Origin of the sequence: Flavobacterium rhamnosi (assembly GCF_048286515.1) — a bacterium.
Classification (GTDB): Bacteria; Bacteroidota; Bacteroidia; order Flavobacteriales; family Flavobacteriaceae; genus Flavobacterium.
Window position 1 is genome coordinate 1 of record NZ_JBLVPS010000004.1, and the last position, 57,671, is coordinate 57,671.

A 57,671-nucleotide genomic window follows, 5' to 3' on the forward strand; every position below is an offset into this window, starting at 1 on the left:
AAGACTGGAAGAATCACATCCTATCCTAAACGAAATAGGAAACTATATTGCCGTACAGTCAAAATTGGAATTACCAAAAAGTCCTTTAGGTAAGGCATATGATTATTGCCTGAAACGTTGGGACAGCCTGATGGCCTATTTAAAAGACGGAAATCTTCATATTGATAATAATCTCGTTGAAAATGCCATCCGCCCCTTAGCTTTGGGAAGGAAAAATTTTCTTTTTGCAGGTTCTCATGAAGCAGCAAAAAATATTGCCATGTATTATTCTTTTTTTGCAACCTGCAAGAAGAACAATGTTAATCCATCCCAATGGTTGCATCATGTTCTAAATAATATCAATGATACCAAATCATCAGAACTCTATAAACTTCTTCCACAATACTTCAATCAGGATTTAGTGGATTGATGCTATTGCTGGGACGCATACGTTGTGCAAGACATAACGATCGATGAAAATGAACTTGATTTCTCATTAGATTATATTTTATCATTAATTCAAGAATTACCCAATCAATACCGACTGGTTTTTAGCTTATACGAATTAGACGATTATTCTCATCTGGAAATCGCACAGATGCTTTCTATTTCTGAAGGAACTTCAAAATCAAATTTACATCGAGCCAAGACACTTTTAAAAGAAAAAATTAGATCAAAAAATTCATTCCATAATTATAATTTAAGCAATGGAAAATAGAAAAGAGATAGGAAAAGCATTTAGAAAAAAGCTAGATAGTTTCGAAAGAATACCTAATGATAAGGTATGGCATTCTATACATTCAGAACTTAAAGAAAGAAAAAAAAGAGTTTTTTTCTACATTCCAGCCTGGATTAAAATTGCAGGCATATTTTCCTTGGGAGCATTAATTTCATTTTTTATATTTAATGATTTTTCAGAAAAAAATTATTTACAAAATCCTACTAAATCGAATCAAAACACTATAAATCCCAGAAACTCTGAAAATAGTATTTCTAAGAAAACAAATACAACAATAGATAAATACACAGTAACAAATCAACCGCTTAAAGGTTCCGATTCATATCAGAAATTATCGGATTCGGTTCTTTACTCTAAAAAAAATACAGACTAACGCAGCTAAGAACACAAAAAAAGCAGTCAGTGTTCTTAAAGGTAATTTTTCAAAGAAAGAAATGGGGACTACGAAAAATAATTCAAAAAGCGAACTTATCATTTTTAACAACCTAGATCGAGATACATTAAAAAACAAACTACCCTCTACCGTTGAAAACAATGAAATTTACACAAAAAAAAGCCTTGCAAAAGCTAATATAAAACCAAAAGAAAAAGACAGCTTAGCCAAAATTGCTTCAAATGACAGCACAAACTTTCTTATAAATAAAAAAAATGACCTAAATTTATTAGTCTATGTGTCCCCTACATACGGTGGAATTATGTCAAAAAATTCTCCCTTAGATAGTCGCTTAAACACTAATCCCAAAACATCAGAAATCAAATGGAGTTATGGAATTTTTTTAAACTATGCCGCGACTGAAAAATGGAGCATGCGTTTTGGAATTAGTAAAACAAATTTGAGTTTCATTACAAAAAATGCAACTGTGAACGTCTCAGATTATAAAAATATAAACTATTCGAAAAATATTTCAAATACCTTTATTTACAATAATTTCGGTTTTTCAAAAACAATGACAATTACTCAGGATATTTCATATACAGAAATTCCACTTGAAATAAACTATAATATAAACAATAAAAAATTCGGTATCAGTTCCATATTAGGTCTGAGTTATTTGTTTTTGGACAAAAACAGCATTTTTATCGAAACCGAAAACGGGAATAGATTAAATATAGGAAATACGAAAAATTTATCCGAAAACACTTTTAGCGTCAATGCAGGCATTAGCATCGACTATAAGTTCTCCAGAAAAATAAAAGTATACATTGAACCAATGCTAAAATACCATCTCATTGATTATAAAAACAATAGCAACTACATTAATCCGTATTCTATTGGTGTGCAGACTGGACTTCACTTTTCATTTTTAAAATAAAATTACAAAGAAGATGTTCCTAAAAGTGTAGATACCCAAATTATCTGACTAAAAAAAGTTTATAAAAACGCGTTCATTCTTATAACGAGTACTTCTCTTTAATTTATTTCACAAACTATTGTAACTTTTTAGCAACTTCATACGTATAATCATTTGTACACTTAAAATTTAGGAGACAAAAAAACATGAGACAACTAAAAATCACCAAGCAGGTAACCAATCGTGAAACTGCTTCATTAGACAAGTATTTACAAGAAATTGGAAAAGTTGACCTTATTACCGCTGACGAAGAGGTAGAATTAGCACAAAAGATTAAAGCCGGTGACCAGAAAGCATTAGAAAAATTGACGAAAGCCAATTTACGCTTCGTGGTTTCGGTAGCAAAACAATATCAAAATCAAGGGTTAACCCTTCCCGATTTGATTAACGAAGGAAATTTAGGATTGATAAAAGCTGCACAACGTTTTGATGAAACACGTGGTTTCAAATTCATTTCATATGCCGTTTGGTGGATTCGTCAATCTATTTTACAAGCATTGGCAGAACAATCTCGTATCGTTCGTTTGCCTTTGAACAAAATTGGTTCTATCAATAAAATCAACAAAATGTACGCTTTACTAGAGCAATCTAATGAGCGCCCACCATCTGCTGAAGAAATTGCAAAAGAACTTGACATGACCGTAAATGACGTTAAAGAGAGCATGAAAAACTCTGGTCGTCATTTATCAATGGATGCACCTCTTGTAGAAGGAGAAGATTCTAACCTTTACGATGTATTGCGTTCTGGTGAATCTCCAAATCCAGACAGAGAATTAATCCACGAATCATTGCGTACCGAAATCGAGCGTTCATTAGAAACATTGACTCCAAGAGAGGCTGATGTAGTTCGTTTATATTTTGGTCTTGGTGATCAACATCCAATGACATTAGAAGAAATTGGAGAAACTTTCGACCTAACTCGTGAGCGTGTACGTCAAATTAAGGAAAAAGCAATCCGAAGATTGAAACACACTTCAAGAAGTAAAATATTAAAAACCTACTTAGGTTAATTGACAATATTCCCCAATTAAAATTTTTAAATTTTAAATCTTTTAATTCAAAATGAACAACAGTTTGATTGACTGTTCGTTTTTTGATTGATGATTGAAACTCCGGCTGATTACCGGAGTTTTATTTTTTTAATCTAAATTCATTTCCTGTTTTCTTATTTTTATTTCCATTTAAAATCATTTGAGTACAGCCTCGTAAAAAAGCGGAACCAAGCTTTTCGTGTACTCTTTTTATTCCCAAAAAATAAAAGGGTTTCCACTCCAATCCTTTGCACGAATAGCAGCGCACAAAACCTTGATATTGCTATTAAAAAACTTTCGCCATTTGTTGTAAAAAAACTACTTTTGCACAAACAACACAACTGTAAGATGTACTTCAGTGCGTCTCAACAAAACAACTATACAATGAAAAACACATTAATTGCACCATCAGTTCTTGCGGCTGATTTTGCTAATCTGCAGCGCGACATCGAAATGATCAATAATAGTGAAGCCGATTGGTTTCATATTGATATTATGGATGGCGTTTTTGTACCAAATATTTCTTTCGGAATGCCAGTTCTTGAAGCGATTTCAAGACATGCAAAAAAAACAATTGATGTTCATTTAATGATTATAGATCCGGACCGATACATCAAGACCTTTGCGGATTTAGGAGCAAATATCTTATGTGTTCACTACGAAGCATGTCCTCATTTGCACAGAACGTTACAAGCAATTAAAGCTGAAGGCATGAAAGCCGGAGTAGCTTTAAATCCACATACAAATATTGACCTTTTAGAAGATGTAATCAATGATATCGACTTGGTTTGTATCATGAGCGTTAATCCTGGTTTTGGCGGACAATCGTTTATAGAAAACACCTACTCTAAAGTTAGAAAATTAAAAGATTTAATCACTAGAAAAGGAGCAAGTACTATTATAGAAATTGATGGAGGCGTTACTAATAAAAATGCAAAACAGCTTGTTGAAGCCGGAGCTGATGTTCTTGTGGCAGGAAGTTTTGTTTTTAAAGCCGAAAATCCAACAGCAACGATTGCTGATTTAAAAAAATTGACTTCTTTTTAGTCATCACACCATTTTGCATAAAAAAAGCCAAAGACATTGCGTCTTTGGCTTTTTTTATAAATTTAATTTTAGATTAGCGCACTTATGTTGTAGTAATACCTCAACGAACGGCCCCAAATGCTCCGTTGGCAACACAGACCTTTGTTTTTTTAGCTACAATTTAATATTCTGCCTGAAGGATTCGCTCCAATAATTCATCATCATTCCGTTTAATAAAATCTGTCTCCAACTTTAATTCATTAGCCATATCTGATGTACTTATCTATTTGTATTCATTTCTAAAAAACTAAAGGCAAGTATAAAACTTGCCTTTAACCTAATTTAAAACAGTAACCAAACAAACATTATTATTAATACCCAGGATTCTGAATGTATAATCCTCCTGTGAAATCAATTTCTCTTTGAGGAATCGGATAATATTCATCTCTACCCGACGTAAAATGAGCATTTGAAAGAAAATCTTTTTTTGTTTTTTCAACACCAAGATAAGCGTTCAAAACCTGTTCAGCTTCACCCCATCTTACAAGATCAAAAAACCTAGGACCTTCCATTCCAAACTCTAATCTTCTTTCGAATTTAAGCGCTTTCCAAGCATATTCTTTTGAAGAAAAAGAAGCATATGGTGCAACTTTATAAACATTTGAAGCTCCAGCTGCCAATGGCATTGTTGTACTGGCTGCAGCTCTTGCTCTAACTTGATTAATTATTGGAAGTGCTTCACTGTATCTGTTTAATTGTATTAATGCTTCCGCTTTAAATAATAAGATATCTGCATATCTAATAAAATCAACATTTTTTGAAGTTCCTATAAATGGCCCGTTTTTCACATAACATGAACAATCAGGAGATTGCTGTTCTTTCATATTTCCATAGTATCCATAAACTCCAGGATCTCTCGCCCAACTGAATTTATAAACCATGTCTCCAGCTGTTTTCAATGTATTTTTATATTTAAATGGTCTTCCGGGAACTCCTACCGTATGATCAATCCTAGGATCAATCGTAACACCTGCAGCAAGCGGAGCATTTCCATTTCCATCAACTGCGTTAAAGACATCTGAATTGTTAAAAGTATCCAATAACGGTAAACCGTCTGCATCTGTTCTAAAAGCATTTACCATATTCTGGCTTGCCATATGAAAACCACAACATCCATAAAGAGGAGTACCGTGAGGAGAATTTAACCCAGTTACAAAACTAACTCTTCCTGTATTTGTCCCATCATTGATAGAAAATTGAACTGCCCAAATAGATTCTGATCCATTATCGTGACCATCTAAAAAGTTATTCCCAAAGTCCGGTTCTAAACTTCCAGTTACTTTATCCGCATAATCAATAACTTCTTGCAATCTAGCTGCATTAATACTTGTAACTTGATGTGTATCATTTTGTTCGTAAGCCTGATACAATCTTAATTTTGCTAAATAAGCTGCTGCTGCATTTTTATCAGCCCTTCCCGCCTGAGCCTGTGATTGGTCTAAATTATCGAATGCAAAAAGAAAATCATCCGCAATTTTATTCCACAACTCTTCATTTGACAAATCATTAGAAGTTTTTAGAATCTGTTCCTGAGTCAAATCTTCAGTTATAAAAGGAACTTTCTTAAACAACAATTTCAACATAAAATGAGAATGCGCTCTTAAAAAACGCAACTCCGCTTGTCTCACTTTTTTTAACGGATAATCCGTATCGGGAATTGCATTGATTACAGATAGAGCAAAATTAGCCCTTGAAATAGCCTTATAGTGATTCGTCCAAGTTCGAGGCAACATCCAATCTCCATAATCTGGAGTTGTCAGATTATATTGTTCGTAACGATCGATAACATCAACGTCTCCGCGACCACCTCCGCCTTTATAAGCATCATCTGATCGCACACTTCCATAAACCCATTGGTGCGTTATTGGCCCCACCATTTCGTCATTTCCAATTGCAGCATACGCTGCATTAACAAGGGCGTCTGCATTTTCTGCTGTAGCCACGTTCCCGGAAGACAATACTCCGGTAGGTTCATAATCTAAAAAATCTGAGCTACATGATGCCAAAAATAGGACTGACAAGAAGCTGATAACTATTTTATTATATTTTTTCATGAGAATTAATTAAAAATTAAAGTTTACACCTAATGATAAAGTCGTAGGCACTGGTATTCTGTTGACATCTGTTCGCTCTGGATCTGATCCTATGTATCCCTTTGGAGTAAACCAAAATAGATTTTCCCCTTGTGCATAGACTCTACATTTGGTTATGAATCCCGTTTTCCCAACTAAACGATCAGAAAATGAATATCCAATTTGCATACTTCTAATTTTAAAATAAGAATTATTTCTAAAAAGATAATCTGATGTTTGGGAGTCATTATGTGCCAAAGAAAGAGATGGCACGTCGGTATTTGTATTGGTTGGCGTCCAAGCATTAAATGTCCCTGGACCTGCATTTTCTCTACCTTGAACGAAATTATTCCAGTAAATATAAGGATCAACTCCAATTCTTCCTGCAACACCAGAACCAAAAACAGAAAAATCAACATTCTTATAGGCTAAACTAATATTAACACCATACTCTAATTTTGGAAGTGTTGTACCAATGAAAGTTCTGTCATCCGAATTTATGGCACCATCACCATTGATGTCAACAAATTTTATACCTCCCAATCTAGAACCTACTTGAGTAGCATGGGAATCGATCTCTTCCTGACTTTGAAATAATCCATCGGTTTTAAAACCAAAAATTTCAAACTGTGAATGACCAATTATAGAGTTCGCTGCTGTCCCTGGATATGCTGCCCTAACTTCTACTGGTAAATCTGTAATTTTATTTTTTGTTGCTCCAAAATTTGTGGAAACATTAAAATACAATCCATTATCTAATTTATCAGCATATCCTAATGTAAGTTCCCAACCCTTATTTGCAGTGGAAGCTCCATTTACAAAACGTTGCTGCCCTTCTCCTACAGTAGATGCAACTGGTGGTTTAATCAAAATTCCTACTGTGTTTCTTGAGAAATAATCAAACGAACCTGATAATTTATTTTCAAAAAAGCCGAAATCAAGACCAACGTTAACCTCTTTGGTAGTTTCCCATTTTAACCCCGAATTAGCTGCTTGTATTGATACAAAGCCAGAAGGTAAATTTCCTGTATTAGATCCATTCAAATCGTAAGCTGTTCCAACATTATAATAGATATTGAAAAAATCAGGAAAATATACATTTTGATTCGGTCCGTATCGTGCTTCATATAGTCCAAAACGAGCATTATCTCCAATAGACTGGTTCCCCACTTCACCATAACCAGCACGAAGTTTAAGAGTTGAGATTGTTGCAATCCCCTTTAAAAAATCTTCATTATTAATCTTCCAACCTACAGTAGCAGCTGGAAAAACTCCATATCTATTATCTTCTCCAAATCTTGAAGATCCATCTCTTCTTATAGTGAATGTAGCCAAATACTTGTCTGAGAACGCGTAGTTTAATTTACCAAACTGAGAAAGCAGTCTGCTTCCTGTAGAAATCCCATTATTTGTTCTAATTCCTGTTGCAGCTGAAAGTGTAAAATAAGACTCTGTCTCTACTGCAAATCCTTCAGCCCGGGCATATAAGGTATTCAAATCGGTTTTGGTCGATTCGGTACCTATAACTACTCCAATTTTATGATTTGAAACTTTCAAGTTATAGCTTAAAGTATTTGAAATCGTTAAACTTGAATATTTATTGGTATCAAAAGTCAAACTATTTGTACTTCTGTTAACAAACCCATTACTCACAGTTGGCTCAATGTCTTTTCTATTGAAATCATTAAAATCCATACCAATACTATTTCTGAAAGTAAGATTTTTCAAAATATCTATTTCTGTAAAGACATTTCCATACAAAGACATTCTTTTATTGTTATCCCATCTGTTTAGATATTGCATCAATAAAGGATTATTCCTATCTGAATAACCAGACCCTAATGGCCCGGCATATTCCCCAGAGGCTGTAAACACAGGAATTGTTGGCGCTAAGGTTATAGCCAATCCTGGTGTTGGTGCATTTCCTACATCATTAGCGGCATTTCTTTCGTTTGATTGTGTAAATTGAGAATTCACACCAAATCTAACTTTATCATTAAATAACTTAAAATTAGCATTAAGCCTGGCTGAATACCTTTCATAATTGGTATATTTCAACATACCTGAGTTATCTAAATAACCCATATTCAATACCGCATTTGCTTTATCAGACCCACCAGATATCGATAAATCATTGTTAATTAACAATCCTGTTTTATACATGGTCTCCTGCCAATCCGTATCTCCAACTGGCACATTAGTATCACCTCCTACATAAGGCTTAACTGATACACTGTTTAGTACCGGATTATTAAAGTCATTATTCCAGTCAAAATTATATATTTCACCATATCCTCCAGCCGGATCTGCATGATCATTTACCGATGCCTGCCACAAAACCTTTCCTCTGTCCAGTGCATTAAGCATTTTATATCGTTGTTTTTTCTCAGAAAGAACGGAAACGTTAGTACCATAAGAAACGCTTATTGCACCACCTTTAGCCGCATTTTTTGTTGTTACAATGATAACACCATTTGCAGCTCTGGACCCATAAATAGAGGAAGCTGAAGCATCTTTCAATACTTGAACAGATTCTATTGCACTTGGATTTAAACTGGCAAACACTTCAGGTCGTACTGTAGGAACTCCATCAATCACATACAATGGGTCTGTATTTCCTAGTGTACTTACTCCCCTGATTAAAATTCTACTGTTCGCTCCACTTGGATCACCAGATTTTTCAATGGTCAATCCGGCAACTCTACCTTGTAAAGCCTGCATAGCATTTCCAGAACTCATACTTTGTCCAGCAATAGGCTTTAAATCTACCACAGTAACAGCTCCCGTTACGTCTACTTTTCGTTCCTTCGAGTAACCTGTTACAACAATTTCAGTTAAATTTATTGACTCGGGTTTTAAAACAACATTTATCGATTCTTGTCCAGTAAGTTTAATTGTCTGAGTTGTAAAACCAGTGAAACTAATTATCAAAGTAGCGTCTTTTTCTAGTTTGTTGAGTGCAAAATTCCCATCAAGATCGGTCGTGGTGCCAATTTTTGTGCCGGAGACTGTAATTGATGCTCCTGGAAGCGACATTCCGTCTTCAGAAGAGGTCACCACCCCTTTTATTCCTGTGTTCTGGGCCGTAAGTGAAAAAAAGGAACCCATTAAAATTAAATAGAGGATGATTTTTCGTTTCATAATTTAGATAGTTTAGTTAAAATTTAGTTGGTTAATTGTTAAATTTTCAATGGTGAAATTGAAATTTTCTTTATTGACTGAAAATGTTTCCATTGGTTTTTCCGGAAAAAATATTTCGGTCATAACTGTTTGTCCGTTGTTGTAGAATACTTCGATTGAGGTCTTGTCAACAATTACTCTTACATCAATTTTGTCAAAATCTTCGGTAAATGGTGCTTTAGAAATTTGCTTTGCAAAAACATCTGAAAAAGACAAATCCCCTGATTTTTTTCTATCTATAAAAAAGTACTTGTCTTTTTTATTAATACCAAAATGTATGGTGTTATCAGAATTATTGGAAAGTGAAAAAGTGTAGACATCCTTTTTCAAGTTCTTCATTGTAAATCGAATATCTATTCTTGATAAATCAACCAGTGATTTATCAATTAACACCGTTTTTTTATCAATTTTAAGCGCCTCTTTCTTTATCGTTTTTGAAACATAATTTTGTAATTCTCTTACTGGCTGAGAAGAAACTCTGAAATGATTCCCTGCTTTTATAAGTTTTAATTCTCTTGGCAGTGTCATGCTTCCTCTCCATTTCTCTGTCGGAACTTTATTAGCATATTGCCAATTGGACATCCAACCCACAAACAACTTTCTGCCATCTGTCTCTGATATATTTGACCAAGTAACACCTGCATAATTATCTCTCCCGTAATCAATCCAAAGTGATTTATGCTGTTTCAAATCCTGAGTAAAAGAATCATCCAGCTTAAAAGTCTTGCCGTCAAAATCTCCAACAAAATATTGGGTTGCCGAACCTCCATTAGGACCTCCAGGATTTATACTTAGCAGAAGCACCCATTTGTATTCGTCAGAGCCATCAACAAGCATGGGGAAAAAATCCGGACATTCCCAAACACCTCCATGAGCCCCAATGTTTTTACCAAAATCAGAAAGCAATTCCCAATCTTTCAAATTTTTTGAAGCATAAAACATAGTTTTATCTCCAGCTGCTAAAACCATTAGCCATTGCTGATGAATATTATCCCAAGTCATTTTAGGGTCTCTGAAATCCTTAATATTAGGAAAGTTAACAACTGGGTTTTTTTCATACTTAGTCCAGGTCAAACCTTCGTCTAAGGAGTATGCAATTCCCTGCGATTGAATACCTGCCTCTCCTGTCTTCTCTTTTAAAGGATCATGATAGGTAAACATGGCTACAATGGGCGGATTTTGCAAACTGCCAAAACCAGATGTGTTTTTTAAATCAACTACAGCGCTTCCCGAAAAAATATACCCTTTCTCATCTGGATAAATAGCTATTGGCTTTTCCGTCCAAGTTATAAGATCATTACTTATAGCATGTCCCCAGTGCATTGGCCCCCAAACATTTGAATCAGGATAGTGTTGGTAAAAAAGATGGTAATATCCATTATAATAAAACATCCCATTTGGATCGTTCATCCATCCTTTTTTTGGCGTAAAATGAAAATTCGGTCTATAAAGCTCTTCCTCCGAATACACTCTTTTATCCAAAAGGGATGATTTTTTACAACTAATTAAGGCCAGTAATCCCATTGTACAGCATATTATTCTTAAACATCTTTTTTTATTCGCTTTGCTCATAACGTTATTTTTTTATTAATTTTTTACTTAATTCTTCTAAAGAAATTCCTTTGGTTTCCGGCATTAAAACGGCAACAAACACGAGTTGAAAAACCATCATTACGGCAAAAAACAAGAACACAACTCCTGGACCTATCGTGGAAAACAAAAATGGAATAAGAGAAGGAATAATTGCTGCTAAAATCCAGTGCGTTGTGCTCCCAAAAGCTTGTCCGGAAGCTCTCAGATGGTTTGGAAAAATTTCAGAAATAAAGACCCAAATGACTGCTCCCTGACCTATTGCATGTGAAGCAATAAATAAGAATAAGAAGATTGGAACAGCCATTCCTTGCCAATGCAAGAAGAAAGCCATAGCTACAAGACTAAGAGAAATAATATATCCTATTGAACCAATGTACATTAAGACTTTTCTACCGAGTTTATCTATTAGAAAAACACCTATTAGAGTAAAAACTAAATTGGTTGCACCAATACCGATACTGCTTAACAAAGCGGTACTTTCCCCTAAGCCTGCCTCTTGAAAAATTCTAGGCGAGTAATACAAGAATGCATTAATCCCTGATAACTGATTAAAAAAGGCTATAAAAAAAGCTAGAATTAAAGGAGTACGATATTTTTTGAGAAAAATATTCTCATTGGCAGCAGCTGAATTATTATCAAGATGAATTTCTGAAATCAATTTTTCTACATCATCACCAGGATACATTCTTTGTAAAACATCCTTAGCTTCTTCATTTCTAGATTTGGACAACAACCATCTTGGGCTTTTTGGAATCGTAAAAATAAATAATGTATAAATAAAAGAGGGGATTGCTTGTACTCCCATCATCCATCTCCATGAATTTTCACCGGTATTTCTTAACAAATAATTCGAAAGAAAGGCAATCAGAATTCCCAATACAATATTGAATTGATAGAAAGCAACTAGTTTACCTCTATCTTTTGCTGGCGCAATTTCAGAAATGTATGCTGGTGCAGCAATTGTAGAAGCTCCGACACCAAGCCCTCCAATAAATCTAAATACGGCAAAAACAATTGGATCATTTGCAAAAGCAGAACCGATGGCAGAAATGAAAAATAGAATTCCTATCCATAATAAAGTATTCTTTCTTCCTATTTTATTAGTTGGTATCCCTCCAAATATTGCTCCAAAAACGGTACCCCATAAAGCCATCCCCATTACCACTGTTCCATGGAAAGCATCGGAGGAATTCCATAGAGCCTGTAGCTTTTTGTCAGCTCCAGAAATAACAACAGTATCGAAACCAAAAAGGAATCCTGCTAATGACGCAATCAAAGACCAAACAACAATTTTTTTCATTATCAAAAAATATTAAATTAGATTGCTAAGATATCCGCAAAAGCTTTGCATGTATTTTGAGGATGTTACAATTTTATTTAATACTACTATAGAAGCACGAACAAAAACACAACCTACTGTCTTTAAAGGTGTTACGCTTAAAAAGAAACAAAGAACTATTTCGTTATAGTTTGATTATGTTACCCTTGTTACAACTATGTTACTTCAGTTTTAAAAAATATTGGATGCTTGTTGATTAAAATAAATTCTACTTGATTGATTTTATTCATTTAATAAAATTTTAAATTTATTTTTAGAAGAAGTATAAAAATATTCAACAAAAAAAATGAATATATTAAGTAATTCAGACTATTGCCTTATTTCAAAAAAAATATGGGAAGGAATTAAGAAAGAACCTAAAGCATTTTATAAATCTATTCATAGAAAATTGTATCGAGAACAAGAAAATTGATAATTAGACACAGGACAAGCACTCAGAGTTAACTTTACCGTTCTTTTGGATACCCTGAAAATCACCTCGTATATATTCTTCCTACCCAGGTAGGCTTCATCTGCTCTTTTGATTATTTTTCTCCTCTTTTCCATAAAAAAACCATCAAAATCTAATTTTGATGGTCCTGATATTAATATGAAAATACTAAACAGTCCTTTTATAAACATACTATATAAAACGAACTGAATCTATTTCTTTACTAAGCTATTCTAAAATAAGCTAATGGAGATTGGAAATGCTATAGTGAAGATTTACTGTAGAATTTTATTTAAAACTTTTTAGATCTGAAAAAATAACTTCTCCGTTTTCTGCGAAAATAGCCCATGGATTTTGATTCATTTTATAGATACGGTTTGTAAAAGCTATTTCGTCATTAATATATATAACACAAACCGAATTTTCAGAAATGATTGTTATATCAAACTCTTTATTAGCAGGGACATTTAGTGGAAGTTGCGTTAAATTTAATGAGGCGGCATTTTTCATAACCTTATCTAATCTTAATTGATTTTTGGCTAAATCAAATACAATGGCAAATACTTCATTTCGTGTTTCACATGCTCCAAATTCAAAACCAAACTGAGTAGACGATGTCGCTTTTATATGCGCTTTAATTTTAAATGCTCCCGTATTTCTGTCAAATACTGAAAATGCTTTTTGAGCCTCATTAACAGTTAATGTATGTGTATCCCCTTTTTTTGTCGCTCCAAAACCTATTGTCGAATTTAAAGCTTCATTAATAACAAACTTGTTGTTTACACCATCAGGTATCGTAAGACCCAATGTTCCATTCGGATGCTGAACAAGGCGATGAGTTACCAGTGCTCCAGCCCAATCAAAAATAGCAGAATCGCTGTTTTTATTTTTAGTAGGACACCATCCGGTTAGATATCGTTTTATGCCATCGGTAACTGTTTTTCCAGCGTAGAAAGCAACTCCATCTAACTTATTGTTCACAGGAGTAATCCAAGTATTCGATGTTAGCTGACGGTATTTATAGTGTACCATTCGATCATCAATATTAGAATAAATCAAATATTGATAATCACCCATACTAAATACGTCTGGACATTCCGTTATAAAAGTAGATGCATCCTCGTAAAATGGCTTTTCCAAAGTCCAATCTCTTAAGTTAGTGGAACTGTATTGAGCGAGTACTGCTCGCCATGGCACAGTATTGTCAGAAACTAAACCAACCTCAGAACGTGTGGCTATCAACATTTTATACTTTCCTGTAATTTTGTCTTCTATCACGATTGGATCTCTAAATTCATTGCGATCATATCCCCAAGAAGCCTGTAACAAAAAGGAAGCGTCTTTTGTCCAATTTTTTAAATCCGTCGACGTTGCCAGCATAATTTTTTCTTTAGGATCAAGATTTCCGTTATGTCCTGTATAAAAAGCATAATAGATACCATCCAATTTAAAAACGGCTCCTGTACCCAATGCGCCATCCTGATCTATAGCGGTTCCAGTAGCAATGATTTCGCTATTGCCTGTAAATGTAGCAAAATCAGTGGTAGCTACTTTGTACCAAGGATGAAATGTTGGCAATGAATTCCTTGCATCATGCAAATAGAAAATATGGAATACTCCATTTTCGTAAAATGGTATGGGATCACCAACCCAGCCTACTGTTGGTTTGAAGAAAGTAGTATACGCTCTGTCTAACTCATTAACGCTCTGGCAAGGTGGAGCATTTGTGACTACAATTGGATCTCCAGGTTTATCATCTTTACTACAATTATAAAATAATACAAAACAAAGTGGAAGACATAAAAACTTAAGGTTTATTTTCATATTTTGATGGTTTACGAGAACTACCAAGTACGCAGACTTGATAATCTCAGATTATTATTTTTTATCAGAAAAGTGGATTGAATAAGAAATGAAAAAAAATTCGCTGCTGTAATTTTAAAATCAAACAAAAAATTAATTATGTTTAAATCCAAAATTTCAAGTCCTAAGATATTTTTAAAAACACAGTTTTATTATAGGAATCTCACAAGTTTATACAATGCTTTTTAAAATCATAAAAAATACAAAATAACACACTGAAAACAAGCGAGTTATGTTTTAAAAATAAAAGCAACTACTTCGATGTAGTTGCTTCTATGTTACATAAATTACAATTAGGTTACACGATCTTCTTAAGAAGAAAATGTACAACAGAAAAAATCTATTTTTTAATTTTATATTCTTTAGGCGTAACCCCAAATTTATTTTTAAATGAAGTTGAAAAATAATTTGGTGATGAAAAACCAACTGCATATGCAATTTCTGAAATGTTTAAGTCTGCTTTTTTCAGCAACTCTTTTGATTTATCTAACCGTCTGTTATTAACATGATCACTGACACTAATTCCCAATATAGCTTTCACTTTTCGATACAATTGTATCCGTGAAATAGTTAAACTTCGCGCAAGATCTTCAACGGTATAGGCAGAATTACCCAAGTTTTTTTCAATAAGATCATTTAACTTTCGTAGAAAATCTTGTTCAGAAACCCCAAAATCACCATCCTCAATATTTAAAATATTATTGGTATAATAAAACCGTAGTTTCTCTCTATTAAAGAGTAATCCTTTTATCGATTGCGCCAGTACTTTTAAATTGAAAGGTTTAGTCAAAAAGATATCAGCTCCGCTTTCTAAAGCTTTCAAATAGGATTCCTGAGCATCTGAAGCAGTAAGCATAATAATAGGAATATGTGACGTTCTTAAATCTTTCTTGAGTATTTCACAAATTTGAAAACCATTCTTTTCGGGCAAATTTAAATCACAGATAATAATATCTGGAATTAACTCCAATGCTTTTTCAATTGCGTTGGTACCATCAGATGCAAAAAAAGTATATTCTGCTGAGAATTTATGAGACACAAAATCTAAAAGCTCCTTATTGTCCTCTATATATAGAATCGAATATTTATCTTCGGTGTTTTTGGGCTCGACACTTTGAATAAACTCCGAATCCAGATAATCCGGCTCATGAACAAAATCCAGAATTGGCTCTTTTATTATATATTTTTCATCAAGATGCTCTTTTCCTAACTGCAATGTAATTATAAATTCCGCTCCATTTTTTGAATTAATTTCTATTTTTCCTTTATGTAGTTCGACAAAACTTTTTGATAAATGAAGTCCTATTCCAGAACTATTTCTGTAATTGTTTGAACCTTGGTAAAAAGCCTTAAAAACCTCCTTCAGTTCATTTTCCGGAATCCCAATACCCGAATCTTTAAAGTAAATTTTAACGGTACTATTGTGTTTATCTTCTTTTATTGTAATCGAAATTTTACCCTTTTCAGGAGTGAATTTAAAGGCATTGGATAACAAATTAAAATAAACTTTATCCATTAGATTCCGATCTATATAAACTTCCAGTTCCGGATTGTTAGTTGTCAATGAAAAATCAATATTTCTTTTCTTTGCTTCCCGATCAAAATCACCAATGATACTTTTCGAAAAATCTAAAATATTAGTTTTTGATGCTCTCAAAGTAAATTTTTGATCTTCTGTTTTTCTATAGTCTAATAACTGATTGATTAACCTGAGTAATCTTCTGGAGTTATTATACATCAGATTAATTTCTTTATTGATGGAAGTCCCTTTATTCTTAAATTCATTTCCTAAAGATTCTATAGAACTCAATATCAGCGTTAATGGCGTTTTGAATTCATGAGATAAACCTGTAAAAAAATTAAGTCTCGCTTCGTTACTTAGTTTTAGTTCTTCAGAAAATTTTTCAATTTCATTTTTTTGACTGACAACTTTTTTATTTGTCTCTTCTAATTCTTTCTTCTTACGGCGAATAGTGATTCCAGAATAAATACTATATATCGCTAAACTTAGCACAATTACAAATAAAGAAATTAATAGTTTCAGAAGATTACTCTGAGTAGAGTATTTCTTTTCCTGATTTTTTATAATACTTTGTTGCTGCTCAATATCAGATTGTTGAATTGTTATTTTATCAAATTGATTGCTCATTATATCCGCATTAAGAGAATCTATCAATAAGGTATTTAGTTTGTTATTTTTAGGAACGATCTCTTTCCCTACAATCCTCAATGCAAGCTTAATAGCTTCGCTACCACCAGTTGGATATAAAACGGTTGATTCTAAGACTCCGTCTTTAACTAATTGAATCCCGCCATTTGGACCATTAATTCCATCTACTCCTATAAATTTTATTTTTTTTTCCCGCTTTTTCTGCTTAGCTACTGACCACGATTGGTATGCAATTACATCATTATATGCAAAGACATAATTAATATCGGAATAACTTTCTAGAGTTTTGACAAACTCATTCTTAGGTAATTCATCATTTTTCGCTTCTAAAGTAATTACTTTAATTCCCGGATATTGGTTAACGATTTGTCTAAATCCCAAACTTCTTTCTAAACCTGGCGATGTATTGTAAGACCCTTTAATTTCAATCACATTTGCATGCCCTTTAGACAATGAAACAATATGCTTCCCAGCAATTCGTCCTACTTCAACATTATCTGCTCCTAAGTAAGCCGTGTAATTTGAAGAATTTATTTTTCGATCCACTATAATTACAGGAATACCTTTTGCATTTGCTTTTTCTATTACCGGAATAATACTGTCTGATTCAAAAGGAGAAACTATGATGACATCAACTTTATCTTCAATAAATTTTTCAATATCCCGAATCTGTTTTTTTGATTTACGATTTGCATTATAAATTTTCAGATTAACCTCTGGATGAAGTGAAGTCTCTACCTCCATTGCATGGTCCATTGATGTTCTCCAAATATCATGATCTATACTTTGTGAAAATCCAATGAAAACTTCCTTTTTTTCTTTATCAGATTTGCAGGAATTCAATATATATAAGAAACTTGCCAGCAGTATAAAACAAACTCTTCTTGACATACGATTTATGGTTTATTAAAAAATATTTTTAGCTAATTAATAGCTATTCTTGTAGTTGATTTTCCTAAATTCATATCTGTAAAAAATAATCTTAAGAATACACTATTTCTATAAAGTTTTAAAATAGGTTTTCAGACTTATGAATGTATCCAATTGCATTGACAATTAGTTTTTTTTTGCAGATATCAGATATCATTTTTATATTAAATGTCAAATGATATTTTAAAGTATTAAACAAATATACATTATTTTACAATTTGTTTTATCCCATTTCCGGTTTTTAAATCAATGTAAATCAATAACACAAAACAGCTGTTTTTAAATTTTATATTCTTTCGGCGAAACTCCAAATTTATTCTTGAAAGAGGTGGAAAAATAATTCGGCGATGAGAAACCAACTGCATATGCAATTTCTGAAATGTTTAAATCTGACTTTTTCAGCAACTCTTTTGATTTATCTAATCGTCTGTTATTAATGTGATCACTGACACTAATTCCTAAAATAGCTTTCACTTTTCGATACAGTTGTACCCTCGAAATAGTTAAACTTCGCGCAAGATCTTCAACAGTATAGGCAGAATTATCTAAGTTTTTTTCAATAAAATCATTTAACTTTCTTAGAAAATCTTGTTCCGAAGCACCAAAATCACCATCCTCAATATTTAAAATATTATTGGTATAATAAAACCGTAGTTTCTCTCTATTAAAGAGTAATCCTTTTATCGATTGCGCCAGTACTTTTAAATTGAAAGGTTTTGTCAAAAAGATATCAGCCCCACTTTCCAAAGCTTTTAAATAGGATTCCTGATCATCTGAAGCGGTTAGCATTATAATAGGAATATGCGACGTTCTTAAATCTTTCTTGAGTATTTCACAAATTTGAAAACCATTCTTTTCAGGCAAATTCAAATCACAGATAATAATATCTGGAACTAACTCCAATGCTCTTTCAATTGCATTGGTACCATCAGATGCAAAAAAAGTATATTCCGCTGAGAATTTATGAGACACAAAGTCTAAAAGCTCCTTACTGTCCTCTATATACAGAATCGAATATTTATCTTCGGTGTTTTTGGGTTCGACACTTTGAATAAACTCTGAATCCAGATAATCCGGCTCATGAACAAAATCCAGAATTGGCTCTTTTATTATATCCTTTTCATCAAGATGCTCTTTTCCTAACTGTAATGTAATTATAAATTCTGCTCCATTTTTTGAATTAATTTCTATCTTCCCTTTGTGCAGTTCGACAAAACTTTTTGATAAATGAAGTCCTATTCCAGAACTATTTCTGTAATTGTTTGAACCTTGATAAAAAGCATTAAAAACCTCCTTCAGCTCATTTTCCGGAATCCCTATACCCGAATCTTTAAAGTAAATCTTAACGGTACTATTGTGTTTATCTTCTTTTATTGCAATCGAAATTTTACCCTTTTCAGGAGTGAATTTAAAGGCATTGGATAACAAATTAAAATAAACTTTATCCATTAGATTTCGATCTATATAAACTTCCAGTTCCGGTTTGTCTGTTGTCAATGAAAAATCAATATTTCTTTTCTTTGCTTCTCTATAAAAATCACTAATAATACTATTCGAAAAATCTAAAATATTAGTTTTTGATGCTCTCAAAGTAAATTTTTGATCCTCTGTTTTTCTATAGTCCAATAATTGATTAATTAATCTGAGTAACCTTCTCGAGTTATTATACATCAGATTAACCTCTTTATTCACGGTAGCTCCTTTATTCTTAAATTCACTTCCCAAAGATTCTATGGAATTCAATATCAAAGTCAACGGCGTTTTGAATTCATGAGACAAACCTGTAAAAAAATTAAGCCGCGCTTCATTACTTAGTTTTAGTTCTTCAGAAAATTTTTCAATTTCATTTCTTTGACTGACAACTTTTTTATTTGTCTCTTCCAATTCTTTCTTCTTACGACGAATAGTTATTCCAGAATAAATATTATATACCGCTAAACTTAGCACGATCGCAAATAACCCAATTAAAAGTTTCAGAAGATTACTCCTGGTCGAATATTTCTTTTCCTGATCATTAATAATCTTTTGTTGCTGCTCAATATCAGATTGTTGAATTGTAATTTTATCAAATTGATTGCTCATTATATCCGCGTTAAGCGAATCTATCAATATCGTGTTAAGTTTATTATTTTTAGGAACAATTTCTTGATTGGCTATTCTCAAAGCCAATCTTATGGATTCACTTCCTCCTGTTGGATATAAAACAGTTGCTTCTAATATTTTATCCTTAACAAATTGTATCCCTCCGAAAGGTCCGTTAAGTCCATCTACCCCTATAAATTTTATTTTTTTTTCTAAACCTTTTCCCTTGGCAATTTTCCATGCATTATATGCAATTAAATCATTAAAGGCGTATACGTAGTCAATATTAGGCAAGCTATCTAATAGCTTTACATAATTCGGTTTTGGATGTCCAAAGTCATCTGAGTCGAGGTCAAAAACTTTAATACCCGGATATTGTTTAACAACCTGTTTAAACCCCAAGCTTCTTTCCAGACCAGGCGATGTAGTTAAATCTCCATAAATTTGAATCACATTTGCACGCCCTTTAGATAATGAAACAATGTGTTTCCCAGCAATTCGTCCTACCTCAATATTATCTGCTCCTAAATATGCGGTGTAATTAGTGGTATTTACTTTTCTATCAACTACGATTACCGGTATACCCTTGGACTTGGCTTTTTCTATTACCGGAACGATAGAATCCGATTCAAAAGGAGAAACTATGATGACATCTACTTTATTTTCGATAAATTTTTCAATATCACGAATCTGTTTTTTGGGTTGGCGATTTGCATTATAAATTGTCAGGCTAGCCTCTGGATGAAGTGAAGTTTCTACCTCCATAGCATGGTTCATTGATGTTCTCCAAATATCGTCATCAACGCTTTGTGAAAATCCAATAGAAATTTTTTCTTTATCGCTTTCTGATGAATTACAGGAATTTAGTATAGCTGCAAAAATTAATAATAGTATGAGACTGGTCCCTCTTAACATAGAATTCATGGTTAATTTATAAAAATAAGTATACGTTATTCGGACCAAAAATCAATTTGCCGTTACAATTGATTCCTGCAGCCATAAGCTATAAAATAATTTTCGCAGTTAGTATAGACTTAATTTAAGTTTCAAAAATACGTACTGATTTATTGTAATTTCGATCGTGTAGTAATTACTATTTTTTGTAGAGTTAGTATCATTTTCTTTTTAAATATCAAATGATTTTTTACAATTTTAGACAAATATATAAAAATATGGCATTATTATTTCATTTTACATAATGATTTTCTTTTTAGCAAGTTAAAGTCCGTTTTTGTTAGAAAAGTACTTACTAAAGATAAAAAACTAAAAGATTTAATCCATAAAAAACAACAACGGGATGTATCGAAGTTATGGCCCAAAGTAAAAATTATTTAAAAAAATTTTGATTTCATTGGCACAATCCAATGCAGTCAATTTCTCTAAAGGTAAGATCTAGAATTGAGAACCTTCGATTTCAAACTCCTATCGTCTCTCAAATACAAGTACCGTCATAGCAAACCTCATTGTAGCCAAGGCTTCTTTCGTACTTTAATATTCATCCTTAAAATTAATCATTTTAGCAACATGCCTGTATAATTCAGGATGCGTTGCTTTAAAAATAGGAGGTGTTTCAAAAAAATGTTCTAGGACTACCGATAAAAATTCAAATTGATTTTCAAAGGCATATCGCCTAAAATAGCCTTTTTGCTGTAACTCGATATTTAAATTTTTATCTGTATAATATTTTATTACTTCATTGAATTCATCAAAAAAGATAATGGCACTTGGATCATTACTTTTCAAACAATAAAAATGCAAAACATGAGAAAATTCATGTAAACCAAGGTTAATATTATCATTTGATGTTGAATGTCCCAATAAGAAATCTTCCCATGAAAAAACTATTGTTTTCATTCTAGGATTAAATTCTCCCTTATGATATTCCTGATTTACAGTGGAATAGTAACTAGATGGATAAATAATTATTTTGTCTAACAAACCCACAAGATAATTTCTCATTCCAAAAGTCAACATTACATACGTTCCGGCAATTAGCATTCGCATCTGGTCCGTAATGACAATTTCGTTACCTATAAACTGATAGTTCTCAATAAACCCTTTTACCCGATGTTCAAAATACATTTTCCTCTTAGGGGAAAGCCTATTATAAAACGGAAATTCTTTTAGCAAAACTTGACGCTGATTTAATTTTAATTTTTTTGAAAAAGGATACCAATGAATATAAAGTGGCTTATTGAATAGTAAAAGGTAGGAAGGTTCCAGAACCCTAAAAATAATTATTAGAAGAAGTAATGCCCCAAACAATACGTAAATAAAAAATTGTCCTGTCATATTTTTTGTCTTCTATTAAAACAAAAATACTCCAAAATAATCAAGTTCGCTTGAAATTATTTTGGAGTATTTTTACTTATTCGTGACCACGGCAGGGTTCGAACCTGCAACCCTCAGAGTCGAAATCTGATATTCTATCCAGTTGAACTACGCAGTCATTATACTTGTTTAGATTGTTAATTAACAATTTAAGATCTATGAAGTAAAATCGTTAATTATCAATCTTTTTTTATGTCAATAATTTTTTCACTATTGTCGAAATGGTTTTCCCTTCAGCAGTTCCACCTAATTGTGCAGCAGCTAGTCCCATAACTTTTCCCATTGAAGCAATACCTGAAGCCCCCGTTTCTGCAATGATTTTTGCAATTACTGCTTCTACTTCTGCCTCGCTTAATTGTGCTGGCAAGAACTTTTCAATTACTGCGATTTGAGCCAATTCCGGTTCAGCCAAATCCAAACGATTTTGTTCAGTGAAAATTTTAGCGCTATCCTTACGAGTTTTTACTAATTTTTGAAGCAATTTTATTTCGTCTTCTGCGGTGATTTCTTCCTTAGACCCTGTCGCTGTCTGAGCCAATAGGATTTCAGATTTAATAGCTCTTAAAGCTTCTAATGCAACTGTATCTTTGGCTCTCATGGCGGTTTTCATTTCGTCCATGATTTGTACTGATAAACTCATAATAATAATTTAATTTTAATTTGCTGTTCAATCTTAAAACTGAATAGTGTAAACTGATTACTTTTTAAATACCCCATCATGATAGTGAAAAAACTTTTTTGGAGAAAAAACTTGAAACTAAAGCTACATTAAGGCCCGACAAATTTAAAGAAATTTACTGGAATTAACAATAGATTGCTTTCTTCTCACCTCACAAAAAAATAACCCGAAAATTAAATTGAATTTTCGGGCCATCTCATTTTGGTTTGAGTTAGTTAGTCTACGTTATCATGTAGGTAAGAGTTATTAGAACGCAACTGTAAATCATTGTTACTGTCTGTCCCCACAGAAATTCTAGAATTAGTATTATTGGCCTGGTTATTTGATATATCTATTCCTAATCTCTTGTAAGCAGGTTCTTTTTCATATTCATCAATTTTAGAAACATTATTATGAAACTTGTAATTGAATTCTTTTAATTTTTTTCTTCTTTCATCAGCTCTCATTCGCAGTGATTCTTCAATAGTCATTTCCGTAGGAGAAATGGCATCAAAGTCAACAGGTGTATTTACTGATGGACTTACTTGTTTCATGGTGATATTCAACTCCGCAGGAATAACAACTTCTGGAGTTTTCACAACTGGCTTAGTCATGAAATCATTCTCAGGCTCCATGTATTCTTCAAGAGAATATTTAATGATTCCATTATCCGTCAATTCCGTTACCGGAACAAATTGAACTGCCTCATTTACCTTAATATCACGCGTTTCATTTGATAATTCAAACAAAACTTTGGTTTCTTCCACTTGTGCTACCGGCTCTGTTTTGAAAAGTGGCAAATCAAAGGAGAAAGTAGTTTGTTCTTGTCTTTCAATAACTTTTGGCTGCACCGCTTTTACTTCTTTAACTTCGGCAACTGGCGAAGTGATCGTAAAATCAATATCAGTGATAGGAGAAACAATTTCGAAAGTCACATCTAAGTTTTTAATAAATTCAGACATAACTATCAATTCTTCTTTATTTATTGTCGGAGCTTGTGCGGTTACAACCGGTTCAGGTGCAACTACAATATCTTCTAATAAATCGAAAACAATTCTTTCACCTGAATTAGAAATCGGTGATTCTGTATTGGAATCAAATCCAGCCACAGTTCTATTAGTTAGATTGTGCACACTTCTTTGCTCGTCTTCCAGTGTATGAATTATTTTTTTAGGCTCAGTGTTTACGATTCCATTTTGTTGTTCAATATCAAAACCTGTTGCGATAATTGTTACTGCAATTGCATCACCTAGAGATTCGTCTTCACCAACCCCCATGATAATATTTGCATTATGACCTGCCTCGATTTGAATGTGGTCATTGATTTCTCCAATTTCGTCAATTGTAATTTCGTTAGTTCCAGAAACGATAAGCAACAATACGTTTTTGGCACCTGTGATTTTATTATCATTTAACAAAGGAGAATCTAAAGCGGCAACAATCGCTTCCTTAGCTCTATTTTCACCTGAAGAAACAGAAGATCCCATAATAGCCGTTCCGCTATTAAACAATACTGTTTTAGCATCTCTTAAATCGATATTTTGGGTATAGTGATGCGTAATTACTTCAGCAATTCCTCTTGAGGCTGTCGCCAAAACTTCATCTGCTTTTGAAAACCCAGCTTTAAAACCAAGATTCCCATAAACCTCTCTTAATTTGTTATTATTGATAACAATTAAAGAATCGACTTGTTTACGTAATTTTTCAATACCAATTAAGGCTTGTTCCTGACGCACTTTACCTTCAAATAAGAAAGGTAATGTCACAATTCCTACAGTAAGAATATCTCTTTCTTTAGCTAATTGTGCAATTACTGGTGCAGCACCAGTTCCCGTTCCACCACCCATTCCGGCAGTGATAAATACCATTTTAGTATTAACATCCAACATTTTTTCAATATCAGAAATACTTTCTATAGCTGATTGTTGTCCAACATCTGGGTTAGCTCCAGCACCAAGTCCCTCCGTTAAATGTACTCCTAACTGTATTTTATTAGGTACAGAACTGTTTTGTAAGGCCTGAGAATCCGTATTACATACGATGAAATCTACGCCCTTAATCCCTTGTTTAAACATGTGATTTATGGCGTTACTTCCGCCTCCACCTACACCAATAACTTTTATTACATTTGATTGGTTCTTTGGTAAATCAAATGAAATACTTCCAAATTCTGAGTTGCTCATCATTTTATTTGGTTTTTGATATTTATTATTACTTATTGTATTTTTTGGGCACTGCCCTTATTCTGCATTATCTAAGAAATCTTTAATCTTATCAACATAACGATCGAAGAAATTTCTTTGAATTCTGTTTACTGTCGAATTCTGTTTTTCACTAGTGCTTCTTGCCTCTTCATCAACTTCCTCTTCTGAAACCTCAATCACTGGCGCCTGAACTATTGGCTGTCTGTAAACTGGTGCCTTTGGTTGTTCAATCGCGTCCATTCTCACAGCACTCTGAGTATTATTTTCAATACTATTCATGACCAAACCTACTGCAGTAGCATACAAAGGACTTGAGATCTCCTCATCTGAATTTCCAGCCAAGTGCTCGTTTGGATATCCAATTCTGGTATCCATTCCTGTTATGTATTCCACTAACTGCTTGATGTGTTTCAATTGAGCTCCACCACCAGTAAGTACGATTCCCGCGATTAATTTTTTACGAGGATCTTCATGTCCATAAGCTTTTACTTCCGTAAAAACCTGATCAATAATCTCTACAACACGAGCATGAATAATTTTAGATAAATTTTTCAAAGAAATTTCTTTTGGCTCTCTACCTCTTAATCCCGGAATTGAAACAATCTCGTTGTCTTTATTTTCTCCTGGCCAAGCAGATCCAAATTTAACTTTCAATAATTCAGCTTGTTTTTCAATTATAGAGCACCCTTCTTTAATATCATCTGTAATAACATTTCCACCAAAAGGTATGACAGCCGTATGGCGAATAATACCATCTTTGAAAATGGCCAGATCTGTAGTTCCACCGCCTATATCGATAAGTGCAACTCCTGCTTCTTTTTCTTCCTGACTTAAAACGGCATCTGCAGAGGCCAATGGTTCCAATGTCAAACCGGACAATTCGATTCCTGAACTTTGAATGCATCTGCCTACATTACGTATTGATGAGGCTTGCCCTACTACAACATGAAAACTAGACTCTAACCTTCCCCCATACATCCCTATAGGCTCTTTGATTTCAGATTGCCCGTCAATTTTAAACTCTTGCGGCAAGACATGTATTATTTCTTCACCAGGCAACATCGCCAATTTATTTACTTGGTCAATCAAAAGTTGAATATCGTTTCCTCCAATAACCTCCTCTGGATTGTTTCTGCTTATATAATCTGTATGCTGAATACTACGAATATGTTGACCCGCAATCCCTACTACTACATCCTTTATTTTATAGCCTGAATTATTTTCAGCTTCTTGTATCGCTTGTTGTATCGACTGTATAGTTTGAGTGATGTTATTTACAACGCCTCTAGCCACACCTAAACTCTTAGATTTCCCTACACCTAAAATTTCCAGTTTCCCATATTCATTCTTCTTGCCTATCATGGCAACTATTTTAGTTGTCCCAATATCTAGACCTACTGCAATATTCTCTTTTTCCATTATCTATTATTTAGTGCAAACTACTTGTTCCGTAAATCGGAGATCAATTTTTTTATACTTATACAACGAACTATCTAAAACCGCTTTTTGAAAAAAAGCTTTATAATTCTTAAATTTTCGCTCTACATTTATCATTCTACCAAAATCAATTTGATAATCAAAATTTCTATTGAGCATTTTTAAGCTTCCGTTCGGCATAATTTCAATTCCGATAATGTTTTTTTTCAAAAACGCATCGTCATAGATTGTGCGAAATAAATCGGCTAAATCTTCGTTATTTTTTTTATTTACCCCCCCAGATACAAGTGGAACTCTCGCTGTAAAATTAGTTGACAATGGCATTCTATTCCCTTCGTAATCAATATAAAAAGACCTCCCTTTGTCAAAAACTCTAGCTATAGGAGTTTTTTGTTTTACTACTGCTTTCAATACACCATCAATACTAACAAACACGTCCGATTTTTCAATCATTTCTTGCGCATTCAGATTTCTCTCCAGCTTATTCAAATCTAATTTAACTTTTTCAATGCCTGATGCATCTCTTTTATTTTCTATTAACAATTTATTAACCGTTTCTTGCTTAACAAAAGGAGCGTTATCTCCTACAAAAACAACGACAGATTTAGACAATTTTCTCTTTTCATTTCGATTTGAAGTAAATGAAAACAGAAAAATCACCAATACAAACATCAGTAATAATCGAATATTTGTCCAATTAAAGAGTCTCATTTATCGCTTTTTTTATGGATGGTACTAATTCTCCAATATCTCCCGCTCCTATAGTTACGATAACAGTAGCTTTGCTTGCTAAAATTACTGGAATCAGATCGCTTTTAGCAACTATTTGTTTCTTCTTGTTGGTCATTTTATCCATCAGCCATTGCGAATTTATACCTTCCATTGGCAATTCACGGGCAGGATAAATATCTAATAAAATAACATCATCAAAAGCAGATAAACTTTTGGCAAAATCATCAGCAAAATCTCTAGTTCTACTGAATAAATGTGGTTGAAAAATAGCCAAAACTTTTTGGTTCGGATACAATTCGGTAACTGCCTGATGTACTGCATTTATCTCCGTTGGGTGATGTGCATAATCATCAACATAAACTAACTTTTCAGTTTTAATCTGATAGGAAAATCTTCTTTTTATTCCTTTGAATGATGCTATGGCTTTTGCAATGGCATCGGTTGGGGTGCCGAATATATCTGCCATTGCGATAGCCATTAAAGCATTCATTAAATTATGTTTTCCCGGTAATCCGAAATTCAAATCTTTAATTACTTCGGTAGGTGTTTGTACATCAAAAACATAACTGCCATTTCCTATTCTAACATTAAAAGCTTTAAAAACAGCATCTTCATTTACAGCACATGTTATACCTTCTAGTGGTAATTCTTTCGTTATAAAAAGCTTGCTTTTATCTTCTACTTTAGAGGCAAATTCAATAAAGGATGCTTCTATTGCTTCGCTGGTTCCATAAATATCCAAATGATCCGCATCCATTGATGTAATACATGCAATATTAGGATGTAAATGCAAAAACGAACGATCAAATTCATCCGCTTCAACAACGGTAACTGTCTTACCACTGCCTATTAAATTCGAATTGTAATTTTCGACAATTCCACCAATAAAAGCGGTAACATCTGCACCACTTTCATACAAAATATGTCCTAAAATACTTGAAGTAGTGGTTTTTCCATGCGTTCCGGCAACCGCAAAACAAAATGTGTCTTTTGTGATGATTCCTAAAACTTCAGCTCTTTTTTTAACTTGAAAATCTCTTTCCAGGAAGTAATTCCATTCTGAATGTGCTTTCGGAACTGCTGGCGTGATAATCACCAACGTATTTTCGACATAAAAATCCTTCGGAATTAAATCAATACTGTCTTCAAAATGAATTGAAATTCCGCTTTCTATTAACTCATTTGTAAGAGCAGAAGGTGTTTTATCATAACCAGAAACCTGTTTTCCTAAATTTTTGAAATAACGAGCCAGATTACTCATTCCGATTCCTCCAATTCCTATAAAATAGACGTTATGTATTTGATTTAAGTTCATATTATTTTCAGTCTTATCGCTATTATCTTTCTATTTCTTTTTAATCAGCTTCACAATCTCATCAACAATTTGTTTTGTCGCTTCTGGCATGGCCAATTGTTTGATGTTTTCACTCAACTGGTTTTGTTTCCCCTGATCTTTCACCAAGGCTTCAAAAACAAGGCCAAATTGAGATTCAAGCTCCGATTCTTTGAGCATTAATGCACCTTTTTTATCTACAATGGCTTGCGCATTTTTAGTTTGATGATCCTCAGCTACATTAGGTGACGGAATAAAAATCACTGGTTTCCCAACAATAGACAATTCCGAAACTGATGATGCACCTGCACGAGAAATAATTATATCTGCAGCGGCATACACTAAATCCATTCTTTCAATGAATGCTACTACCTGTACATTATCTTTGTTGTATTTTTTATAATCATCTAAATATAATTTCCCACATTGCCAAATCACCTGTACATTTTGAGAAAGAATATTTGCCAATTCTTTTTCAATTAATTGATTTACTCTTCTCGCTCCAAGACTTCCTCCAAGAACCAATAATGTTTTCTTTTTAGAGTCTAAATTAAAATATTGGATTGCTTCCGCTCTCTTGCTCTCGATATCTATCAAATCCTGGCGAACTGGGTTTCCAGTCAAAATCATTTTCTCTTTTGGAAAAAAACGTTCTAAATGTTCATAAGCAACACAAATTTTGCTTGCTTTTTTACTCAATAATTTATTGGTGATTCCAGGATATGAATTTTGCTCCTGAATTACTGTTGGAATACTTGCAATCCCAGCTACCTGCAATAATGGACCACTGGCAAAACCTCCGGTTCCAATAACAACATCCGGCTTAAAATCCCTTATTATGGTTCTGGATTTTAATAAACTTGAAATTAATTTTATAGGAAACAGCGCATTATCAAATGTCAGTCTTCGCTGTAATCCTGCTATCCAAAGCCCTTTGATTTTATAGCCCGCCTGAGGCACTTTTTGCATTTCCATTTTATTATTGGCCCCTACAAAAAGAATTTCAGCATCAGGAAAACGAGATTTCAATTCATTGGCAATCGCAATTGCCGGATAGATATGTCCTCCTGTTCCGCCACCGCTTAATATGAATTTATACTGTTTCATTTTTTTAAAGTTACTGAGTTCCTAAGTATTTAATAAATTACTTTTGCTCTGAAAAACGATTACTTATTCAAAACTGCATGCATTGGATTCTTCGCTTTGTCCTCAATAGAATAATCTTCCGCTATCAGATCTTCCTCTCCTAATTCCCTGTCGATTAGCTTTCGAAGGGCTTCTTCTCGTTTGGCCGTATCTTTTAATTCCTGAGCTATTTCTTCCTCTTTCTTAGTTACGCTTATGATAATTCCAAGTGCGAAACAGGTCATCCAAATAGAACTACCCCCACTACTGATTAAAGGCAATGTTTGCCCGGTAACGGGCAACAATTCAACGGCAACAGCCATATTAATCATCGCTTGGAATATCATGGGAAAACCTAATCCTATAACCACTAATTTTCCAAACAAAGTATTGGCTTTGTGTGAAGCGATAACAAATCGAAACAATAATAATAAATACAATGCAAGGACACCCAAACCTCCTAAAAGACCGTACTCTTCAACAATTATAGCATAAATAAAATCAGAAGAAGATTGCGGTAAAAAATTCTTTTGAACACTTTTACCTGGACCTAATCCATAAATTTTGCCAGAGGCAATAGCAATTTTAGCTTTTTCTATTTGGTAATCATCTTCATCAGGTTTGTCAGTAGTAAAATTTTCGATTCTGTTCCCCCAAGTTCCTACTCTGCTAAAAAACCTAGAATCTGGAAAGGCTTTGGCGAGCAGAATAAAAAAAGCAAGAAATATTATTCCGGAACCTACTATAGCAGCAATATATTTTAACGGATATTTTCCAATAAACGTTAGCATTAAAATCATAGAAAAAATCAATGCTGTTGTAGAAAAATTAGCTGGCAAAATAAACATTAAAGTTACAAATACCGGAACCCAAAGTTCCCATAAAGAAGATTTGAATGTAACTGGTTCTTCTCTTGTTTTTGACAAATAACGCGCTACAAATATAAATAGCACCATTGACGCCAATGTGGATGTTTGGAAAGTAATTCCAATAAAAGGCACCTGAATCCATCGACTGGCATTGGCACCTGCAATAACGGTTCCCTTTATTAATGTGTACGCTAATAATATCCAGACAACCGGCAATCCTACTTTAGAAATGGCTCTGAAATAATGATACGGCACTTTATGAACCCAATAAATAATGGAGAAACCAATACAAATATGTGCTAAATGTTTTACCAGATACCCTAGTGTGTTTCCATTTCCCTGACCTAAATAAGCCAAATTACTACTCGCACTAAAAACAGGCATAAACGAGAACAAGGCTAATAAGGCCACGAATGACCAAATTCCTTTATCTCCTTTTAAACTGTTAACTAGTTGTTTCATCTTACTATTTGTTTAAAGTTTTATTTATTTAAACCTAAGGTTGGGGGGCCTTAAAATCTAAACAAATAAAACTTTTTTTTATAAATTCTTAACGGCTTGCTTGAACTGATTCCCTCTGTCCTCATAGTTTTCAAATAAATCAAAACTAGCACAAGCGGGCGACAACAATACTGTATCTCCTTTTTCTGATAACCGCTGCGCCATTCTCACAGCATCGCTCATATTGTCAACTTCAATCATCATGTCAACCACATTACCAAAAACGTCTATAATTTTTTTGTTATCCACACCAAGACAAATAATAGCTTTCACTTTCTCACGAACTAATGACATCAATTCGCTGTAATCATTTCCTTTATCAACACCTCCTACAATCCAAACTGTGGGCGTATTCATGCTGTCTAACGCAAAAAAAGTAGCGTTTACATTGGTTGCTTTTGAATCATTGATGTATTGTACACTTTGAATTTTCAACACTTTTTCAAGACGATGTTCCACTCCCTGAAAATTGGATAAACTTTCACGTATTGTAGACTTTCTTATTTGCATCAATTTTGCCACAGAGGTTGCTGCCATTGCGTTTTTCATATTATGTTTTCCTTCTAAGGCAATATACTCTGTGTCCATTGTAAACTCTTCTTGATTGATTGAAATTTCCATTTTGTTATTTTTTATATAAGCTCCTTCGCTGAACGTTTTTGTCAAGGAAAAAGGAATTAATTTGGCTTTAGTTGTATGTGTTTTAAACCATTCTGCAATGGCCTCGTCGTCTGCATCATAAATGAGGTAATCTTCCTCGGTTTGATTCATAGTAATTCTAAATTTAGAATCAATATAATTTTCATATTTATAATCATACCGATCTAAATGATCCGGACTAATATTCGTAATAATAGCAATATGTGGTTTGAAATTTACAATCCCATCCAGCTGAAAACTGCTCAATTCCAACACATAGGAATCATATTTATTATCGGCAATTTGCCAGGCGAAACTCTTTCCAATATTACCTCCCAATCCAACATTCAACCCTGCTGATTTCAGCAAATGATGTGTTAACATCGTAGTGGTGGTCTTTCCATTACTTCCCGTAATTCCAATTATAGTGGCATCTGTAAAAGGGGCAGCAAACTCAATTTCCGACAGCACTGGAATTCCATTTGCCAAAAGCTTTTTTACTATTGGAGATTTATCTGGAATTCCTGGGCTTTTCATGACCACATCAGCATTCAAAATCAAATCTTCAGTATGCGTTGCCTCTTCCCACGTAATTCCATTAATAACGAGAACCTCTTTGTAATTTTCTTTTATCTTTCCAAAATCAGAAACAAAAACATCGTATCCTTTTTTCTTACCCAGAATAGCAGTTCCTACTCCGCTTTCTCCCCCACCTAAAATTACTAGTCTCATACTATCTTAATTTTAAAGTAACAATTGACAATATCGCCAGCATGATGGCAACAATCCAGAAACGTGTTACTATTTTACTTTCGTGGTAGCCTTTTTTCTGATAATGATGATGCAAAGGCGCCATTAAGAATACTCTTCGGCCTTCGCCAAAGCGTTTTTTTGTATATTTAAAATAACTTACCTGTAAAACAACTGACAAATTTTCGACAAGAAAAATCCCACATAGTAATGGAATTAACATTTCTTTTCGAACGGCAATTGCTAAAACAGCAATAATTCCTCCGATAGTCAAACTTCCTGTGTCTCCCATAAAAACTGATGCCGGATACGAGTTATACCAAAGAAATCCAATCAATGATCCCACAAAAGCAGCTATAAAAACAGTCATTTCTCCCGAATTTGGGATATACATTATATTCAAATAATTAGAAAAAATAATATTCCCCGAAACGAACGTAAATATTCCTAATGCAAGAACTGAAACAGCAGAAGTACCTGCAGCTAATCCATCAATACCATCCGTCAAATTGGCACCGTTAGAAACAGCAGTAATGATAAAAATAACAACTGGAATAAAAATCAGCCAAGCCCATTTTTCATATCCTTCACCTGTCCATGCCAATAACTCAGCATAATCAAATTCGTTATTTTTAAAGAAAGGAATTGTAGTTGCCGTTGACTTTTCTTCAACTGGAGCAGGGACAATTACAGTTTCCGTTGGTACTTTAAAAATATCTGATGTAGAAGTATCCGTACGTACCGTTACTCCAGGACTAAAATAAAGGACAGTTCCGACTATTAGCCCCAGACCTACTTGTCCAACAACTTTGAATATTCCTTTTAAACCTTCTTTATCTTTTTTGAAAATTTTAATATAATCATCTATAAAACCAATAGTTCCCATCCAAAGTGTGGTAACAATCAATAAAACAATGTAAATATTATGCAGTTTTGCAAAAAGAATAACAGGAACCAGAGTGGCAAATATGATGATTAGTCCACCCATAGTTGGCGTACCTGCCTTTTCGTTTTGACCAGCCAAACCAAGTTCTCGAACAGTTTCCCCCACTTGTTGTCTTTGCAGAAAACGAATTATTCTCTTTCCATAAATTGTAGATAATAACAACGAAAGCATCAATGCTAATGCTGACCTAAAAGTGATGTATTGAAAAACACCAGTTCCCGGAACATCTAATATTTTGTCTAAATATTCAAATAAGTAATACAGCATATTTTTCTATTTATGGAGTTGTTCTAATATTTCTTTAACCATTTTCATGTCGTCAAAATCATGACGGACACCATTTATTTCTTGATATGTTTCGTGTCCTTTCCCTGCAATTAAAATAATATCATTTGGTTGCGCTAATTGGCAAGCGGTTTTTATAGCCTGCTTTCTATCTGTTATTGTCAGTGTTTTTTTATAATTCTGAGGTGCTACACCTCGCTCCATTTCAATAATAATACTTTCAGGATCTTCATTCCTTGGATTATCGGAAGTAAAAATTGCTTTATCACTCAAATCAGATGCAATCCCAGCCATAATAGGGCGTTTGGTCTTATCTCTATTCCCACCACAACCGACAACCGTTATCAATTGCTCGTTTTTTGTACGAATGTCATTGATCGTTTTTAACACATTTTCCAATGCATCTGGTGTATGGGCATAGTCAACAATCGCTGTAATATTAGAATTTGAAACTATAAACTGAAAACGTCCCGAAACACTTTCTAAATCAGATAATAATCGGAGCACTTCCAGACTTTCCAGGCCTAATTCAATCGCTGTTCCATAAATAGCTAATAAATTATAAGCATTAAAAGTGCCTATCAGTTTTACCCAAACCTCATTTCCGTTTATTTTCAGCAACAAACCTGATAATTGATTTTCCAGGATTTGTGCTTTATAATCTGCATAGGATTTTAAGGCATACGTGCGCTTTTTTGCTGCGGTATTCTGCAACATTACCTGTCCATTTTTATCGTCAATATTGGATAATGCAAATGCCGTTTTTGGCAAATTATCGAAAAATGATTTCTTTACATCTCTGTATTCTGCAAACGTTGGATGATAATCCAAATGATCGTGAGACAAATTGGTAAAAATACCTCCGACAAAATGCAATGCTTCGGTTCTTTTTTGATGAATTCCATGAGAACTCACTTCCATAAAACAATATTCAACACCGCTACCTACCATTTCTTTCAGATAATGATTTACTGTAATTGAATCTGGAGTAGTATGTGTCGCTTTATATTCAACATCATCAACCAAAATTTTTACTGTAGAAAGCAACCCAACTTTGAAACCTGCTTTTTTGAACAATTGGTACAACAAAGAAGCAATGGTCGTTTTACCATTTGTCCCGGTAATTCCAACTAATTTTAAGTTTTGAGAAGGGTCTCCAAAATAATTTGCCGCCATAAAAGCTAAAGCTGAATTTGTATCCTTTACCTGAACATACGTAATTCCTTTTTCAAGAGTTTCAGGAAAAGTGTCGCATACAACTGCAACAGCGCCTTGCTGAACTGCTTTTTCTATAAAATCATGACCATCAGAGATGGAGCCACGAATAGCAACAAAAACATCATTAGCTTCTATTTTTCTAGAATCAAAATCCATTTTGTTTATAGCGATATCCGTCGACCCTTTTACGGCCTCGATCGCTACTTTATATAATATGTCCTTTAGTATACTCATGATAATTCCAATAGTATAATTGAATTTTTAGCAATATTTTGACCCGCAGCAAGCGATTGCTTTTTTACTTTTCCAACTCCAATTGCTTTCACTCTCATACCTAAATTCTCCAATAAGGCAACTGCATCCATACCTGACATCCCTTTTACATTAGGAATTAACTGTTGCTTCTTTTGTGATTTAACAAAATACGAATCATAATTGATCTCTTGTTTTTGTATTTTTCTATCTAAATTCTTAATCTCATTTGTCGAAGGCGCATCAGTAAATATTTTTTGTGCAATTCTTTTGAAAACAGGACCAGCTACATCTGCACCATAGTAATTATTTAACGCAGTACTAGGCTTATGTACTACTACTACACAGGAATACATCGGTTTGTCCGCTGGAAAATATCCTACAAATGAGGAAGCATAATATTTTCCTGAGCCTCCGTCTTTACCATAATTCACTGCTGCTGTACCTGTCTTTCCCGCCATAGAAAAATCTTTAGAATACAATTTTGAACCAGTACCTTTTTTTACCACGTTCTCTAAAACTGCTTGTAATTTCAATATAGTCTCTCTCGAGCAAATTCTTGGATTCAAAACTTCCTTTTCATATTTTTTGATCGTTTTGTTCCATTCTTTAATTTCAGAAACAAACTGAGGTTTAACCATTTCCCCATTATTAGCTACAGCATTATAAAATGCCAATGTTTGCATTGGTGTGATAGAAACTCCATATCCAAAAGCCATCCAGGGAAGCGAAATATTCGACCAGTTTTTATCACTTGGCTGTGGAATATAAGGCCGTCCTTCCCCCTTTATTGAAAGTCCTAAAGGCTTGTTCAATCCAAAATTATTAAGATGATTTACAAATTGCGAAGGGTTATTTTTATAATTATCATAAACTGCCTGAACCATAATCGTATTAGACGAAAGCTCAAAACCTCTTGCTAAAGAAATTTTACCGTAACCACCTGTATGCGAGTCGCGAACTTTTTTACCAGAATAAACAATCACACCACCTTTGCTATCAAAAACGGCACTAGTGTCCAATTTTTTATCTTCAAGAAGCGCCATTAAGTCCGCTAATTTATACGTAGAACCTGGCTCATGAGATTCAGCTACTGCATAATTTGTTGTCTCATAATACGTTCCGTCTTTCGCTCTTCCTAAATTTGAAATTGCTTTTACATGACCGGTTTTAGTTTCCATAACGACCACGCAACCATGATCAGCCTGATAAAGTTCCAACTGTTTTAGTAAAGCATGATGTGCTATATCCTGAATATAAACATCTATAGTTGATATTACATCATACCCGTCTTGAGGATCAACTTCATTAATATCGCGTATCGGCTTCCATTGCCCTTTTGCTATTTTTTGTTTTAAAATCTTACCGTCTTTACCATTTAGATATTTTCTGAAAGCCCATTCGATTCCTTTTCCATCAAGCGACTCCCCATTAGAAGTTCGCTCGTAACCTACGGTACGCTCTGCAATTTTCCCTATTGGATGTTCTCTTACGGTTTCCTGTTCAATAATAATTCCTCCTTTGTAAGCACCCAAATTAAACAATGGAAAACCTTTAATTTTAAAATACTGGGTGTAGCTCAAATTGCGAGCTATCAAATAATATCTATTTTTATTTGCTCTTGCTTTTCTTAATTCGTTTTGGAAAAAATTTGATGGTTTTCCTAAAACCAATGCTAATGAGTCAGACAAAGACTTAACATTTTTTTCGAATGCTTCCGGTTTTGGAGCCACGGCATCGAAACGGATTTCATAATTAGGAATAGAAGTCGCTAAAAGACTCCCATCAGCTGAATAAATATTCCCTTTATTGGCCGGAATTACAAAATTCCTAACAGTTCTTTCTTTCGCCAATTTTCTATAATAGTCCCCTTCAACCCACTGAATATTTGTCAATTTTACAGCAATCGCAATAGCCATCAAAAAGATAGCGAATGCAACCAGATAAATTCTGTACGATATGTATTTATCTTCTACTGCCATATTTTTTTGAAAAAGCTTTTTTCTTCTTCTTTTTTAACCTTGATTTTAACTGGAGGGACTGTTGATGGAAAAATTTGCTTTTCGATCATTTTTTCAGAAACAGTTGATTCCATTTTTAATTTCATTAGTTCCGAACGTCTGTCCACAAATTCCGAACGCAACTCTTTAACTTGGTTTGTTAATTCGGCAATCTTAAACACTTTTTGCTCAAATCGTTGTGTATTAGCAATCATGACAATCGCCAAAATAATTACAAAAACAATAAACCGCCAATTTTTAACAGCGTCATCATCTATAAGAAATCTAGCTTTTAATAGGCTGTAAACTCCGTTTTTCATTTTTATAACTAATTATATCTTCTCAGCTATTCTTAATTTGGCACTTCTTGCTCTATTATTTTCTTTTATCTCGGCATGGTCTGGAACAATTAATTTTCCAATTGTTTTAAACGGAACCGAAAAATTACCGAAAAAATCACGTTCTGGTTCTCCTTCAAACATTCCATTTTTCATAAATCTTTTCACTAACCTATCTTCTAAAGAATGATAAGAAATCACGCTTAATCTACCGCCTGGATTTAATATCTCTAATGATTGTTCCAAAAACTCTTTTAAAACATCCATCTCCTGATTTACTTCAATTCGGATGGCCTGATACATTTGCGCCAAAATTTTATGGCTTTTATGAGCCGGTAAAAAACGTCCTAAAACCATTTTCAATTGCTCTGTATTTCTAATAGGGTCCGTTTCTCTTGCTTCAAGAATCACTCTTGCTATAGCCGGAGCATTTTTTAATTCGCCATAGTCCAAAAACACTCTTCTTAAATTTGCCTCATCGTATTCATTAACAACCCGATAAGCATTCAAATCATTTTTTTGACTCATTCTCATATCCAATTCAGCATCAAAGCGAGTAGAAAAACCTCTTTCAGCAACATCAAACTGATGAGACGAAACGCCTAAATCCGCTAAAATTCCGTCAACACTTTTCACCCCATAAAAACGTAAAAACCGTTTTATAAAACGGAAATTCTCATTAATAAGAACAAATCTATCATCTGGTAACGCATTCGCCAAAGCATCTTCATCCTGATCGAAAGCAAACAACTTTCCGTTTGGTCCAAGTCTTTTCAAAATTTCTTTTGAATGTCCTCCACCACCAAAAGTTACATCCACATAAATGCCGTCGGGCTTAATATTTAAACCATCTACTGATGCCTGAAGCAAAACCGGATTATGATATTCCATTGTCGTCGTCATTTATATTTCCCATTACCTCTTCTGCCAAATCCGCAAAATCAACATCTTCACCATTTATTGATTTCTCGTATAAATCTTTATCCCAAATCTCAACAATATTAACTGCCGATGAGAACACAACCTCCTTAGCAATACTTGCAAAAACCACCAAATCTTTCGGAACTAATAATCGACCTAACGCATCAATTTCAACCACTTTAACACCTGCTGTAAACCTGCGGATGAAATCATTGTTTTTCTTTACAAATCGATTCAGCTTGTTAATTTTTTGCATCATCAAATCCCATTCCTGCATAGGATACAACTCCAAACAAGGCTGAAAAACGGAACGCTTCAAAACAAAACCGTTTTGAAGAGAAGAAGCCAATTGCTTTTTTAAAGGCGCTGGCAACAGCAACCTTCCTTTAGCATCAACTTTACATTCATATGTTCCAATAATTGTATCCAAGTAAAAAGTTTAAAAGATGTTGAGCAAAAATATAAAAAATATTACCACAATTTACCACTATATCCCACTTTGTTAATAAGTTTAACCACTTTTCACTAAAAATGCTTAATTTTTAGACAATCAGAACGTTAGCTTCCTTTTATTTTATTTGTAAGAAAGGTAATGTTATAAAAAAAAGGAGCCCAAATACAATGAAATTTCAATTTAAAATACTACGAATAAGCGTGGAATAATTAAATTTTAAATCTTTAAAAAGCGAAAAAAAAGAAACATTTCCTCATCAACTCGTGTAATTTTACAATTAAAAATTGTTGTAAAAATTCATTTTTATTTATTAAATCCTATATTTGTCAAAATTGAAAATCCGGATTCAAAAAAAATGGAAAAACACTATAAAAAAGAAGGTAGATACAGCTATTATGAAGCTGGTGAAGGAACTCCAATTGTCATCTTACATGGACTTATGGGAGGACTTAGCAACTTTGACGCTGTTGCAAGTTACTTTTCTACAAAAGGATATAAAATAATCATTCCAGATTTACCTATATATACTCAGAACATTTTAAAAACTAATGTAAAAAGTTTTGCGAAATACGTTAAAGACTTCATCACATTCAAAGGATTAGAAAGAGTAATACTTTTGGGAAATTCATTAGGCGGGCATATCGCGCTGTACCATACCAAAATGTATCCTGAAAAAGTCGCAGGACTTATAATCACCGGAAGTTCTGGATTGTATGAAAGTGCAATGGGAGACAGTTACCCAAAAAGAGGTGACTATGAATATATCAAGAAAAAAGCCGAAGATGTATTTTATGACCCAAAAACGGCTACTAAAGAACTTATTGATGAAGTTTACGAATCTGTAAATGACAGAATAAAACTGATCAAAACATTGACGATTGCAAAAAGCGCTATTCGTCATAACATGGCAAAAGATTTACCAAAAATGCATGTTCAAACTTGTATTATTTGGGGAAAAAATGACAAAGTTACTCCACCAGATGTAGCGGAAGAGTTTAATAAATTATTACCTAATTCAACTTTATACTGGATAGATAAATGCGGTCATGCTGCCATGATGGAACATCCTGACGAGTTTAATCGTTTGTTAGAGGATTGGCTAACCCATACTCATTTAGCAGTACACTAATCTTAAAAAGGAGAATTTTACACCTAGAAAAAATGAAAATTAATACTGCCGAATTTATTATTAGTAATTCCGATGTAGCCAAATGCCCGAAAGACTTTTTGCCGGAATATGCTTTTATAGGCCGATCGAATGTGGGGAAATCCTCTTTGATTAACATGCTGACGAACCAAAAAAAATTAGCTAAAACATCTGGAAGACCAGGAAAAACACAGTTGATTAATCATTTTTTAATCAACAGCAATTGGTTTTTAGTTGATTTACCAGGATATGGTTATGCAAAAGTTTCCAAAAAAACTAAATCAATTTTTCAAGAATTCATTACTGATTATTTTGAAACGAGAGAGCAACTAGTTTGTGCTTTTGTTTTGATTGATATTCGTCATGAAGCACAAACAATAGATATAGAATTTATGTCTTACATGGGTGAAAGCGAAATTCCTTTTTGCATCGTTTTCACAAAAGCGGATAAAATAAGTAAAGTAAAAATTGATTCTCATATTGCGGCATACAAAAAGAAAATGTTTGCTAATAACTGGGCCGAAATGCCTCACTATTTTGTTACCTCTGCTACTGAATCAACTGGAAAAGAAGAATTACTAAGTTATATTGATGAAGTGAATCAAGAAGTTTTCAAGAATAACAGTCAATTTTAGAAACACTATATATTCTTTTTTAAATAAAAAATCCCAAAACTAACACTATTCAATTTTGGGATTTTTCATTTAAGAACCTTATTTAAAAAGAGCTGACTATAAAACTTACTTTGTTAACTCCAATTTTTCCGCAAAATAATCACAGAAATCTTTCATGGTATCAGCCATTTTTTCATCATCTGTAGCACGTTTAAACGTTTCAGACATGGCAACCAAAGTTTGATGAAAGAAAATTTTCATTTCATCTACCGGCATATCTTTCGTCCATAAATCAATTCGCATACTCTCTTTTGCCTTGCTGTCCCAAATAGATAACATTATAGCTTTAGCCTCTTCCTGCTCTACACCGCCGTCTTTTGCAGACCACATTAATTTTTCAGGAACACGGTTATCGTCTAATTCTATTAGAAACTTAATTTCGGATGTGTTTTTATTTGACATTACTTTTTAGGTTTGTATTTTGATTTTACAAATATTTCTTTAGCGTCGGTTTTCAACAAATCAGCTATTGCGACCTCATTATTTTTCATATAAGATCGTACCATTTGCCAACCTATCCAGGCACCAACCCGACCTGGCGATTCATTATCAATTTCCAAATAAAATTTAGAAAATGGAGCTGAATTAATAAATCGCGGAATTAACTTTTGATCATCACTGTAAAGCATTTCTTTTTCAATAAAATAACGCCACATATAACTTTCATTTTCTTCACACCATTTAATTTGCTCCGATGTGTAACCCATTTTTTCTGCATCACTATAATTTGGCAAAAGTAAGTCTTTTAAATATAATTGCTTGCCAAAATAAATCATTTGGCTTATCATATTCTTATCTGTAACGGGAGTAATTTTACGAGATGAAAAACTAGAAACTAGATCTGGCAAAATCTGTCTTTGCTCAAAATTTTGTTTTATATAATTTGGAAATTGATAAAATTTATGATTCTTTCCTAAATACAATTCAAGTGAAATAATCACCAGACTATCCGCATAAATAATCTTATTATTATAATCCATTTCGGAGATTATAGTAATAACTTTTGGCGTTTTTGTTTTAGGAAAATAATATTTAATATGCTTAAAAAGCGACTCCAATTCTACTTTAACAGGTTCAAAATTACCATATTGCTTTTGAACTTCGGTATATAATTCCCTCCAGATGGGATCCTGCATTTTATTCAACCAAATATCATCAGCATTTCCTGCAGGAAAGAAGAAAGGAAACTGTTTTTTTACTTCTTCTAAATCCTCTGGAGGAGTTTCAAAAAATATTTTGTCAAAGCGTTCTACTTTTACTTCCAAAGGAATTTTTTCAACAGTATTTTCTACCTTATTTTTTTTTTCGCAGGACAAAAAAAAGAGACAAAAGACTACAAAAAACAGATTTTTTTTCATATTTATTAATTAAATTTGTGCCCTAAGAATATAAGGAGACGAATGCGCAACTAATTGATTTTGCAAATATACATTCCTGCTTTTTAAAACGTAAACTATTATGACTAAAAAAAGTACCATCCAAGTTGAAAAAGTGAACACTCATATAGTAAATTGGTTAAAAACTTATGCAGAAAACGCAAAGGTTAATGGATTTGTCATTGGGATTTCTGGAGGAGTAGACTCAGCAGTAACATCTACACTTTGCGCACAAACCGGATTAAAAGTTTTGTGTGTTGAGATGCCTATCCACCAACCACACAGCCACGTCACTCGTGGTCGCGAACATATAGAGCAATTAAAAAACAGATTTGCGAATGTAACAAGTGTAGAAGCCGATTTAACCTCTGTTTTTGAAAACTTCAAAAAAATCGTTCCAGAGGATGCTGATACTCATAAATTAAACTTAACCTTAGCCAATACCCGGGCACGTATACGAATGACTACATTGTACTATTTTGCCGGTATTTATGGATTATTGGTTGCTGGTACAGGAAATAAAGTGGAAGATTTTGGCGTTGGATTTTATACTAAATATGGTGACGGCGGAGTAGATCTGAGTCCTATCGCTGATTTAATGAAATCTGAAGTTTATAGTTTAGGGGCTTATTTAGAAGTTCCAGATTCTATTTTAAAAGCATCTCCTTCTGATGGATTATTTGGTGATGAAAGAACTGATGAAGATCAATTAGGAGCCACTTATGACGAGTTGGAATGGGCAATGAATAACGATGAAAAAGGGAAAACCGCGAATGATTTTACCGGTAGAGAAAGGATAGTTTTTGAAATTTACAAATGTTTAAATACTACCAACAAACACAAAATGAACCCAATACCAGTTTGTTTATTATAAATTAACAAAAATTAACCATATTTTATATTGATTTTCAATTAATTACAGAATTTATTTATTAAATTTACTATCCCAAAAGATAAACAACACTTAAAACTTAAAAAATTAAAATTATGATTAAAGTATGTTTAGCCGACAATTATCCCGTAGTGCATTTTGGAGTAAAATCTTACTTTAAAGATCATGCTGAAATTTCAATAGTTGCCAATGTTGGGAATTTTCTGATGGTTCGGGATATATTGCTTACCAAAGAGATTGATGTATTAATATTGGATTTGGAATTAGAGGGGCTTTCAAGCATTTTTGAAGTGAAATCAGTTTTGAAAAACTTTCCAAAAACAAAAATTATTATATTCAGTGGTCTTTCAGAACAAATTTATGCACCAAATGCTATAAAAGCGGGGGTTTCAGGGTTTATTCACAAGAAAGAAAAGCTAGAAACTTTGGGAATTTCAATTATCAAAGTCCATCAAGGAAAGATAATCATAAATGAAACCGTCAAGAAAAATCTAGCATTAATTGCGAAACAAAGTAAGAGCGAACGATTGTATCGCAAGCTTTCCAACCGCGAGGTAGAAGTTTTACGTTATTTAAGTGATGGAAAAAAGAATCATGAGATAGCAGAAATTCTAAAACTCAATGAAAAAACAATTAGTACTTACAAATTAAGATTACTGACAAAATTAAACGTTACTAATTTAGTAGATTTAGTAAACAAAGCAAAAACATTAGAAATCGTTTAGTAATATCGAGACATTACTCTTCCTAATTTTTTTGAAAACGAATGGATTAGCATATTATAATCCATAATCATAGAGATGGGCTCTGTGTTATCTGAATTCGCTTCTGATAATATAGAGCTTTTTAGTTCTTCAATGATTCTACCCACTAGATACCAACGTAAAGTTAAAATAGTCTCTGAAACATTCTGAACTATCGTATCATTTTTAGACTTTGGAAAAATATTCTGTCCTTCCCAATTGTGTAAAACAACTCTTTCGTCTTCCATCAAAATATCAGTTACTTCTTGCGCAAAATCTGACTGTAAATGCATCAAATATTGCTCTAAGCTAAAACTTTCATTCTGATGATAGAAATTTATCAAATCATTGAATATATCCCGAAACAATGGATTCGCCAATTCAACCTCATCTTCCTGTAAACTCAAATAAATTCTTTGATATACTTTATATTCCTTTTTTTCTAAAACATTTTCGATTTCACCATCCTCATTTGTCTTCAAAAAAGTATCTTCAAACTCTTCTGTTTTGTTTCCGTACAACAAAAGAATTTCGATAATTTTTCTTTCTAAACGATAAAGTACATCCACTTTTTCAGCTTCGACCGAATTCTCATTTTTCACAATTTCAAAAGCTTGTTGCTCCTGTTTTTGTGTTTTCCCAACCTCAGAAACATCTTTTTGAACTAATTGTGCTAAAGTACTAACTAAAACTTGCTCCGAAATATCCATGATTCGGGAACATTCCTGAATGTAAATTTCCCTCTGAATTCTATCAGGTATTTTAGAAATACTAACTACCATATCCCGAATTAAATCGGCTTTTTTTATAGGATCATGCTTGGCTTCATTCATCAAGAGCGATGCTTTGAACTGAATGAAATCTTTCGCATTATTTTCAAGATATAAAACCAAATCATCATAGGATGTTTTTTTTGCAAAACTATCCGGATCCTCTCCATCCGGAAAAGCACACACTTTTACATTCATTCCTTCCTCAAGAATCAAATCGATCCCTCGGATTGACGCACGTAAACCTGCCGCATCTCCATCAAAAAGAACAGTAATATTCTTTGTCAATCTATTTATTAACCGGATTTGATCTGGTGTCAGAGCAGTCCCTGAAGAAGCAACTACATTCTCAATTCCAGCTTGATTGAACTGTATCACATCTGTATATCCTTCAACTAAATAACAATTATTCAGTTTGGCAATTGATTGTTTGGCATGAAAAATCCCATATAGAACTTTACTTTTATGGTAAATATCACTTTCTGGAGAATTCAGGTATTTTGCCGCTTTTTTATCATTAGTGAGAATCCGACCTCCAAAACCGAGCACTCTTCCTGACATACTCTGTATCGGGAACATGACACGACCTTTAAAACGGTCAAACGGCCTGTCTTCTCTTGGAATTGTTAAACCTGTACTTTCAAGAAATTCTAATTTATATCCTTTTCCTAAAGCTTCTTTTGTAAAAGCATCCCATGTTTCTGGAGAATAACCTAAGCCAAATTTTTTAATAGTTTCATTTGTAAAACCTCTTTCTTTGAAATAAGAATACCCTATAGCTTTGCCTTCTTCAGAATTTAACAGCGTATTATGAAAATAACTTTTTGCAAATTCTGATACCAAATACATACTTTCTCTAACATCAGTATTGGCTTTCTCCTCATCAGTTTGCTCCGTTTCTTCAATTTCAATATTGTATTTCTTAGCTAAATAGCGAATAGCTTCAGGGTACGTAAAATGTTCGTGTTCCATTAAGAAAGCAACAGAATTCCCCCCTTTTCCAGAACTGAAATCTTTCCAAATTTGTTTCACAGGAGAAACCATGAACGATGGAGAACGCTCTTCAGAAAAAGGACTCAATCCCTTGAAGTTACTTCCCGCACGTTTCAATAGCACAAAATCACCAATAACCTCCTCAACACGAGCAGTTTCGAAAACAGTATCTATAGTGGCTTTTGAAATCAAGTTAGATATAAAATTTAATAATTGAAAAGTCTGTAAAAATACATAAATCAAAGTTCATAATTCACAATCTAAAATAAAAAAAGCGTTCCTTTCAAAGCACTTTTCAAAGTACAAAACTAACTCAAAAAAATTTTAATTTAAATCGAAACGCAATCCCAACGAAACGTTATTTTGCTTTATCGCATTGTCTTTAAACAAAGGATTCAAATCGTACTTTAAATACAAACTGGTTTCCTTGTAACCAATATATGTACTCAAACCATAAATAAAATTAGTAGTATTAAAATCCCCTCTACTTCTTTGTGTAGTTTTAAGATCATTCTCATCATATTTGATAATTTGCTTTGATTTCAAATTGATTCCTGCGTAACCGCCTAATCCAAAACGGAAATTCTGGTGCGTTTTTAATACCGGTTTATCATCTTTCATTTTTTTACCTGAAAAATCAAACTCTAAATGGACGGGCGCTACGAGATAAACGTTTCTAAAACGAGAGTCATTTAAATCGACAGGATTAACAACAAGATTAGTCTGATTATCGCTTACTACAAAATTTCTATTGTCTGTGGGACGAAGATTATTGTACATCAATGACAAGCCATATTTAGCATGAAGCAGATTATTGTTTTTGGCGATTCTAGTGTTATAGGAAACTCCCAATTCGTAGAAATGAGACCCTAGAAATCTATAATCCGAATCCTGAACGTTCCCTTTTGTAACTAAATTATTTAAACCCATCGCGTAAACAAATTGTGAAGTTGTTCTTTTTTCACCTTGAATAGTATCCTTGCAATCATGTTTACTGTTTATTCCATGAAAAGAAATGATAAATTTTCTAGTAGAATCTTGCTCTTTAATTTTTCCATCAACTTTTTCCTGAACTAAGTTTTTCAGGTTTTCTTGTTCCTCAGCTACTTTTGATTCTATATTATTTGCTCTGGCTTCTGCCAATATTTTCTTTTTATTCTCCGCTTCGTCTCTAGAAATTGCACCGCTTATTAATTGATTGTTAACTGCTTCAACTTCTATTTTTAAGGCTGCTTTTTCTTCTTTTGTAATATTTTCAATTTTTGAAGCAATGTTTTTTGCTCGTTTTTCAAATGTTTCTTGTCCAAGCATTTTGCTTGCATAAAGGCATAAAAACAGTGCCAAGTAAATTGTAAAATTTCTCATGATGATTGATTTAATGACGATTGATGATTGATGATTTTTATTCTAAGTTGCGGTTGGCCAAAGCCACTTTTACAGTTTGGTAATTCTCGCCTACTTTTTCGATTACTTTTTCTCGAAAGGAAAGCTCTAATTCTTCATCCACTTGAGAAAGCAAATTAATAGCATTTACATGTACAACCGATTTTCGACCAAATTGATTTTCCTTTTTCAAAGGATTCCCGACAGCTGTTAGTAGTTCGTCAACTGTAACAGCTTTCGTTTGTGATGTGATTGATTTTTGTTCTGATTTTTGATTAATGATTAAAACTGCTGCTACTGGATTTTCATTCGAATTATTTTTAATGATTACTAATTCTTCTTTTAACGGATGCGTTTTATTTATTTTTGACTTTGTTTTTTGGACAACGTTAGAAACTAAACTTTCTCTTTCCTCCATTTTCAGATTGCTGACACTAGTACGACTTAAATTGGCTTTAGGAGCAACCGCATTCTGAATAACAACCTCTTTTTTCTGTTTTCCGATGTCCTTGTTATTTTGACTAAAATAAACTGTACTAACCAATAGAAAACCTAGTATACTTGCAGCGATATACATCCAGGAAAACTTAACTTTCGGTTTCTCAGCAACCGTAAGCATTGCATCCAATTTACTCCAAGTCATTTCTGATGGTTTAATCTCTCGAGAATTCAATTGCTCTTTAAACTGTGCTTCTAGTCTATTCCGTTCCATTCTCATAATTTTTTAACTTGCTAATCTGTCCTTGTAACATTTTCCTGGCATGTGACAATTGCGATTTTGATGTTCCTTCCGTAATCTCTAACATACTTGCAATTTCATGATGTCTATATCCTTCTATGGCAAATAAATTGAAAACCATTTTATAACCATCCGGCAAGTTGTCTATCAAAAACTGGATATCATCTATTGAAAACTGACTTTCTATGTTATTAAAACTTTCTTCAAAACAGTCTTCATCTTCAACATATTTTATCTTTTTTTGAACTCTGATAAAAGAGATACATTCATTTACCATAATTCTTCTGATCCAACCTTCGAAACTTCCTTTGCACTGGAAATTTTTTAGATTAGTAAACACCTTCATAAAAGCGGTAATCATGATATCTTCGGCCTGATGAATATCTTTTATGTATTGACGGCAAACACTTAACATTTTTGGAGAAAACCGGGTATAAATCTTCTGTTGTGCCTGCCGATTACTTTCGACAGCTAACCGGATCAATTCATTTTCCTCCTGATATAAGTTGATTACTTTCAAAATCTTTATAAAGTGTTTCTATTAGCATAGACGATTAGTAATGCAAAAAGGTTGCATCAGCATTTGAAATTTTTTTGAAATTATAGTTCAAAAAACAAAAAAAAACAATAAAAGCAATAGCTTACGAGGATAATTATTTTAAAAAAAAATTATTTTTTTCTTTCAATAACATAATTGACCATCAAAATCAGCGCATCTTTAAACTCAGAATTGGGGTAATTATCCAAAAGAAAAAGTGCTTCTTGCTGAAATTCTATCATTTTTTTTTCAGCATACAGTAAACCATTATTGTTTTTCACAAAAGCAATAACTTCTTTTACTCTTTTTTTATCTTTATTGTAGTTTTTAATGGAGTTAATCAGCCAGCTTTTTTCCTTTGAAGTACATGTATTCAAAACATGGATAAGAGGTAAAGTCATTTTCTGTTCTTTAATATCAATCCCCGTTGGTTTACCAATGGCTTCATCTGTATAATCGAATAAATCATCTTTTATTTGAAAAGCCATTCCTATGAGCTCACCAAATTTGCGCATGTTTTCGACCTCAAACTCATCTTCAATAACTGATCTTGCACCAAGAGCGCAACAGGCAGCAATAAGTGTGGCTGTCTTTTTCCTAATGATTTCGTAATAAATATCCTCTGTGATATCAAGCCTTCGTGCTTTTTCAATTTGGAGTAATTCGCCTTCACTCATTTCACGTACAGCGACAGAAATGATTCGGAGTAAATCAAAATCGCCATTATCAATTGAGAGCAACAACCCTTTGGACAATAAATAATCGCCAACCAAGACGGCAATTTTATTTTTCCAAAGTGCATTGATGGAAAAAAAACCTCTTCGTTGATTGCTGTCATCCACTACATCATCGTGAACTAAAGTCGCAGTATGAATAAGTTCGATAACACAAGCACCGCGATACGTTCGCTCATTTACAATTCCTGCCGAAACCATTTTGGCGGTAAGAAAAACAAACATGGGACGCATTTGCTTTCCCTTTCTGTTTACGATATAGTACGTGATTCTGTTTAACAAAGCCACTTTTGAAGTCATCGATTCATAGAACTTTTTTTCAAAAAGTTCCATTTCATTGAAGATGGGCTGTTTTATTTGTGAGGTAATATTCATTTACACCTCAAAGATACAATTTTAGCATACAATCTTACAAATGCTTCCATTCTTTTGAAGTTTTTTTACTGAAAAGAGAATCGCTATGCTTCTTTATTGGCTAATTGACCACATGCAGCATCAATATCTTTCCCGCGACTTCGTCTCACCTTCACAACAATACCACTAGCTTCAAGCGCTTTAATGTAAGCATTAATAGATTCTTCTGATGCTTGCTGAAATTCTCCGTCATCGATCGGATTGTATTCTATCAAATTGACTTTACAAGGCACATACTTACAGAATTTCACCAATGCGTCTATCGAAGCTTTATTATCGTTAATATCTTTCCAAACTACATATTCGTAAGAGATTTTACTTTTTGTTTTTCGATACCAATATTCTAACGATTCGCGTAAATCTGCAAGAGGAAAATTCTCGCTAAAAGGCATGATTCTGGATCGGATTTCATCAATTGCAGAATGTAAAGAAACGGCCAATTTGAATTTCACATCATCATCCGCTAGTTTTTTAATCATTTTAGGAACTCCCGAGGTTGAAACCATAATCCGTTTAGGTGACATTCCCAAACCTTCCGGAGAAGTAATCATTTCGATTGCTTTTAATACGTTATTGTAATTCATTAGGGGCTCGCCCATCCCCATGAAAACGATATTTGACAACGGATGATTATAATACAATCGACTTTCTTTGTCAATAGCAATCACCTGATCATAAATTTCGGCTGGCTCTAAATTACGCATTCTTTTTAATCGTGCTGTAGCGCAAAAATTACAATCCAAACTACAACCTACCTGACTGGAAACACAAGCTGTTGTTCGAGTATTAGTCGGAATCAAAACAGACTCCACCACCAAACCATCATGCAAACGAACAGCATTTTTAACTGTTCCGTCTTCACTACGTTGCATCGTATCTACTTTGATATGATTGATAACAAAGTTAGCTTCAAGCATAGTTCGTGTTCCCTTGGAAACATTGGTCATATCCTCAAAACTGTGTGCTCCTTTGCTCCATAACCATTCATAGACTTGGTTTCCGCGAAAGGCTTTGTCGTCATTAGCCACAAAAAAATCACGTAATTGTTCTTTTGATAAGGCTCGTATGTCTTTTTTCTCGATTTCCATGGTGCAAATTTAATGACAATTTGTTGATTTGTTGATTTGATAATTTGATAACTTTGCCTTCCATTGAAAAAAAAACTAAAAATGCATTTTATATCCCAAGAATTAGAAGACTATATCGAGCAACATTCTGAAAAAGAGCCTGCTTTACTGGCTGCTTTAAATAAAGAAACCTACCAAAAAATTTTATTACCAAGAATGTTAAGCGGTCATTTTCAAGGACGTGTTTTGAGTATGTTATCGAAATTGATTCGTCCGGTAAACATTCTAGAAATTGGGACATACACGGGTTATTCTGCCTTGTGTTTGTGTGAAGGAATGCAGGAAAACGGAACACTTCATACAATTGACATCAAAGAAGAGTTGATTGATTTTCAGCGTAAATATTTTGACAAGTCACCTTGGGGAAAACAAATATTTCAGCATTTAGGAGAAGCAACTGATATAATCCCAATTCTTGACATGAAATTTGATTTAGTTTTTATTGATGCCGATAAAGAAAATTACCTCAATTATTTTGAATTGATTCTACCAAAAATGAATAAAGGCGGGATTATCCTATCCGATAATGTATTGTGGAGCGGTAAAGTTTTGGAACCGTTAAATCCTAAGGATTTGAGTACAAAAATATTATTGGAATACAATGATCGATTAGCAAACGATGCACGAGTAGAAACGGTCTTGTTACCTATTCGTGATGGATTGACTGTAAGTAGGGTTCTATAGAGAGTCGATTTAAGAGTTTTAGACGTTATTAAAAAAAAATTAATACTGGCACCTGATCTAATGCAAATATTCGGAAACAGCTCCAAAACCTATTAACTATTTCTTCTCGGAAAATATTTTAATTGTGTTACTTTATAAATTTCAAACACTAGGAAACCAAAAGTAAACCCAAACAAATAACCTGATAAGATATCCAATGGATAGTGCAAACCTAAATATATCCGGCTGTAGGCAAATATTAAAGGCCATAAAAACAGAAAGCCGAAATATTTGATTTTATTTTTAAAATTGAAATATAAAAAAGTAGCTACGGCCATCGAATTCGCAGCATGTCCCGAGAAAAAACTATAGGAATTACGAAACTGTACAACTCGGATAAATGAATTTATTTCTGGATTATTACACGGTCGCAACCTTTGAAATCCATTTTTAAACAAATTGGTCGTTTGATCTGTAACTGTTACCAAGACTGCAATAAACAAAAGCAAATACAAGGTTTGTTTTGCGCCCATTTTTTTATAAAGCAAGTATGCTAACAGTAAAAATAAAGGAATCCAATTACTTTGCCTGGTAATGAATAGCCATAATCCATCAAAAGTTTCGGATCCCAAACTGTTCAGATAAATAAATAAACGGGTATCAAGAGAAAGTATTTTTTCCAACATTACATCTGGCGTTTTATAGGACCAGTACTATCGTCAATTTCTTCTTTTACTTTTTCTATTTCTGCTACATCCCCTAATAGACTATCTTTTGCTTTTTCTATTTCTGTTGTTGCATCCCCGAGTAGATTCTCTTTCGCCTTGTTTATTTCTGAGGTAATATTTCCCGCCATATCGCTAAATGCTGAAGTATCGCCTAACAGATTATCTTTTGCTTTATTGATTTCAGATGTAATACTACCTCTTATATCGCTCAATGAGTTTGTATCAAAACCATTGGCTTCAGCTCCTTTTTGAATTTCGCTTTTTATATCGTTGGTAGCGTTTTTTATCTGCGCCATCGCCTTTCCCATTGTACGTGCTATCTCTGGCACTTTATCCGAACCAAAAAGCATGAGTACAATAAACATTATAAAAATTAATTCGCCTCCTCCTATACCAAACATATTTTTTAGATTTTTCTTGAATACAAAGATATCAATTTTTGAATCTCAGTATTTTAATTTTTTCATAAAAAAAAAGAGGCCGATTGAAGCCTCTTTAATAACGTTCTTAATTAGTCAAATTTCGATTTAATTTCTGATTTTGGCCAGGAATTATTAGTAACATCTATATCAGCCGTTTCTAATTTTGGGTCAATTTGAATCTTTTTTATAGCTTTTTCAGTTGCATATACTTTTTTGGCAGTCTCATTGTTTTTTCTCCAGATTTGAGCTGGATACTTGAACGTTTCTGTACTATTATCCTCATAAGTAATTTCAACAATAATTGGCATCAGCATTCCTCCCGGTTTGTTGAACTCTACTTCATAAAAATATTTAGGCGTCTTCATCGTTGCTTTTTCTTCAGCGGTAAGTTTTTGGTCTACATATTCCGAAAGCAATTTTACTTGACCAATTTCTAAAGATTTCTTATCCGAATTTTTTAATTCTGCGCTATTCTCTGAAATTAAATACACGAACGGACCTTTATCCATTCCAAAACGGCCTTTTCTAATCTTAGCATCTTTCAATGCTGCCGTAGGAGTTTCAGAAACATAATATTGTTTCACTTCATTTATACCAATATCAACAAAATCAGTTGAATAAAACCAGCCTCTGAAAAACCAATCTAAATCTACTGCCGAAGCATCTTCCATAGTTCTAAAGAAATCTTCAGGTGTAGGGTGTTTGAATTTCCACCTGTTCGCATACACCTTAAAAGCATGATCAAATAATTCTCTTCCCATGATGGTTTCTCTAAGAATATTTAAACCTGTAGCTGGTTTTCCATAGGCATTATTCCCAAACTGAATAATACTCTCCGAATTTGACATAATAGGCTCCAGAAACTTTTGATCTCCGCTCATATAAGGAACAATGTTTTTTGCCGGCCCACGTCTTGAAGGAAAATTAGTCCCTAATTCCTGTTCTGCCATAAATTCCATAAAAGAGTTCAATCCCTCATCCATCCAGGTCCATTGACGTTCATCAGAATTAACAATCATTGGAAAAAAGTTATGTCCTACCTCATGGATCACCACCCCTATCATTCCATTTTTCACTTGTTCACTAGTCACGCCATTTGCATCAGGGCGACCAAAATTCCAACAAATCATAGGATATTCCATCCCTTGATCTTCTGCAGATACCGATACAGCTTTTGGATAAGGATAGTCAAAAGTATGAGAAGAATAACTTCTCAAGGTATGCGCTACCATTTGTGTTGAAGTTTCCCCCCAAAGTGGGTTTGCTTCTTTAGGATAAAGCGACTCAGCCATTACAACTTTACTACTTAACTGTACCGCCATCGCATCATAAATAAACTTTCTTGAAGTGGCTATACCGAAATCTCTTACGTTTTTAGCGCTAAATTTCCATGTTTTTTTCTTATCAGAAAATCCTTTTTCATTGGCTTCAGCCTCAGCTTGGGTAACAATAACAATCGGTTTATCAAATGTTTTTTGTGCCAATTCGTATCTTTTTACCTGGGCAGGTGTAAACACTTCACTTCTGTTCATCAATTCTCCTGTTGCATCCATAACGTGATCGGCAGGAACCGTAATATTTACATCAAAATTTCCAAAAGGCAAAGCAAACTCCCCACCTCCCCAAAATTGCATGTTTTGCCATCCTTCTACATCATTATAAACTGCCATTCTAGGATAGAACTGAGCAATTACATACAATCTATTACCTTCTTTTTCGAATGGTTCATAACCAGAACGACCGCCGTCTTGCATGTAGTTATTAATATTGTACCACCATTTGGTAGAAAATATAAATTTCTCTCCAGGTTTAATAGGAGTTACTAAATTAATTCGCATCATGGTTTGATTTACAGTATAAGATAAGGGATTTCCTTTTGCATCTTTTACATATTCTATATTAAACCCACGATCAAGCCCCTGCTTCAGATATTCTTTTGCAAATTTATCTGCTGGCAATACTTGCTCTATCTTTTCGCTTTCAACTAGAGGGGATTCTGAGTTTTTAGCCGCTTGATTTTGATCTAACTGTACCCATAAATACTCCAAACTATCTGGAGAATTATTATAATACGTTACTATTTCAGAGCCGCTTAATTTGGCGTTTTTATCGTCCAGTTCCACGTCTATTTTATAGTCAGCCTGTTGCTGATAATATGCTGGCCCTGGTGCTCCGGAAGCGGTACGAAACATATTAGGCGTAGCCAATAAGTCATACATTTGACTAAACTTATTAGTATCAAGCTTTCCTGATTGTTTCGGGGTTATTGTGGTGATTTTTTCTTGAGCAAATAGAATTACTGGAAAAATAAATAATAGTGTGATTTTTTTCATGTTAAAGAAGGGAAATTATTTAAGCGTGTGAAAATAATAATTTTTAACAAATTACCTGCATTTTATTAGTATTTTAACATTTCGCCTTTATTAGAATCTGTAAACAGTAAACTTTTTTTCTCTCCCAATACAGTAACATGGGTAATATTTTGCTGTTCGATGTTCCAATCAATCAAAACGGTATTGAAAATTTCAAGCGTATTAATTTTGGTGATTTCCTTTACATTGCAATAACAAATAAGGATATCACCGTCGAGCTCTTTGCTTAAAAAATTTATGGCCTTGGATTGACCGTTTACCTTTACAGAGAATTTCTCCAAGAAATACTTTTTTAATAAAATTGTTTCTTCAGGAGATTCCTTTTCGGTGCCTAAATACACTTTTTTATGGTACTTTTTTTCCAACGCATTATTCAAATCATCAATAAAAATACGAGAAGTAATTTGGAGCATTTTCTTTTCAGAAACATAATTTACCTGATATATCCCCATGTAAAATTTATGGGCGCTGAAAGCGGTTAAACTAAGGAACAAAACCCCAATAAAAGCATATAAGATTGTTTTTTTCATTTTTCAAAAGTAGTTATTCTTTTAAATTCCTTGTTTTTTGTAATAAGGAAATCCATTACTTGAAATTCATTGTCAGACCGCTTGACTATTTTTGACTTGGAATCATTCTCACAAAAAATAAGAAAAAGACCAATTTCATCATCATTCAGATTTAATGTATGTGTGAAAAATGAGTAACTAACTTTTTTCATTACCAATTCCGTAAAGCTTTTTTCACTTGTAAAATCTGTTCTTTCAGGATTGTTTTTCCTCAAAGCTTTTAATACATCTTTATATATCCTTACAAAATTCATTCCACTTTCAATAGTTCCATCAGATGGCATCGTTCTATTTTTTGGAGAAGACTTCTCATCATCAAAATATTGCATATCGACATATTTTTGAGAATTTCCTGAAATCGGATTTAATTTTTTATCACCATAAACCACCACTTCCGGCAACAAATTGATAAATGCATCCAGTTTTATCCTTAATAGTGGAGTCGAAATTTCTTTTTGAGTAAGAACTATTTTTTTTGATTTAAAAGTTAAGCCAGAAAAAACCAATGTGTCTTTGACTTTGGCCAAAATACTGAAAAACCCTTGCTGATTTATAACGGTTCCTGTCCTAGAATTAACATTAAAAACGATCCCATTTTCTAACCTAATCGAATCATTTATTACTTGACCATAGAGTGTTTTCCTTGTCAATTGACTAAAACAAAATTGACAACATAAACACAAAACCAGTATTATGATTTTATTTTTCATTTGCAATGATTTTAGTATAATTTTCAGACAGTCCAACAATTAAAAACATTATTAATGTTTTATTTTTAGATTTCAATGCCGCAGTAAAACTGGCATCATCAACACAATAATATTGAAAATCTTTGATATAATCAACAGTGATTTTTAAGGTTTCTGTGTAATATTTATCCTCAAAAAGCGGCGCAAGTCGACTCAATGACTGTTCTTTATTCTCAACCGCTATTTCTTTTTTAAGCATCGCCTTACGGCCCGAAATCGCATTAAGTAAACCATCTATACCGCCACCAGAAGTTGCGGTATATAATTTCCTTTCCGCTGGGGTATATTTTTTTTGACCGTATGGAATAATCCCCAAATTCTCGGCTGTTATTTGCGAATTTTCATTAACAACAACCTCTTTCAGCACAATGCTCTTTGGGGACATTTGAATCTTAAGAACATCTTTTATCAAATCCTCCTTACTTATTCTTCTATGTAAAGTTACAAGATTTACAGCAGAAAAAACGAAAACATCCCCTTCTTTTGCCAATAGTGAAAAGAATCCATTTCTATCTGTCACAGTTATTTTTTCAGTAGATGAATTGACTATTTTTATTCCTTCAACAGCGATGGTATCAGCACTGATTTTTCCATTAATTTCTTTTTCAAAAATAGCCTGACCAAAAGAAATAGTCGTTATGAAAAATAAAACAAGCAGTAGTGTACTATTTAGTTTCACAGGCAATGATTTCGTTATATTTTGTGGCCAACTCGCCCAATAAAAATTCAATTGTTGTTCTATTTTTTGAATCCAAAATTTTTGTAAATTTAGTATTTTCGACAGCAAAATATTCGAATCCTTTTACATATTCAGAAGGGATTTTTAATTTATTCACAAAATGGTCAATATCAAAGAGTCTGTCTAATTGCTTCAAGTAAGACTCTTTTTTTTCCACTTCAAGTTGTTTTTTGAGCATACCCGTCCTACCGGAAAAAAAATTGAGTAATGGATCTGCTGAAATCGAACCTCCAGCCATCCCTGACAAGCTTGCAGACGCATTAAGGTCCGTTGCAGTATGTAATTTACGTTCTGCAACCGTATAGGATTTTTGTCCTTTTGGAATTATTCCAAGCGCAACTGCATTAATATTATCAAATCCCCTTCTAACGATAACTTCTTTTAATTGATTCATTACTGGCTCCATTTTGACAAAAAGAAAATCATTTTCAAAATATTTTTGAGCCAAAACAATGCGAACTGCTTTAAATTGCGCTGCAGCAAACATAAGTGTGTCTCCCGCAACAGCCGGTATCGAAAAATAACCGGATTTTTCAGTAACTGCAGCTTTTTCAGTTTTTAAATTTATTACATAAATTCCTTCCAAATTTGACATATCTGCACTTACTTTCCCTTCCAATATAACAGGAACAGATTCCTGCGCAAAAGACTTTGAAGCAATTAAAATAAAAAAAATGCACACAACTCTACTCATCCGATGACAATCAAATTTCTATTACGGGTCAACTGTAAAAGTATCTTACTCTCTTCAAAATTAAGTACTAAAGACTTGGTAAAAATATGTTAATTAAAAACCGGAATCATACTATAAAAAAACACAATTTTATATCTTTAACCCTAACTATCTTTACAAGAAATCACAATGAAAAACATACTTATCGCCAGTACATCTATCCTTCATGGCGGGGACTATTTAGAGTATTTACTACCCAAATTAAGCTTGCATTTTTTAAATTGCAAAACAATACTTTTTATTCCTTATGCGCGTTCAGGTGCCATTTCACACGAAGAGTATACTTCAAAAGTTGCTTTGGCTTTTGCCAAAATAAATAAAAAAGTG

At 33.4% G+C, this 57,671-nt stretch carries 49 protein-coding genes and 1 tRNA gene (1 of these 50 running past the window's edge); 12 read left to right on the forward strand and 38 right to left on the reverse strand.

Features of this window, described 5'->3' with window-relative positions; all coding sequences use genetic code 11:
* From ACNQGN_RS04320 to rpe, 6 genes are all read left to right on the forward strand, one after another.
* The coding region (locus ACNQGN_RS04320; protein WP_417986628.1) for an IS66 family transposase at window positions 1-409 on the forward strand (409 nt) is incomplete at its 5' end.
* A gap of 24 nt (window positions 410-433) precedes the next feature.
* A complete protein-coding gene (locus tag ACNQGN_RS04325) occupies window positions 434-697 on the forward strand; it encodes an RNA polymerase sigma factor (protein ID WP_417986629.1) in 264 nt (87 codons plus the stop codon).
* Entirely contained in the window at window positions 687-1,091 is a 405-nt protein-coding gene (locus ACNQGN_RS04330) for a hypothetical protein (RefSeq protein WP_417986630.1), read from the forward strand. Before ACNQGN_RS04325 ends, ACNQGN_RS04330 begins: the two co-directional genes overlap by 11 nt.
* A gap of 61 nt (window positions 1,092-1,152) precedes the next feature.
* The gene (locus ACNQGN_RS04335; RefSeq protein ID WP_417986631.1) at window positions 1,153-2,031 is read left to right on the forward strand and encodes a hypothetical protein; all 879 of its coding nucleotides are present in this window, start codon (window positions 1,153-1,155) and stop codon (window positions 2,029-2,031) included.
* Between the two features lie 185 nt (window positions 2,032-2,216).
* Complete coding sequence (locus ACNQGN_RS04340) at window positions 2,217-3,080, forward strand: sigma-70 family RNA polymerase sigma factor (RefSeq protein WP_007137700.1); 864 nt, start codon at window positions 2,217-2,219, stop codon at window positions 3,078-3,080.
* 405 nt (window positions 3,081-3,485) lie between these two features.
* Window positions 3,486-4,148, forward strand: coding sequence for a ribulose-phosphate 3-epimerase (gene rpe / locus ACNQGN_RS04345; protein ID WP_417986632.1), 663 nt, complete (start codon window positions 3,486-3,488; stop codon window positions 4,146-4,148).
* Window positions 4,149-4,498: 350 nt separating this feature from the next.
* Here the strand turns inward: rpe and ACNQGN_RS04350 are convergent, their stop codons facing one another.
* The 23 genes from ACNQGN_RS04350 to mraZ form a co-directional block, all read right to left on the reverse strand.
* Window positions 4,499-6,241, reverse strand: a complete 1,743-nt coding sequence (locus ACNQGN_RS04350; protein WP_417986633.1) for a RagB/SusD family nutrient uptake outer membrane protein — start codon at window positions 6,239-6,241, stop codon at window positions 4,499-4,501.
* 9 nt (window positions 6,242-6,250) lie between these two features.
* Window positions 6,251-9,400: a SusC/RagA family TonB-linked outer membrane protein gene (locus tag ACNQGN_RS04355; RefSeq protein ID WP_417986634.1), complete on the reverse strand. Its 3,150-nt coding sequence runs from the start codon at window positions 9,398-9,400 to the stop codon at window positions 6,251-6,253.
* A gap of 12 nt (window positions 9,401-9,412) precedes the next feature.
* Window positions 9,413-11,011, reverse strand: a complete 1,599-nt coding sequence (locus ACNQGN_RS04360) for a glycoside hydrolase family 32 protein (RefSeq protein WP_417986635.1) — start codon at window positions 11,009-11,011, stop codon at window positions 9,413-9,415.
* Between the two features lie 4 nt (window positions 11,012-11,015).
* On the reverse strand, window positions 11,016-12,332 hold the full coding sequence (locus ACNQGN_RS04365; RefSeq protein WP_417986636.1) for a sugar porter family MFS transporter: 1,317 nt from the start codon (window positions 12,330-12,332) through the stop codon (window positions 11,016-11,018).
* A gap of 757 nt (window positions 12,333-13,089) precedes the next feature.
* Window positions 13,090-14,625 (reverse strand): glycoside hydrolase domain-containing protein, encoded by a 1,536-nt coding sequence (locus tag ACNQGN_RS04370; RefSeq protein ID WP_417986637.1) that lies wholly within the window; start codon window positions 14,623-14,625, stop codon window positions 13,090-13,092.
* Window positions 14,626-15,004: 379 nt separating this feature from the next.
* Entirely contained in the window at window positions 15,005-17,725 is a 2,721-nt protein-coding gene (locus ACNQGN_RS04375; RefSeq protein ID WP_417986638.1) for a substrate-binding domain-containing protein, read from the reverse strand.
* A gap of 318 nt (window positions 17,726-18,043) precedes the next feature.
* The gene (locus tag ACNQGN_RS04380; protein WP_417986639.1) at window positions 18,044-20,770 is read right to left on the reverse strand and encodes a hybrid sensor histidine kinase/response regulator transcription factor; all 2,727 of its coding nucleotides are present in this window, start codon (window positions 20,768-20,770) and stop codon (window positions 18,044-18,046) included.
* A gap of 564 nt (window positions 20,771-21,334) precedes the next feature.
* A complete protein-coding gene (locus ACNQGN_RS04385; protein WP_417986640.1) occupies window positions 21,335-22,138 on the reverse strand; it encodes a zinc-dependent peptidase in 804 nt (267 codons plus the stop codon).
* 83 nt (window positions 22,139-22,221) lie between these two features.
* Window positions 22,222-22,295, reverse strand: a tRNA-Arg gene (locus ACNQGN_RS04390).
* A gap of 72 nt (window positions 22,296-22,367) precedes the next feature.
* Window positions 22,368-22,817, reverse strand: coding sequence for a GatB/YqeY domain-containing protein (locus tag ACNQGN_RS04395; RefSeq protein ID WP_417986641.1), 450 nt, complete (start codon window positions 22,815-22,817; stop codon window positions 22,368-22,370).
* 254 nt (window positions 22,818-23,071) lie between these two features.
* On the reverse strand, window positions 23,072-25,021 hold the full coding sequence (ftsZ, locus tag ACNQGN_RS04400) for a cell division protein FtsZ (protein ID WP_417986642.1): 1,950 nt from the start codon (window positions 25,019-25,021) through the stop codon (window positions 23,072-23,074).
* A 54-nt stretch (window positions 25,022-25,075) separates the two neighbouring features.
* Complete coding sequence (ftsA, locus tag ACNQGN_RS04405) at window positions 25,076-26,458, reverse strand: cell division protein FtsA (protein WP_417986643.1); 1,383 nt, start codon at window positions 26,456-26,458, stop codon at window positions 25,076-25,078.
* Between the two features lie 6 nt (window positions 26,459-26,464).
* Window positions 26,465-27,187, reverse strand: coding sequence for a cell division protein FtsQ/DivIB (locus tag ACNQGN_RS04410; protein WP_417986644.1), 723 nt, complete (start codon window positions 27,185-27,187; stop codon window positions 26,465-26,467).
* Complete coding sequence (murC, locus tag ACNQGN_RS04415; protein ID WP_417986645.1) at window positions 27,174-28,523, reverse strand: UDP-N-acetylmuramate--L-alanine ligase; 1,350 nt, start codon at window positions 28,521-28,523, stop codon at window positions 27,174-27,176. Before murC ends, ACNQGN_RS04410 begins: the two co-directional genes overlap by 14 nt.
* A 30-nt stretch (window positions 28,524-28,553) precedes the next feature.
* Entirely contained in the window at window positions 28,554-29,648 is a 1,095-nt protein-coding gene (gene murG, locus ACNQGN_RS04420) for an undecaprenyldiphospho-muramoylpentapeptide beta-N-acetylglucosaminyltransferase (protein WP_417986646.1), read from the reverse strand.
* 59 nt (window positions 29,649-29,707) lie between these two features.
* Window positions 29,708-30,997 carry an FtsW/RodA/SpoVE family cell cycle protein gene (locus ACNQGN_RS04425; protein ID WP_417986647.1) on the reverse strand — a complete coding sequence of 430 codons (1,290 nt, stop codon included), beginning with the start codon at window positions 30,995-30,997 and terminating at the stop codon, window positions 29,708-29,710.
* Window positions 30,998-31,075: 78 nt separating this feature from the next.
* Window positions 31,076-32,407 (reverse strand): UDP-N-acetylmuramoyl-L-alanine--D-glutamate ligase, encoded by a 1,332-nt coding sequence (murD, locus tag ACNQGN_RS04430; protein ID WP_417986648.1) that lies wholly within the window; start codon window positions 32,405-32,407, stop codon window positions 31,076-31,078.
* Between the two features lies 1 nt (window position 32,408).
* Window positions 32,409-33,638: a phospho-N-acetylmuramoyl-pentapeptide-transferase gene (gene mraY, locus ACNQGN_RS04435; protein WP_417986649.1), complete on the reverse strand. Its 1,230-nt coding sequence runs from the start codon at window positions 33,636-33,638 to the stop codon at window positions 32,409-32,411.
* A 6-nt stretch (window positions 33,639-33,644) separates the two neighbouring features.
* Complete coding sequence (locus ACNQGN_RS04440; RefSeq protein ID WP_417986650.1) at window positions 33,645-35,108, reverse strand: UDP-N-acetylmuramoyl-L-alanyl-D-glutamate--2,6-diaminopimelate ligase; 1,464 nt, start codon at window positions 35,106-35,108, stop codon at window positions 33,645-33,647.
* A complete protein-coding gene (locus ACNQGN_RS04445) occupies window positions 35,105-37,108 on the reverse strand; it encodes a penicillin-binding protein (RefSeq protein WP_417986651.1) in 2,004 nt (667 codons plus the stop codon). Before ACNQGN_RS04445 ends, ACNQGN_RS04440 begins: the two co-directional genes overlap by 4 nt.
* Window positions 37,099-37,446: an FtsL-like putative cell division protein gene (locus ACNQGN_RS04450; protein ID WP_417986652.1), complete on the reverse strand. Its 348-nt coding sequence runs from the start codon at window positions 37,444-37,446 to the stop codon at window positions 37,099-37,101. Before ACNQGN_RS04450 ends, ACNQGN_RS04445 begins: the two co-directional genes overlap by 10 nt.
* Window positions 37,447-37,458: 12 nt before the next feature.
* A complete protein-coding gene (gene rsmH, locus ACNQGN_RS04455) occupies window positions 37,459-38,367 on the reverse strand; it encodes a 16S rRNA (cytosine(1402)-N(4))-methyltransferase RsmH (protein WP_417986653.1) in 909 nt (302 codons plus the stop codon).
* The gene (mraZ, locus tag ACNQGN_RS04460) at window positions 38,342-38,815 is read right to left on the reverse strand and encodes a division/cell wall cluster transcriptional repressor MraZ (RefSeq protein WP_417986654.1); all 474 of its coding nucleotides are present in this window, start codon (window positions 38,813-38,815) and stop codon (window positions 38,342-38,344) included. Before mraZ ends, rsmH begins: the two co-directional genes overlap by 26 nt.
* 379 nt (window positions 38,816-39,194) lie before the next feature.
* Between mraZ and ACNQGN_RS04465 the strand changes: the two genes are divergently transcribed.
* Together ACNQGN_RS04465 and yihA are read left to right on the forward strand one after the other, a co-directional pair.
* Window positions 39,195-39,968: an alpha/beta fold hydrolase gene (locus tag ACNQGN_RS04465; protein WP_417986655.1), complete on the forward strand. Its 774-nt coding sequence runs from the start codon at window positions 39,195-39,197 to the stop codon at window positions 39,966-39,968.
* 32 nt (window positions 39,969-40,000) lie between these two features.
* Window positions 40,001-40,621, forward strand: a complete 621-nt coding sequence (gene yihA, locus ACNQGN_RS04470; RefSeq protein ID WP_143388318.1) for a ribosome biogenesis GTP-binding protein YihA/YsxC — start codon at window positions 40,001-40,003, stop codon at window positions 40,619-40,621.
* Between the two features lie 105 nt (window positions 40,622-40,726).
* Here the strand turns inward: yihA and gldC are convergent, their stop codons facing one another.
* Window positions 40,727-41,062: a gliding motility protein GldC gene (gldC, locus tag ACNQGN_RS04475; RefSeq protein WP_143388319.1), complete on the reverse strand. Its 336-nt coding sequence runs from the start codon at window positions 41,060-41,062 to the stop codon at window positions 40,727-40,729.
* Complete coding sequence (gene gldB, locus ACNQGN_RS04480) at window positions 41,062-42,018, reverse strand: gliding motility lipoprotein GldB (protein ID WP_417986656.1); 957 nt, start codon at window positions 42,016-42,018, stop codon at window positions 41,062-41,064. Before gldB ends, gldC begins: the two co-directional genes overlap by 1 nt.
* Before the next feature lie 100 nt (window positions 42,019-42,118).
* On the opposite strand from gldB, the gene nadE reads away from it, so the two are divergent.
* Window positions 42,119-42,910: an NAD(+) synthase gene (nadE, locus tag ACNQGN_RS04485; protein ID WP_417986657.1), complete on the forward strand. Its 792-nt coding sequence runs from the start codon at window positions 42,119-42,121 to the stop codon at window positions 42,908-42,910.
* A 113-nt stretch (window positions 42,911-43,023) separates the two neighbouring features.
* Window positions 43,024-43,653, forward strand: a complete 630-nt coding sequence (locus tag ACNQGN_RS04490) for a response regulator transcription factor (RefSeq protein ID WP_039108911.1) — start codon at window positions 43,024-43,026, stop codon at window positions 43,651-43,653.
* Here the strand turns inward: ACNQGN_RS04490 and dnaG are convergent.
* The 6 genes from dnaG to rlmN form a co-directional block, all read right to left on the reverse strand.
* Window positions 43,650-45,626: a DNA primase gene (gene dnaG, locus ACNQGN_RS04495; protein ID WP_417986658.1), complete on the reverse strand. Its 1,977-nt coding sequence runs from the start codon at window positions 45,624-45,626 to the stop codon at window positions 43,650-43,652. The two genes, ACNQGN_RS04490 and dnaG, sit on opposite strands and share 4 nt — an antisense overlap.
* Before the next feature lie 132 nt (window positions 45,627-45,758).
* Window positions 45,759-46,799, reverse strand: a complete 1,041-nt coding sequence (locus tag ACNQGN_RS04500) for an ATP synthase subunit B family protein (RefSeq protein ID WP_417986659.1) — start codon at window positions 46,797-46,799, stop codon at window positions 45,759-45,761.
* 37 nt (window positions 46,800-46,836) lie between these two features.
* Entirely contained in the window at window positions 46,837-47,529 is a 693-nt protein-coding gene (locus tag ACNQGN_RS04505) for a hypothetical protein (RefSeq protein WP_417986660.1), read from the reverse strand.
* A complete protein-coding gene (locus ACNQGN_RS04510; RefSeq protein WP_417986661.1) occupies window positions 47,516-48,076 on the reverse strand; it encodes an RNA polymerase sigma factor in 561 nt (186 codons plus the stop codon). Before ACNQGN_RS04510 ends, ACNQGN_RS04505 begins: the two co-directional genes overlap by 14 nt.
* Before the next feature lie 149 nt (window positions 48,077-48,225).
* Entirely contained in the window at window positions 48,226-49,203 is a 978-nt protein-coding gene (locus ACNQGN_RS04515) for a polyprenyl synthetase family protein (protein WP_417986662.1), read from the reverse strand.
* Window positions 49,204-49,286: 83 nt separating this feature from the next.
* The gene (gene rlmN, locus ACNQGN_RS04520; RefSeq protein ID WP_417986663.1) at window positions 49,287-50,330 is read right to left on the reverse strand and encodes a dual-specificity RNA methyltransferase RlmN; all 1,044 of its coding nucleotides are present in this window, start codon (window positions 50,328-50,330) and stop codon (window positions 49,287-49,289) included.
* Between the two features lie 81 nt (window positions 50,331-50,411).
* On the opposite strand from rlmN, the gene ACNQGN_RS04525 reads away from it, so the two are divergent.
* Window positions 50,412-51,053, forward strand: a complete 642-nt coding sequence (locus tag ACNQGN_RS04525) for an O-methyltransferase (protein WP_417986664.1) — start codon at window positions 50,412-50,414, stop codon at window positions 51,051-51,053.
* A 92-nt stretch (window positions 51,054-51,145) separates the two neighbouring features.
* Here ACNQGN_RS04525 and ACNQGN_RS04530 read toward each other — a convergent pair whose 3' ends face one another.
* The 7 genes from ACNQGN_RS04530 to ACNQGN_RS04560 all read right to left on the reverse strand — a co-directional run bounded on the left by ACNQGN_RS04530 (window position 51,146) and on the right by ACNQGN_RS04560 (window position 57,305).
* The gene (locus ACNQGN_RS04530) at window positions 51,146-51,718 is read right to left on the reverse strand and encodes a phosphatase PAP2 family protein (protein ID WP_417986665.1); all 573 of its coding nucleotides are present in this window, start codon (window positions 51,716-51,718) and stop codon (window positions 51,146-51,148) included.
* The gene (locus tag ACNQGN_RS04535; RefSeq protein WP_417986666.1) at window positions 51,718-52,161 is read right to left on the reverse strand and encodes a Sec-independent protein translocase subunit TatA/TatB; all 444 of its coding nucleotides are present in this window, start codon (window positions 52,159-52,161) and stop codon (window positions 51,718-51,720) included. Before ACNQGN_RS04535 ends, ACNQGN_RS04530 begins: the two co-directional genes overlap by 1 nt.
* A 110-nt stretch (window positions 52,162-52,271) precedes the next feature.
* The gene (locus ACNQGN_RS04540) at window positions 52,272-54,515 is read right to left on the reverse strand and encodes a M1 family metallopeptidase (RefSeq protein WP_417986667.1); all 2,244 of its coding nucleotides are present in this window, start codon (window positions 54,513-54,515) and stop codon (window positions 52,272-52,274) included.
* 65 nt (window positions 54,516-54,580) lie between these two features.
* Entirely contained in the window at window positions 54,581-55,084 is a 504-nt protein-coding gene (locus ACNQGN_RS04545; protein WP_417986668.1) for a DUF6702 family protein, read from the reverse strand.
* The gene (locus ACNQGN_RS04550) at window positions 55,081-55,833 is read right to left on the reverse strand and encodes a peptidase associated/transthyretin-like domain-containing protein (protein ID WP_417986669.1); all 753 of its coding nucleotides are present in this window, start codon (window positions 55,831-55,833) and stop codon (window positions 55,081-55,083) included. Before ACNQGN_RS04550 ends, ACNQGN_RS04545 begins: the two co-directional genes overlap by 4 nt.
* Window positions 55,823-56,551 carry a hypothetical protein gene (locus ACNQGN_RS04555; RefSeq protein WP_417986670.1) on the reverse strand — a complete coding sequence of 243 codons (729 nt, stop codon included), beginning with the start codon at window positions 56,549-56,551 and terminating at the stop codon, window positions 55,823-55,825. Before ACNQGN_RS04555 ends, ACNQGN_RS04550 begins: the two co-directional genes overlap by 11 nt.
* A complete protein-coding gene (locus tag ACNQGN_RS04560) occupies window positions 56,538-57,305 on the reverse strand; it encodes a hypothetical protein (RefSeq protein WP_417986671.1) in 768 nt (255 codons plus the stop codon). The genes ACNQGN_RS04555 and ACNQGN_RS04560 overlap by 14 nt, the downstream gene beginning before the upstream one ends.
* A gap of 168 nt (window positions 57,306-57,473) precedes the next feature.
* Here ACNQGN_RS04560 and pepE point away from each other — a divergent pair, with 168 nt between their 5' ends.
* A protein-coding gene (gene pepE / locus ACNQGN_RS04565) for a dipeptidase PepE (RefSeq protein WP_417986672.1) crosses the window boundary here: on the forward strand, window positions 57,474-57,671 show its start. The gene runs 510 nt beyond the window's last position; only the first 198 of its 708 coding nucleotides appear in the window; it begins with the start codon at window positions 57,474-57,476; the stop codon falls past the right edge of the window.

Coding starts and splice junctions, on each gene's coding strand:
- ACNQGN_RS04330 (WP_417986630.1), top strand. CDS start 687: ATGGAAAATAGAAAAGAGATAGGAAAAGCATTTAGAAAAAAGCTAGAT.
- ACNQGN_RS04335 (WP_417986631.1), top strand. CDS start 1,153: ATGGGGACTACGAAAAATAATTCAAAAAGCGAACTTATCATTTTTAAC.
- ACNQGN_RS04340 (WP_007137700.1), top strand. CDS start 2,217: ATGAGACAACTAAAAATCACCAAGCAGGTAACCAATCGTGAAACTGCT.
- rpe (WP_417986632.1), top strand. CDS start 3,486: ATGAAAAACACATTAATTGCACCATCAGTTCTTGCGGCTGATTTTGCT.
- ACNQGN_RS04350 (WP_417986633.1), bottom strand. CDS start 6,241: ATGAAAAAATATAATAAAATAGTTATCAGCTTCTTGTCAGTCCTATTT.
- ACNQGN_RS04355 (WP_417986634.1), bottom strand. CDS start 9,400: ATGAAACGAAAAATCATCCTCTATTTAATTTTAATGGGTTCCTTTTTT.
- ACNQGN_RS04360 (WP_417986635.1), bottom strand. CDS start 11,011: ATGAGCAAAGCGAATAAAAAAAGATGTTTAAGAATAATATGCTGTACA.
- ACNQGN_RS04365 (WP_417986636.1), bottom strand. CDS start 12,332: ATGAAAAAAATTGTTGTTTGGTCTTTGATTGCGTCATTAGCAGGATTC.
- ACNQGN_RS04370 (WP_417986637.1), bottom strand. CDS start 14,625: ATGAAAATAAACCTTAAGTTTTTATGTCTTCCACTTTGTTTTGTATTA.
- ACNQGN_RS04375 (WP_417986638.1), bottom strand. CDS start 17,725: ATGTCAAGAAGAGTTTGTTTTATACTGCTGGCAAGTTTCTTATATATA.
- ACNQGN_RS04380 (WP_417986639.1), bottom strand. CDS start 20,770: ATGAATTCTATGTTAAGAGGGACCAGTCTCATACTATTATTAATTTTT.
- ACNQGN_RS04385 (WP_417986640.1), bottom strand. CDS start 22,138: ATGACAGGACAATTTTTTATTTACGTATTGTTTGGGGCATTACTTCTT.
- ACNQGN_RS04395 (WP_417986641.1), bottom strand. CDS start 22,817: ATGAGTTTATCAGTACAAATCATGGACGAAATGAAAACCGCCATGAGA.
- ftsZ (WP_417986642.1), bottom strand. CDS start 25,021: ATGATGAGCAACTCAGAATTTGGAAGTATTTCATTTGATTTACCAAAG.
- ftsA (WP_417986643.1), bottom strand. CDS start 26,458: ATGGAAAAAGAGAATATTGCAGTAGGTCTAGATATTGGGACAACTAAA.
- ACNQGN_RS04410 (WP_417986644.1), bottom strand. CDS start 27,187: ATGAGACTCTTTAATTGGACAAATATTCGATTATTACTGATGTTTGTA.
- murC (WP_417986645.1), bottom strand. CDS start 28,523: ATGAACTTAAATCAAATACATAACGTCTATTTTATAGGAATTGGAGGA.
- murG (WP_417986646.1), bottom strand. CDS start 29,648: ATGAAACAGTATAAATTCATATTAAGCGGTGGCGGAACAGGAGGACAT.
- ACNQGN_RS04425 (WP_417986647.1), bottom strand. CDS start 30,997: ATGAAACAACTAGTTAACAGTTTAAAAGGAGATAAAGGAATTTGGTCA.
- murD (WP_417986648.1), bottom strand. CDS start 32,407: ATGAGACTAGTAATTTTAGGTGGGGGAGAAAGCGGAGTAGGAACTGCT.
- mraY (WP_417986649.1), bottom strand. CDS start 33,638: ATGCTGTATTACTTATTTGAATATTTAGACAAAATATTAGATGTTCCG.
- ACNQGN_RS04440 (WP_417986650.1), bottom strand. CDS start 35,108: ATGAGTATACTAAAGGACATATTATATAAAGTAGCGATCGAGGCCGTA.
- ACNQGN_RS04445 (WP_417986651.1), bottom strand. CDS start 37,108: ATGGCAGTAGAAGATAAATACATATCGTACAGAATTTATCTGGTTGCA.
- ACNQGN_RS04450 (WP_417986652.1), bottom strand. CDS start 37,446: ATGAAAAACGGAGTTTACAGCCTATTAAAAGCTAGATTTCTTATAGAT.
- rsmH (WP_417986653.1), bottom strand. CDS start 38,367: ATGACGACGACAATGGAATATCATAATCCGGTTTTGCTTCAGGCATCA.
- ACNQGN_RS04465 (WP_417986655.1), top strand. CDS start 39,195: ATGGAAAAACACTATAAAAAAGAAGGTAGATACAGCTATTATGAAGCT.
- yihA (WP_143388318.1), top strand. CDS start 40,001: ATGAAAATTAATACTGCCGAATTTATTATTAGTAATTCCGATGTAGCC.
- gldC (WP_143388319.1), bottom strand. CDS start 41,062: ATGTCAAATAAAAACACATCCGAAATTAAGTTTCTAATAGAATTAGAC.
- gldB (WP_417986656.1), bottom strand. CDS start 42,018: ATGAAAAAAAATCTGTTTTTTGTAGTCTTTTGTCTCTTTTTTTTGTCC.
- nadE (WP_417986657.1), top strand. CDS start 42,119: ATGACTAAAAAAAGTACCATCCAAGTTGAAAAAGTGAACACTCATATA.
- ACNQGN_RS04490 (WP_039108911.1), top strand. CDS start 43,024: ATGATTAAAGTATGTTTAGCCGACAATTATCCCGTAGTGCATTTTGGA.
- ACNQGN_RS04500 (WP_417986659.1), bottom strand. CDS start 46,799: ATGAGAAATTTTACAATTTACTTGGCACTGTTTTTATGCCTTTATGCA.
- ACNQGN_RS04505 (WP_417986660.1), bottom strand. CDS start 47,529: ATGGAACGGAATAGACTAGAAGCACAGTTTAAAGAGCAATTGAATTCT.
- ACNQGN_RS04515 (WP_417986662.1), bottom strand. CDS start 49,203: ATGAATATTACCTCACAAATAAAACAGCCCATCTTCAATGAAATGGAA.
- rlmN (WP_417986663.1), bottom strand. CDS start 50,330: ATGGAAATCGAGAAAAAAGACATACGAGCCTTATCAAAAGAACAATTA.
- ACNQGN_RS04525 (WP_417986664.1), top strand. CDS start 50,412: ATGCATTTTATATCCCAAGAATTAGAAGACTATATCGAGCAACATTCT.
- ACNQGN_RS04530 (WP_417986665.1), bottom strand. CDS start 51,718: ATGTTGGAAAAAATACTTTCTCTTGATACCCGTTTATTTATTTATCTG.
- ACNQGN_RS04535 (WP_417986666.1), bottom strand. CDS start 52,161: ATGTTTGGTATAGGAGGAGGCGAATTAATTTTTATAATGTTTATTGTA.
- ACNQGN_RS04540 (WP_417986667.1), bottom strand. CDS start 54,515: ATGAAAAAAATCACACTATTATTTATTTTTCCAGTAATTCTATTTGCT.
- ACNQGN_RS04545 (WP_417986668.1), bottom strand. CDS start 55,084: ATGAAAAAAACAATCTTATATGCTTTTATTGGGGTTTTGTTCCTTAGT.
- ACNQGN_RS04550 (WP_417986669.1), bottom strand. CDS start 55,833: ATGAAAAATAAAATCATAATACTGGTTTTGTGTTTATGTTGTCAATTT.
- ACNQGN_RS04560 (WP_417986671.1), bottom strand. CDS start 57,305: ATGAGTAGAGTTGTGTGCATTTTTTTTATTTTAATTGCTTCAAAGTCT.